Raw genomic sequence first — 53,229 nt, 5'->3', positions numbered from 1 at the left:
CAGTTCGCTGTGTCGACGGCGCGATTCCAGACTTGCGCTGTGACTGACGCAGCCCTAGGTTTTGGCCGGCGCGATGTCGCGCTCAATCCCTTGGGAGTCCCCGAATGGCCTGGAAAGCTCCGAAGATCGTGGAAGTGCCGGTCGGCATGGAAATCAACATGTACGCCTGCGCCTTGCGCAAGTAAGACCACAAGTAAGACTGATGACCTGCCGCGGCTTCGATGGCAACCACCGTCGAAGCCGTGGTAGTGTCGGGGATGCGCGCGAGAGCCCATACATTCTGGACCATAGCCGCCTGCACCGTCGCGCTCGCGCCGATATGCGTCAGCGCCGAAGAGGCCTTTGATACCGAGCACATCTTCGGCTTCATGATCGGCACCGACGTCGGCAATCCCGGCGAGCGCGAATTCCAGACCCAAACGACAGGACGATTCGGCAAAGGCGGCGGGACCTATCGCGCCCTCTCGCAGGAGGTCGAGATCGAGATCGTGCCGCTGCCGAACTTCCGGATCGAGGTCGGCGGCACCGCCACGCTGCACGACATCACCGGCGTCCCCGATATCGGCGACCGCCGCCAGTTCAATTTTCAGGGCGCTTCGCTCGACCTGCGCTATCGCCTGCTCGATCGCGAGCGCGCGCCATTCGGGTTGACTGTCGCCGCCGAACTCCATGGCGACCGCATCGACGAGACCTCGGGCGCAAAAGGGCGGATGTACGGTACCGATTTCACGCTCGCCTTCGATCGCGAGCTGATCCCGAACTTCGCCATCGGGGCGCTCAACCTGATCTATCAGCCCGAATGGGCGCGCTTCGAGATGGCGGGACTGTCCGAAAAGAGCTCGACCATCGGCGCGGCCTTCGCCGGCCTCGTGCGCGTGCGGCCCGATGTGCTGCTCGGCGGCGAGGTGCGCTACTTCCGGCAGTATGAAGGCATCGGCCTCGGCGAGTTCGCAGGCCAGGCCCTCTTCGTCGGTCCGACCGCTTATTTCCAGCTTTCCGAGCGCTCGCGCCTGACCATGAGCTGGAGCATGCAGGCCTGGGGCCGTCCGGCCGGGTCGGGCGGCAATCTTGACCTCGTCAATTTCGAGCGCCACCAGGCAAGGCTGGTGTTTGGGGTCAATTTCTAGCGCTCGCACCCCGGTTGGGGAGAGGCGACGGGGCAATTCCCGCTTTATTTCTCGCGGCCGGATTGAAACTTCCCGCTGCTCGGAGCGTAACCTTTTGTGCTAATCTTCATCGCCTCTGCGAGGATCCCGGCATGAACCCGATCGACCTGGTGGTGACTGTGTGTGCGGTGCTCTCGCCTGCGACCTGCGAGGAGCAGCATCTGGTGTTCAACTATGCGGGGTCGCCTACGCAATGCGCGATGGCCGCGCCTCCCTATATCGCGCAATGGGTTGGCGACCATCCGAAGTGGCAGGCTGTGCGGTGGCGCTGCGAATATCCGCACCCGAACGACAAGGCGTGAGCCGCCGGCGTTACTTCGTGCAGTCCTTCAGATCCTTGTCGGCGATCGAGAACACCGCATCCGCCTTGATCTCGATGTCGCGCACGATGCACTGCCGGGTATTGGGATAGCTGACCCTGGCGTCGTAGCGGCCGGGCTCTACGCCGGTGATGCGCAGCCGCTCGTCGTGGTCGACCTCCTTGTCCTTGTCGTTCAGGCACTGGTTCGGCCCCCACTCGGTCTTCCCGGCTGGCGAGAGCTGGAAGCCGGAGATCGTCTCCGTCGTCAGATTCCAGAGCCGGATACCCTTGCCCTTGGCCTGCGCGAGCGCCGCGCCCGGCATCGCAACCAACAGGATGCCGATCGCAATCAGCGTACGCCGCATGGTGAACCTCCCGCAAGGATGTCGTTGGTCCAATTGACCATGAGTTCTCATTTCGATTCAAGCTGCAACGCCGCGAGCTCGGCCCTGATCCGGCCGAGCTCGGCCTCGCTGCGCCCCGCGCGCGGGATGGCAATCGGCACCTCCCGCACGACGCGCGCCGGTCGCGGCGACAGCAAGAACAGGCGGTCGCCGAGCCGGATCGCGTCGTCCAGGCTGTGGGTGACGAGCAACGTCATTACCGGACGGCGCGCCACCAGCGTCGCGATCTCGTCGCGTAAACGGCCGGCGAGTGCGTCGTCGAGCGAGGCGAGGGGCTCGTCGAGCACGAGCAGGTCAGGCTCGACGGCAAAGGCGCGGGCGAGCGCGACGCGCCGGGCGAGGCCGAGCGACAGCTCGCCGGGAAAGTGGCTGCGATGCGCGTCCAGCTCCAGGATCCTGAACAGCTCGGCGAGCTTGGCATCAGTGACATCGGGAGCCGCGAGCCGCACATTCTGCTCGACCGAGCGCCATGGCAGCAGCCGCGGCTCCTGGAAAACCATGCCGATCCGCGCTTCCGGCGGGCGCGAGACGCGTCCCTCGAAATCGCGGTCGAGCCCGAGGATGATGCGAAGCATCGTGCTCTTGCCGCAGCCGGACGGACCGATCAGCACGCCGACCTCGCCGGATTGAAGCGCGAAGCTGACCGGCGCGAGCACCTCCTGCGTTCCGCCCGCGGCACTCCTGAACCTCTTGCCTGTGATATCGACCTCAAGCCGCACGGGGTCGCCACCGTGTTGCGCGGGCTTCGAACGGTTGCACCAGCGCGGTCTCGATCACGAGCACGACGGCGGCGAAGGTCAGCGAATAGGCCAGCAGCCGCGGCGTGTCGAACAGCTGGAAAGCAACGCCGATCTCGAAGCCGACGCCGTTTGGCCGGCCCAGGAGTTCGGCGACCAGCACGATCTTCCACACCAGCGACAATCCGGAGCGGGCTGAGGCTGCAATATAGGGTGCCAGTTGCGGCAGCACGACGTGGCGGAAGGCCCGCCAGCGCGGCATCGCGAACACGCTCGCCATCTCGTCCAGCGAGCGGTCGAGTGCGCGCGTGCCCTCGCGCAGGGTGACGATGGCGGTCGGCAGCTTGTTGATGGCGATCGCCGCGACCGCTGCGGCTTCAGTGAGCCCGGCCCAGATATAGGCCAGCACGATCACGACCAACGCGGGGAGGTTCAGGAGCAGGATCAGCCAGGGATCGCCGAGCCGGTCGGCGAGCTTCACCCGTCCCATCAGATAGCCGATGGCGCTGCCGAGCGACATCGCCAGCACGAAGGCGAGGCTCACGCGCGCGAGCGTGGCGCCGAGATGCAGGAACAGTGCGCCGCTCGATGCTTCCGCGATGACGACGTCGAGCACGGCGGGCGGGGACGGCAGCTTGGCGGCGCCGACGAACAGCGCGGCAATCCACCAGATCGCGAGGAACAGGGCAAACGACAGAAGACGCAGCACCTCAGTCTCCGGGAACTGCGTGATAGAACGTGCCGGGATCGAGTTCGGCGGCAGAGCCCACGAGGTCGCGGCCGCCGGTTTCGGCCAGCACGCGGTAGAGCACGCGCGCGTCCTTTTCTTCGTCATCGATGCTCCGGCGCGGAATGCCGTCGCGATATCGCTCGCGATAGGTCTTGAGCAGTGTGGCATCGCTCGTGCCGGTGAGCGGCGCGATCTTGTCCCAGGCGGCATCCGAGGTCACCAGCAGCTGCTTGGCCTTGCGAGTCATCGCGATGAAGCGCGCCACGGCGTCGCGATGACTTGCCGCCCAGCTTTCGTCGAAGACATACCCAACTGCGGAGACCGCGCCCTTGGCGCCGAGTTTCGGCAGGATGTCCTCGATGCCGGCAAGACGTCTAAAACCCTTGGCCTCCAGCTGTGCGCAGAAATTCCAGAAGTTGAGGCTCGCATCCATCTCGCCGTCGAGCGCCTTGGCGGTTATCAGCGGCGGAGCACCATAGACGATGGTCGCCTCCGACTTCAGGTCGATGCCGTCCTGCTTCATGCGCGCCTGGAGCAGCAGCCAGCTCTTGTCGATGGGACCACCGCCGACGGCGAGCTTGCGGCCCTTCAAATCGGCCAGCGACTTGATCGGCGAGGAGGCCGGTACCATCACCGCGCCGAGCGCGCTGGAATAGGGATAGAAGGTGAGCTTGGCGCCGAGCGTGCGCTCGCGCGACACCCACAACCAGTCGGACAGGATGATGTCGGCATTGCCGGCGCGTAGCGCGATCTTGCCGGCCTCGGGGCTCGCAAGCTCGCTGACGTCGAGCGACAGGTCGGCCTCCTTGTCAAGGCCGCCGGCGCGGATCGCGGCCAGCTCCCAGGAGAATGTTCCGGTCTTCTGCACCGCAAGGCGGATGGTATCCGCGGCGCGGCCGGGCCCGGCTAGTGTCAGCGCCAGCGTCACCGCGAGCGCCAATGATCGGCCAAATGCTCTCATCACCTTGTGAGCCGTTTCCTCTGATAGAGTGCTTTTCAGGACAATACGCATAGCATAGCTTCCGTCGCAACCAGCGGGAGGACGCTCATGAATCTGGCCGGACAGCTACGACCGATTGTCGCCGCATTGGCGGTGTGGGCTGCGACCGCGCTCCCTGCGCAGGCTGAAGAGGCCAATGATTATCCGACGTCGGCGCGTGCCGAATACGTCTATGGCTGCATGAAGGCGAATGGCGAGAGCCGGCAGGCGATCGAGCAATGTTCCTGTTCGATCGACGTGGTGGCCTCGATCGTGCCCTATGAGCGCTACGTCACCGCCGAGACCGCGCTCAGCATGTCCCAGGTCCGCGGTAATCTCGGTGTCCAGTTCCGCACGTCAGAGCAGGCGAATTCCGCGGTAAATGATCTCAGGCGCGCGCAGGCGGAAGCCGAGGTGAGGTGTTTTTGACCGTTGCCGCGCGGCTTCGCTTCCCTCGTCAAGATCGCTTGCGGAGCTTCGATGGTATGATCCGACGAGCTTGCTTGGTAGGATATCTCGATGGACCGGCACGGCGTTGGAGTGCACCGGGCGGTTGCTGATACGCCCATCATCGATGATGCAAACGCCGATGCGCCTCTAGTGCGTCGCGCAAGACGGCTCCCGCTCGGCCCGGCATTGGGAATGATCGCCGCATTGTCGGCGGTCTCGAACTCGAGCGCGCAGGAGGCCGAGCCGCGATCGTATTCGAATACGCCTGTCGGGTTGAATTTCCTGATCTCGGGCTACGTTTACGCCCAAGGCAAGCTCGCGTTCGATCCCAGCACCGCGATCGCCGATGCCACATTCCGCTCCGATACCGGCGTAGTGGCCTATGTTCGGTCCTTCGACGTAGCCGGCCAGTCGGCCAAGTTCGACGCGATCGTGCCGACATCGTCGTTTGCCGCGCATGGGCTCGTCAACGGCGAGCCGCGCGAACGGGAGATGTCCGGTCTGGGCGATCCGCGATTTCGTGTCTCGGTCAACCTGTTTGGGGCTCCCGCGCTCTCGGCGAAGGACTTCGCCAGCTACCACCAGGATCTGATCGTGGGCGTAAGCCTTCAGGTCTCCGCGCCCCTCGGGCAATATGACAGCACCAAGCTGCTCAACCTCGGCGGCAACCGTTGGTCCTTCCGGCCCGAGCTCGGAATTTCAAAGGCATGGGGACCATGGACGGTCGAGCTCGCCCCTAGCGTGACCTTCTTCAGCGACAACACCGACTTCTTCGGTGGCAAGACGTTCTCGCAGGCTCCGATCTATGCGGTGCAGGGACATGTCATCTATACGTTCCAGTCCGGCATATGGATGGCGCTGGACGGACTGTATTTCGCCGGCGGCAGCACGATCCTCAACGGCATCAAAAACGACAACGAGCAGGCCATTTCGCGCGCGGGCGTGACGGTTGCGTTTCCGATCGATCGGCAAAACTCAGTCAAGCTCTCTGCCAGCACCGGCCTCACGAGCCGCACGGGAAGCGAACTGACAGCTGTTGGTATCGCATGGCAGTATCGTTGGGGCGAAGGATATTGAGGGAGGCTGATGGACGCCCTCACGTCCCCGGCTTCTCCACATCCCACTCGTTGCGGAACACGTGTCCGTCCGTATCCTTGGCTTCCGCGCGGAAACGCCTGGCGCCGTTGGACACATAGGTGAAGCGCAGATTGGGATCTTCCGAGATCGAGATGCCGCCTTCCATCGAAAGCACGGGGCTGTCGTCCTGCGTCAGCTTGAGCTGGTTGACGAAGAAGGCGGGAATGTAGAGCTGCGTGACTTGGTCCATCTGCAGCCCGGAATTGTTGGGATGGCCGATCATGATCTGCGCCTCCCGCATGCGGCTCGCCGGGGCCTCCTCGCGCGCGAATTGCCGGTAGCGCATCTGCCCGAGCCGGTTCTGGGCTTCCTCGGCATTCTTCCCCGCCGGTGCGGAGCAGCCGCCGGAAGCCTTCACATAGACTTTCGAGACATAGAGCTGGCCGTCGCTGAGTTCGGCCACCGCATGGACGTCGGTGTAATTGTTGACGCGCACGCGCGTCGAGATTTCGGTGACGTTGGCATCCGGTCCGAGCTCGAACTTCGCGGCCATCGGCGCTGGATTACGATCGATCACCAGCGTGATCGAACGGATGCGGCGGGCATCGCCGGGCGAGAGCTTGCTGCGCAGGGTCACGGGCACGATGGCCGCGTCCTCGGCGCGATACGGCATCTCGATGCCAATGACATTGCCGCCGTCATTCATCGGACGGTTGCTGAAGATGTCCTGCACCAGTCCCGGCCAGGGATCGTAAGCTTCGTCAGCCTGCACCGGCACGGCGAATGCAATGCCGAGGAGCAGGGCGATCAGAGGCAGTCGGCGCGTGCATCCCGTCATGGTCTTGGTCCCGCGGACGAAGCAACGTTTCGCGCATCGTAGCGCGTCCGCTACTCCCATTCAATTTCCGAAAATGCTGCGGTTGCGTTGCGGGCGTTGTAGTCGTCGAACAGCTCCCAGTGCGGCCGTTCCGAGGCGGCGGCCTTGTCTGCGGCGGTTCGGATCGGCTCGCCCTTCTTGTTCGATGCCCGGACGTCCGCCAGCAGTGCCGTCAGATAGCGCCGTTCATCGGTCAGCGCTGCCGGCCATTCGCTCACGGGCCCGTGACCGGGAACGACGCGCTGCGCCGGAATGCTCTCGAGTTCCCCGAGGGTGCCCAGCCAGCCGCGAATGCTGCCGTCCATCACCGGAATATGGCGGAGGAAGACGAGGTCGCCAGTGAACAGCGTCTTCGTCATCTCATCGAACACGGTCAGGTCATTGTCGCTGTGCCCGGCCGGCCAGGCCCGCAAGGTCAGGCGGCGCGCGCCCAGATCGAGCGTCATTGTGTCCGTGACAAGCATTGTGGGGGGCACGATTTTCACGGGAGATATCAATTCGTCGCCCATGATGCGCTTAAAATTGTCGAGATAGTACGGCCCGCGCGCAGCGAGCGCCCGCGGCAGCCTGCTGTGACCGACGAAAATGGCGTTCCCGACGGCGAAGGCCGCATTGCCGAAAACATGGTCCGGATGGCCGTGGGTGTTGATGACGTAGCGGATCGGCTTGCTGGTGTTGGCCCGTACCGCCGCCAGCAGCGCCTCGCCCTCGCGAACGCTACCGCCGGTATCAATCACCGCCACAGCATCCTCGCCCACGATGAATCCGACATTGGCGATGTCGCCCTCGTTCTCGCGGGTCATCAAGGCGATGGTCCCGGAGTGTACGAAGATTCCCGGCGCGACTTCGCTCACAGGCAATTCGGCCGCTGCGGCGCATGCTAGCGTCACCAGCAGGGACAAGGCTGCGATCACGAGGGCGATGCGAGACACTTTTCCGCCTCAGTTCAAAGGGTTGCGCGCATTGCACTGCAACAAAAAAAGCCAGCACACAGTCTGGCAAAACATGGCGCGTCATGCGTTGCATGGCTAGCATTCAAACAAGCCTAGGAGGAAGCGCGATGACGGAGGCCGGACGACATCGTCGCTGGTTGTTTTCACTGAGTATCCTGGTTGCATCTTGCGCGTTCGGCGACGTCGCCATCGCGCAGACCAACGACGCCGGCGACCTCTCCTTCGAATTGGTCGATCCCAAGGTGCTGCGGGTCTGTTCCGACCCGCGCAATCTGCCGTTCTCGAACGAGAAGGGCGAGGGGTTCGAGAACAAGCTTGCCGAGCTGTTTGCGGACAAGCTCCAGAAGAAGCTCGACTATGTCTTTTTTCCGCAGGCCACCGGCTTCGTGCGCATGACGCTTGGCGCGCATCGCTGCGACGTCATCATGGGCTTCCCCCAAGGGGATGACCTCGTACAAGGCACCAATCCCTATTACCGCACGAGCTATGCGCTGGTCGCGAAAGCAGGAAGCGGGCTCGAGGAGGTCGACACGCTCGAGGATACCAGGCTGAAGGGCAAGCATGTCGGCATCGTCGCCGGCACGCCGCCTGCGACCAACATGGCCATCGCGGGACTGATGGGTGATGCAAAGCCGTATCCGCTGATGATCGACACGCGCTACGACAATTCAGCGCAGGCAATGATCAATGATCTCACGGCGGGCAAGATCGACGCCGGCGTGCTGTGGGGACCGATGGCGGGGTTCTACGCAAAGAAGGCGGGATCGCTTCATGTCACGCCGCTGGTGAAGGAAACCACCGGGCCAAAACTGGTGTATCGCATCGGCATGGGCGTGCGTGGCGCCGACCAGAACTGGAAGCGGCAACTCAACAAGCTGATCCAAGAGAACCAAGGCGAGATCAACAAGATCCTGCTCGACTTCGGCGTGCCGCTGCTGGACGAGAACAATCGGCCGCTCGGCGCGGAGACGGCCAAGAAGGCACCATGACATGAGGCGGCATCTTGCCGCTGTGTTGGTAGCCGCCATGCTGGCGGCGCCGGTCGTTGCGCAGCAGGAGGAGCCGTTCGAGCCCGAGGGTTATCGCACCGATAACTACCGCGCGCCTGTGCCGGCGACGCTCGGCGGCGCGCGCGTGCTGTCGACGCCAGAAGCCGAGGCGATCTGGCACGCGAAGAGCGGCGCCTTCATCGACGTGCTGCCGCGCGCGCCGAAGCCGAAGAACCTTCCAGCGGGTACCGTCTGGCGCGAGGCGCCGCGCAAAAACATTCCGGGCAGCGTCTGGCTGCCGGATACCGGCTACGGCGCGCTGCCGCAAGCCATGGACGACTACTTTCAGCGCGGCCTCGCGCGTGCATCACACCGCGACAAGACCGCGCTGCTCGTGATCTATTGCCTGGCCGATTGCTGGATGTCCTGGAACGCCGCCAAGCGCGCGCTCGCGTACGGCTATTCCAACATCGCCTGGTATCCCGATGGCACCGACGGCTGGGAGCGTGCAAAGCTTCCCACTGACGAGGCGCAGCCTGAGCCGCGGCCGGAGCAGTAGGCAAGAGATCGTCAGCCCGGGCCTGTCCCGGGCACCCACGTTCTTCCTGCCGCGTAGCTACGCGCGGATGGCCGGGACAAGCCCGGCCATGACGCCGTGTCGCACATAGGAAGAGGCGAGGAAAAGCCTACTGCTTCTGCAGCTTGGTCAGCGTGCCCGTGCCGTTATTGTCGGTCGCAGAGTAGCTCACCCTGTCGCCGGCGTGGACAGCGTCGAGCATCGCGGCATCCTTGGCCTTGTACTCCTGGAGCGCGCCGGCGCCGCCTGCGCTGCCGCCGACTGTGCCCTTCTGTGTCTGCTGGATCGAAATCGTGCTGTTGAGCCGATCGATCCGGGTGACCATTCCGGTCAGATCGTCAGCGAATGCGCTGCTTGCGAGCATGCTGATGGCCGCAGCGCCTGCGAGGATGAATTTCGTGGTTCCCATCGAGGCCTCCCGATGCCTTGGATTACCCATCGACAAGACATCCTAGATCGATTTGGTTCCGGCATATAGCGCGGCGGCAGGTTAATCATCGCAATGGAGGCGCGGGAACCTGCCGCAAGCGGTCAACGAGGCTGACGCTATTCCATTTCCTGCTGGATTACGCGTCCGAGCGCAAACAGCCGCTGGTCGATTGTGGTGGGAACCTCGCAGACGAACCGCACCACCTTGTAGCGGTCCTCGAAAATGCGGGTCTTCCAGATCAGCTCGTTGCTGAGCGCATCGACTTTGGCCTCGTCGCGCGGCGTGGCGCCCTGGAGCGCCTGGAGTTGGACACTCTCCTCACGGATCTTGTCGGCGGCTTCGCGCTGCTTGCGGCTGACGCGTTCGAGCCCGCTCATGACTTGCGAGCGCTGAGCGTTGAGCGTGTCGAACAGGCCTGCGAACAGAAGTTTTGCATTCGCGGTCTTGTCGGCCGCGGAGCCCGCCAAAAACTCCTTCACCAGCTTCTCGGCCTCGTCCAGCGGCGTCTTGCGTGCCGACAGTTTGGCGACCAGCGCGCTGACTTTGGCGTCGTCCTTCCACTTGTTCTGCACGTCGTCGAGCGAAGGACCAGCCCATACTGCGGCGAGCGAAATTTCCGGCACTTTCGCCTGCGTGCAGGGCCAATCCGGATAGCGCGGATCGGCCGCACGTGCCGCCGTGCTCGCGGCTGCAAGCGTCAGAGCGGCCATGGCCAGAACCCGAACCGTCATCCTTCGCCTCCCGCAGGGCCCCGTCGCGCCAGCCCGCGCGAGGGATCATAGGCATAGATCGCGCCGATCATGAAGACGATTGTGCAGGTCGCGACCACCGCCAGCGAGATCCAGTTGATCTGTCCGTACAGCGCGAACCGGATCAGCTCAACCGCGTGGGTGAACGGATTGGCCTCGCAGACATAGTAGAGATAAGGGCTGCCTTCCTGCACGCGCCAGAGCGGGTAGAGCGCCGATGAAGCGAAGAACATCGGGAAAATGACGAAATTCATCACGCCGGCGAAGTTCTCCAGCTGCTTGATGCCGGAAGAGATCAGCATGCCGAGCGAGCCCAGCATCAGTCCGGACAGGATCAGTGCCGGCAGCACGGTGAGATAGCCTGATAGAGGAGGGGTGATGTCCCAGAACCAGGCGATCAGCAGGAACGCATAGACCTGGAGCAGCGACACCGCGGTGCCCGCGAGCAGCTTGCAGAACAACAGGTAGCCGCGCGGCAGCGGGCTTACCAGCAGCGTGCGCATGTTCCCCATCTCGCGGTCATAGACCATCGAGAGCGACGACTGCATGCCGTTGAAGAGCTGGATCATGGCCATCAGCCCGGGCGCGATGAAGACCTCGTAGAGGATGTAGGTCTCGTAAGGCGGGATGATGGAGATGCCGAGCACCTGGCGGAAACCGGCGGCGAAGATGAACAGCCACACCAGCGGACGCACCAGCGCCGAGACGAAACGCTCGCGCTGGTGCAGGAAGCGCAGTCCCTCGCGCCAGATGATGCCCATGAGGCAGGTCATGTATTCGGCGGCCGAGAAGCCGCGCGGCGCCTCGCGGGTGGTGATGCTGCTCATGCGCCGCCGCCCGGCAGGGTCTGCGCGCCGGTCAGACGCATGAAGGCGGTGTTGACGTCCTGCGCGCCGGCTTCCGCGACGACGCGGCTCATCGGCCCCTGCGCCAGCACCTTGCCCTGGTGCAGCACCACGAGATCGTCACCGGCCATGATTTCGTCGAACAGATGCGTGGCCCAGAGCACGCCGATGCCTTGCTCGCTCACGAGCTGGCGCACATGGCTGATGATGTCGGCGCGCGCCTTGACGTCGAGGCCGACGGTGGGCTCGTCCAGCAAGAGCAGGCGCGGCCGGTGCAACAGCGCCCGGGCGATCTCCAGCCGCCGCATCTGCCCGCCCGAGAGATCGCGCACCTTGCTGCCGCCACGCTCGGTAAGCCCGATGCGGCCGAGCAGCTCGGCGGCTCGCGCGCGGGCCTCGCCGCGGCTGATACCGTGGAGTGCGGCGTGATAGAGCAGGTTCTGCGTCAGCGACAGATCGAGATCGAGCGTGCGCGGCTGGAACACGACGCCGAGCAACCGCAGCGCTTCGCCGGGGCTTGTGCTGATATCGTGGCCGAAAATGCCGACGCGGCCGGATTGGATGCCGAACAGCCGCGTGATCAGCGAGAACAGCGTGCTCTTGCCTGCGCCGTTGAGGCCGAGCAGGGCCGTGAAGCTCGCGGGCTGTACGTTGAAGGACACGTCCATCAGCGCGCGGCGCGGGCCATAGGCGTGGCTGACGCTGTCGATCGACAGCGCAGGCGCGGCCGCCGGATCGGGCCTTGGTGTTTCGCGTTGTTCGGCGATGGGAGCAGGGCTGGTCATGGCGCGATCGTGATACCCCAGGGCAGCTCGCCCACCTGAATGGTCTTGATCACCTTTTGCGCGGCGACGTCGATGACGGAGACGTCATTCGACACGCCATTGGTGGTAAGCAGAAATTTCTCGTCCGGCGTGAATGCCATGTGCCAGACCCGCTGTCCGACCAGCAGATATTTCGTCACCTTGCGCGTTGCGACGTCGACCACGGCGATGCGGTTGGCGGGTCCGAGCGCGATGAAAGCGGTCTTGTCGTCCCGGGTCATGCCGATGCCAACGGGCTGGATCGCCTCTTTCCTCAACCCCGGGATCTCGAAATTGATCTTTCCGGTCACCTCGTGTTTGCCGGGATCGATGATCGAGACGGTGCCGCCGATCTCCGAGGACACCCACAATTCGGAAGCGTCGTGCTTGAATTCGGCAAAGCGCGGCCGCGCGTCGACCAGCACGTTGGCGACGATCTGGCGCGACGACGTGTCGATGAAATGCGCCATGTTGGTGGTCTCGGACGTGTTGATCAGCGTCTTGCCGTCCGGGCTGATGGTCATGCCCTCGGGCTCGACGCCGACCTGGATGTCGCCAAGGCGGGCGCGCTTCTCGAGGTCGATCACGGTCACCGTGTTGTCGTTCTCGTTGGCGACATAGAGGATCTTGCCGGCGGCATCCTGGGCGAACAATTCCGGGTCGGGCCCGGAGGGCAGGCTGTCCACCACGCTTTGCCTCTTGGCGTCGATCATCTGGATGGTGTCGTCGTCGCCGACCGCGACCATCACGAACTTGCCGTCGCGCGTGAAGTCGATGCCGCGCGGGCGCTGGCCGACCTTGATGGTCTTGGTCACCGTCCAGCTCTCGGTGTCGATCACCGACACCGTGTTGCTCTTCTCGTTCGAGACATAGGCGATGAACGCATGCGCGGGCGCCGCCGCCAGCGCCAGCCCGGACAGCAACCCAACACGCCACGCGCGCAACGTCCAAGTCCTCACTTTAATGTCCTCACTTCAGCTTGCATTTGCTCTCCGGGCGGTCATAGCCGAGCGTGTCGAGCTCGGAGACCTGATGCAGGAAGCCTTCCTGCGGCGACACCGACACCACCATGCGGCCGTCGACCAGCAGGATCGGCTGGCGCAGCTGCAGGTTCCAATCGCGCAAGGTCAGCTTTGTCCCCTTGAAGGCGGCGACCGAGAACTCCGGACCCTTGATGAAATCGGTGACCTTCTTGATGTCGCCGGAATTGGTGCGCGAGGTGGCCTCTCCGATCATGCGCACGGCCGTCCAGGCCTGCATGTCGAGCGCGGTCATCCGCCGCGCGTTCAGCTTGACGAAGCGGTTCTGCATCTGGATCGCGCCCCACTGGTCCTGCGCGGCGTCCCAACTCCGCGGCACCAGGCCGGCCGAGCCTGCGACAGGCCGCGGATCCCAGGTGCGATAGGGCAAATAGGCGCCGAACACCTCGCTCTCGTCGGCGGCGACTAGCACGTCATAGGCCGGTGCCTGTTGCGTGAACGCCGGCATCTGGCGCTGGATCAGCGTGACGCCCGAGTCGGTGCGGCGCGCGCCGCCCTTGTCTTCGAAGCTGCGCTCCTGCACGATCTTGGCGCCGAACCGCGTCGCGGTGCGGCGGAGCGCATCGGCGAACAGTCTGTCCTCGTCATGCGAGCCGACCACGAGCAGCCAGCGCTTCCACTGCTTCCACACCAGATATTGACCGAGTGCATCGGCCAGCATTGCGCGCGTCGGCGCGGTGTGGATGACGTTGGCACGGCAATCGGCCTCGCGCAGTCGCTCGTCGATCGCGCCGGCGTTGAACAGCAGCGTGCCGCGCTCGCGGAGGGCGTCGGCGACTTTCAGCAGCGCGTCGGCCGGCAGGTCGGCGATGATGAAGCCGTTGCGTGCGGCAAGGTCGGTCGCGGCCTGCACGGCGTCCTCGCCCTCCTTGATCCGGCGCTCCTCGAGCGCAAAACGCTGGTTGAGGAATTTGCCGGTGGTGTTGTTGTCCTCGATGGCGAGGCGTGCGCCGGCGACCCCATCATTCTCTGCGGGCTGCTCGACCAGCGACAGCGTCGATCTGGCGCCGGCGATTCCGAGATAGCCGACGCCGATCATGACAGGGTCGGCCGCGAGCGCGCTCGTCGCAGCAAGTCCCAAGCCGATCAGGCCGACCAACCATCGGATCATGTTTCCTCCGCACAACTCCCCGGCTTGACCGCCGATGGAGAATTGTCTCATGCTAAAGCATGACCGATTTGTCAGGGCATGCAACCCCGCATTTCGTCCTCGCGCGCGTGAGGCCGGGAATCACGATCATGCGAGCGCTGATGTGTTTCGCCGCTTTGCTGTTGACGGGCTCGGTCGCATTCGCCGATCCGCCGAAACTCGCGGTGTTCGATTTCGAACTGATCGACACCAGCCTGCCCGGAGAGTTCTATGGCTCCAAGCCGGAGGAAGCGAGGCTCGACCTCATCAGCGAGCAGTTGCGCAAGGCACTGGTTGAGTCAGGCAGGTTCCAGCTGCTCGATATCGCGCCGATCCGGGACGCGGCCCGACACAGCAATTTGCAGGCCTGCGGCAATTGCGATCTCCAGCTTGCCGGGCAGTTGGGTGCCGACCTCGAGATCACCGGCATGGTGCAGAAGGTCTCGAACCTGATCATCAATCTGAACATCTACCTGCGAGACGTGAAGACCGGCAACATGATCACGGCCGCCAGCGCCGACATGCGCGGCAACACGGATGAATCCTGGACGCGCACGATGAGCTATCTGATCCGCAACCGGTTGCTGGCACCGAATTACGGCAAGCCGGAGTAGGATCTTCCAAGAGAGAAGAAGAAGCCATTACCCCTTCAATCTCTCCGCATGCCAGTGCAGATGGTCGCCCATGAAGGTCGAGATGAAATAATAGCTGTGGTCGTAGCCCGCCTGCCGTCGCAGCGTCAGCGGGATGTTGGCCTTGGCACAGGCCGCCTGCAGCAATTCAGGACGAAGCTGCTCCTTCAGGAAATTATCGGCCTCGCCGACGTCGACGAGGAAGCCCGAAAACTTCGCGCCGTCCTCGATCAGCGCCACCGTGTCGTGGCTGCGCCAGGTATTCTTGTTCGGTCCGAGATAGCCGGTCAGCGCCTTGATGCCCCAGGGCACGAGCGATGGCGCCACGATCGGCGCAAAGGCGCTGGCCGCGCGAAAACGGTGCGGGTTGCGCAGCGCGACCGTCAGCGCGCCATGGCCGCCCATCGAATGGCCCATCACCGATTGGCGCTTTGCATCGACCGGAAAATTCTCCGCCACGAGTTTCGGCAGTTCGTCGGTGACGTAGCTCCACATGCGATAATTGCGTGAAAACGGCGCTTCCGTCGCGTCGACATAGAAGCCGGCGCCAAGACCGAAATCATAGGCATTGTTGGCATCGCCCGGCACGTCGGGGCCGCGCGGGCTGGTGTCGGGCGCGACGAAGATCAAGCCGAGCTCGGCGCAGGCTTTGCGGAATTCGCCTTTCTCGGTGACGTTGGCGTGCGTGCAGGTGAGGCCGGAGAGATACCAGACCACGGGCAGCTTGTCGCCCTGCGCGTGCGGGGGAACATAGACCGAGAACACCATGTCGGTTCCGGTCGCCTGGCTGGCATGGCGATACACGCCCTGCACGCCGCCATAGGATGTATTGGTCGAGACAGTCTGGATCGTCATGCCATTTGCTCCGTGGCATCAAACCACATCAGGATTGCAACGCTTGTGTGACCGAATTCGGGGCCGCCGTCAGGCCACGCCGCTGTCGATCGCCAGCCGCACCAGCTCGACAGAGGTTTTGACCCCGAGCTTCTGGCGCATGATGGACGAGGTGTTGGCGACAGTCTTGTAGGACGACTGCACCAGCCAGGCGATCTCGGAAAGGCTCTTTCCGGCGCTGAGCAACCGCAAAATCTCCATCTCGCGCGCGTTCAGCTTCGACAGCGGGCTTTGCGCCAGCGCGGGCCCCGCAAAGGCGATGCTGCGCGCGATCGCGCTCGGCAGATAGGTGCCGCCGCCGCCGACGGTGCGGATCGCCTCGACGAGATCGTCGGGGTCACCGGTCTTGGAGACGTAGCCCTTGGCGCCGCACTCGATTGCGCGCGCGGCGAAAGCAGGGTCGTCGTTCATGCTGAACATGATGATCCGGGCCTCGGGCGCGCGCTCGAGGATGCGGCGCGCGAGCTCGAAGCCGGACACGGTCGGCAGGTTGATGTCGATGATCGAGAGATCAGGGCGCTCGACGATGAAGACGCACTCGCCGTCTTCGGCGTCGGCGGCCTCCAAAATCTCGATCTCGCCCTCGTCGGCCAGCACGGCACGGCAGCCGGAGGCGACGATGGGATGATCGTCGACGATCAAAATGCGCATGGGCGTTCCTCGCGACAGCGTCTTGGCCTGTTTCGCGCCCGGCCGGGATTGCTGTACGCTTTCGATTAGATATCGGGCGCTTCGCCTCTGTCAACGTTATCGGACAGGCGCAGGCCAATCCTTCGCGAGGGTACGGGCGAGACCAATGTGGCAAAATCTATCCTTGCGCGGGCGCATCAACCTGCTGCTGGCGCTGCTGCTGGCGCTGGGACTCGCCGTCAATATCGGCCGCCAGGTCGCGGAAGCCGGGCCGCGCGTGCAGGCCGAGGACCAGAGCGTGATCCGGCTCGCGCGCGAATTCATCGAAATGATCGTTGCGGACCTCAACGAGGCTCCCGATCCGGATGCCAGGCTGAACCAGATCGCACGCGACCTCAGCCGCCTGCGCCATGTCAGCATCGCGCTGCGGGACGAAGGCGGCCATCCGCTGACGCAGCCGCGGACCGACGCCGATGATGACACCCGCGCGCCGCCGGCCTGGTTCGTCAGCCTGGTTCATCCCGAGCAGACCGCGGTGAGCGTACCCGTCTCGATCCATGGCAAGCCGGGTTCGCTGCTGATCACCTCCCATCCCGATGACGAGATCGCAGAGATCTGGGACGCCATCGTGACCCAGCTCGAGGTCGGCTCGGCGATCGCGCTGGCGCTGTTCCTGGTGATGATGAATGTGGTGGGCCGGGCGCTGGCGCCGCTCCAGTCCCTGGCGGATGTGATGGCCGAGCTCGAAGACGGCCGCTATCAGGCGCGCGTCGCGCCGGGCGGCGCACCGGAGCTCGCCGCGATCTGCACCAAGCTCAACCATCTTGCGGCGACGCTCAGTGACGCTATCGAGGACAAGCGGCGCCTCGCCGAGCGAACGGTGTCGCTCCAGGATGTCGAGCGCAAGGAGATCGCGCGCGAGCTCCATGACGAGTTCGGGCCATATCTGTTCTCGCTACGCGCGCATGCCAGCGCGCTGGCGAAGCAGGCGGACGGAGGCGCCCCGAGTGCGGAGGCCGTGCGAAAACACGGCAGTGCCATGCTGGAGCAGATCAACGCGCTTCAGCAGTTCAATCGCCGCGTGCTGGAGCGCCTCCGGCCCGTCGGCCTTGCCGAGCTCGGCCTGCGCCAGGCACTGGAATCGCTGTCACGGCTGTGGCGAGAGTCGCATCCCGATGTCGCCCTCGAGACCGTGATCTCGCCGGCGCTTGGCGTCACGGGGGAGACCGCCGACCTCACCATCTACCGCATCGTGCAGGAGGCGCTCACCAACGTGTTCCGCCACGCCGGCGCGACCTCGGTCAACGTCGTCATCGAGCCGGTGGCGCAGGCGGCAAGCGACGGCCGCGGCTGTGCCCGGGTGCGGGTCAGCGACAATGGCCGTGGCATGGAGCCGGGCCAGAAGCTCGGCTTTGGGCTCGTCGGCATGCGCGAGCGGATCCTGGCGCTGGGCGGCACGCTCAACGTCGTCTCCGGCGATGGCGGTCTGACCGTCGAGGCACTGGTTCCGACGGCGGCGGCCTGATCGCGTCGGGAAAAATTCCCGATTGGGTCGGGAAAACGGGTGCGGATATGGTCCGACCTTTTGTGGCTGGCGTCCGCATCGCTGCCGATTACACTCGTTTCGACCAACCGGCGAAAATCAAAACAGCCGGTGGTCACGGATGGGAAGGCTGGGATGGGCGATCGTGTTCGGTTCAAGGCTCTTGGGGTCAAGCGTCGTTTGTTGATGGCCTCGGTTTCGGCCGGGGTGGTCTGTGTCTTCGCGATCCCCGCGGGGGCTGCACCGGACGAGGAAACGAACGTCCAGAACCTGCCGCCGGTCGAGGTGACGGCGCCGCCGCCGTCAACGGCGCGGCGCACCGCGTCATCGCGTCCGGTCGCGCACATCGGGGCACCGTCATCCGCCAGCCCCAAGACGCGCCTCTACGTCTACCCGACCGCGCCGGGTACCGGCAGAGGTCTTGACGTCGACAAGGTCCCGTCGGCGATCAACGCCGTCGACGCCAGCCAGATCAAGCGCACCGGCTCGCTGAACATTACCGATGCGCTTCGCGACAACATCGCCGGCGTCAACATCAGCGAGGTCACCGGCAATCCGTTTCAGCCAGATGTCGAATTCCGCGGCTTCGTTGCATCTCCGGTGACGGGCACGCCCCAAGGCCTGGCTGTGTATCAGAACGGCGTTCGCATCAACGAGGCCTTCTCCGACGCCGTCAACTGGGACCTGATCCCGACCGCGGCGATCCGGTCGGTGACGCTCGTGACCAACAATCCCGCCTTCGGCCTCAACGCGCTGGGCGGCGCGATCAATTTGCAAATGAAGGACGGTTTCACCTACCAGGGCGCGGAGCTTGATCTCATGGGCGGCTCGTTCGGTCGCATCCAGGGCTCGGCGCAATGGGGCAAGACGGTCGACAAGAACTACGCCGTCTATGCCGCGCTCGAAGGCCTGCACGACAACGGCTTCCGCAATTTCTCCCAATCGGACGTGCGGCGCTTCTACGGCGATGTCGGCTACAAGGCCGGCGACAGCGAATTCCACGCCAACATGGGCGTCGCCAAGAACGATTTCGGCGCCAGCGCCACCGTTCCCGCCGAGCTGCTCGATAAATATTGGGGCGCGACCTACACGACACCGCAGACCACCTCCAATCGCGTCGGCTATCTCAACCTGACAGGCAAGGTCGATGCGACGCCGACCTGGACGCTCGAAGGCACCGCGCATGTGCGCAGGTACGAGCAGAAGCTGGTCGACGGCAATCCGACCGACGCGCAGGAATGCACCGATCCGGGGCTGGCCGGCCTTCTTTGCTTCGGCGACGGCGCCACACCGGCAAACGGCGTGAACGGCCTGCCGCTTGCCAATCCTTTCGCGTCCGGGACTATCCTCGGCGAGATCGACCGCAGCTCGATACGCTCGACCACCTTCGGCGTGTCGGGGCAGGCCACCAACACCGATCAATTGTTCGGCCACGACAACCGCTTCGTGATGGGCGCGACCTATGACGCCAGCGTCACGCGCTATAACGCCACCGCCGAAATCGGCACGATCGGAGAAAACTACGTCGTCAGCGGCAGCGGCCTCTTCCTGGGGCCAACCGGCGTACCTGATATGGTTGCCGGCCCTGTCTCGCTGCGGACCGTCAACCAATATAACGGTCTCTATGCGATGGACACGTTCAATATCACCGACGCCTTTGCCGTCACCGGCGGCGGCCGGTTCAACGTGGCGCGCATCTCGCTGGAGGATCAGCTCGGGGCGGATCTCAACGGCGATCACACCTTCACCCGCTTCAATCCGGTGATCGGCGGCACCTACAAGATCACGCCGGAGTTGACGGCCTATGCCGGCTATTCCGAGGCCAACCGCGTTCCAACGCCGCTCGAACTCGGCTGCTCCGATCCTGCCCGTCCCTGTCTCATCGCCGCGTTCCTCGTCTCCGATCCGCCGCTGAAACAGGTCGTGTCCAAGACCGTGGAAGCGGGCTTGCGTGGCAGCAGGGAGCTGAACATCGGCACGCTCGGCTGGAAGCTCGGCGGCTTCCGCGCCACCAATTACGACGACATCGTCGCGATCCCCGTTCCCGGCCGCACCGGCTTTGGCTATTTCTCCAATGTCGGCCGCACCCGGCGGCAAGGCCTCGAGGCCGAAATCAACATCAAATCGCCGACGGTTCAATTCCAGGCGAGCTACGCTTTCGTCGACGCGCGCTTCCTCGACGCGTTGTCCATCGGCTCCAACAGCCCGTTCGCCGATGGTGACGGCAACATCCAGGTCTCGCCCGGCAACCAGCTCCCCGCCATCCCGCGCCACCGCGTCAAGGTCGGCGTGGACTATGCCGTCACCGACGTCTGGAAGGTCGGCGGCAATGCGCTTTTCGTCTCCAGCCAATATCTGGTCGGCGACGAGTCCAACCAATATGCGAAGCTGCCGTCCTACACCGTGTTCAACCTGCACACGTCCTACCAAGTGACCAAGGACTTCCAGCTCTATGGCAAGATCGACAACATCTTCGACAAGCGCTTCGCGACCTACGGACAGTTCTTCGATACCGGAGCCGTGCCCAACTTTACCAACGGCGGCGCCGAGTTCACCGACCCGCGCTCGCTCAGCCCGGCAAGGCCGCGTGCATTCTATGCGGGGATGCGGGTGACGTTCTGATCCGGCTCGCAAGCCCCGGCGCATGTGGGATGATGAGGGGGCTCGTCTTCGCCGGCGCGGCGTGCCGGCATCGGTGTGCTCTACCTAAAGCCGATTGACTCATTGTTCATGTTTTGTTCTTATGCTGCTCGTCCAGCCAAGGGAGCGAGCCATGGACAACCGCATCAACGAAATCCGCAGGATCATCAGGGGGTTACGCGTCAGCATGCGTGAGGCCGAGGCGATCATGCATGAGCAGATCAACAGGGACGAGGACTGCAGCTTCGTCGCAGGCGAAGTCATGAAGATGCGCACGGTGATGAGTGGGCTCGTTCAGGAGCGGGCCGCCCTCGGTGACACTGACCCGATCGTCGTCGCCAGCCTCTTCGTTCCCCGCCGGCGGCCGATGCCATCGCGCGTCGGTGTTGAGAAGCGCCGCCTTGTTCCGCCGCGAGAGATGGCACGGGCATGAAGGGGGAGAGGCCGACCTACTTCTCCGATATGCCGGAGCCCCCGGAATTTCTGAAGGCTCTCCATCATGCGCGGCGCCTGTCCTGCCTCGAGGGCTGGTGCCGCATGCACATCGAGGCCATCCAGGTCGCGATCGACCAGTACGCGGAGGCAGCTCTCGGCAACCGGGAGTTCTTCCTCAACAAGCCGCACAGCATCGGCGGGAGTCGCAACACCGGCGAGGTGCCGTGACAGCGCGCTTGTCAGCGTATCGACCTTGTGACTCCTCCGATGATCCCGCGCGCCGGCGAAGCCTGGCGTCGCGTTGTTTTTACCGATCGGAAACCATAGCGAATGATCCTAAAATTGTAACGAAACGACTTGGCTGTCTCTGCGTCGGTTTGTCGGAGGGCCCGTCCGATGACAGAGCACCAGTTGAGAGAGCAGGAATTCCAGATCGCGCGTTACCGACGTTTGGAGCGCGAAGTGACCGATCCACTTGCCGCGTGTCTGCTTCACAGCATCATCGAGGACCTGGAAGCCGAGCTGCGCAGGGATAGCCCGGATTGGCACGGGCCGCGCGATTAACGCTTTGTTAGCGCTGATCGTGTGGATGATGCGCGAGGGAATACCGGGAGACTGCTCCCATGTTGAAAGACGGCACCTACGCCGCCTGGTACAAGACGCCGCTCGATCAGGGGACCGGGATCGTCCATGTCGCGGACGGTCAGATCTGGGGCTGCGACAGCCTGATGACCTATCACGGCTCTTGCAACATCGACGGAGATCGCTTCACCGCCATAGTGTCGACGAAGCGCCATACCGACGGACGCGCGACGGTGTTCGGCGTCGACGATGAGCTCACGCTGGACATCGAGGGAAACTGCCCGGGCAAGGTCGCGACCTACACGGCGACGGCAGTGCAGGTGCCGGGAATGATCCTCCAAGGTACGCTGATTCTGACGGAACAGCAGACGCCCGCACCTGAACGAAGCCGGCAGATGCCGCCGTTCAATCCCGACAAGCTGCCAAAGTTGCCGAAGCGCTCGCGCTGATCGCGGAAGCCCGCGCGCCAGTGCGGCGGAAGGACCTCATGTCTGCTCCTGACCCAGGCAGATATTCCGGAATTGAGGTTCGCCAAGCAACGAGAACGGTCCCGCCGTTGATCATGGCAACTCCGAGCCAATTCATCCGGGCCGGAGTGCCACCGTCATCAAGCAGATCACTGCGAATACGAAAGCTGATCTTCCGTGACGACTCGCTCGATTTTCTCCGACTTGCACTTGATGCGGTATCGGAGACGTCCATCGGCCTCGATGGGCATATGCTGGACGATGGTGTAAATCATCGGTGGCTCAGTTGCGGCACGTCCTTGCGGGCCTTGCGGCTGGTGGCGAACGTCTTCATTCAGCTTGTAGGCATACGACATATATCTACCTCGAACTTCACAGTGGCTCTGACGTGGGGTCAGTCGTTGTATCCCTGGCAGGACAGGCGCTTGGTCAAGCGGAAGAGTTACCACGGTATCATGCGGTCAAATCGCGTCATAAGCAGTCGTTCCCTTGCTTGACCGGTGCAGACAGACAATCGCCCAGAGCGGAGCGGCGATGGCGCACCATACGCCATATTTGCGAACTTTGGTCGTAATTTCCGAGCGGTTTAGGGCATTCTGCAGGTAAGCGGGCCAGCGTCTCGAGGGGAACTGACGCTTCCTCGCCGAATTGGGCTGGGACTTCGAATAACGGTGGGACTGGTATTTCGGCTTTGGGGTACCTCGGCCGACGATCGCCGTGGCCCCTTTCGGACCACTTCGTCGCATTCGGCGATTCTGCATCCTCAGCCCTCGGGTCGCCCGCTTCTCAAACGACCCGCGATTCGCCATGGTGCCGCCGCAAGAGCATCGCCCCGGAGCATAATCAATGTCGGACGAGGTTTCGCGTCGCCAGTTCGCCACGCTGGCGGGACTGTCCGCAGCCGGAATCGCCAATCCTCTTGAGGTCGCGGACGCCAAGCCCGCATCGCCGCCGCGGAGCGTGGACGGCTTTCCGACGGGCTTCGTTTGGGGCACGGCGACCTCGTCCTATCAGATCGAGGGCGCGGTCAACGAGGACGGCCGAGGGGCCTCGATCTGGGACAAGTTCGTCCGCATCCCCGGCAAGATCGAGGACGGTACTACCGGCGACCGCGCCAACGAGCACTATCACCGCTACAAGGAGGACATCGCGCTCATCAGGGAGCTCGGCTGCAAGGCCTATCGCTTCTCGGTGGCCTGGCCGCGGCTGTTTCCGGACGGCGACGGCAAGCCGAACCTGAAGGGGCTCGACTTCTACAACCGCCTGGTCGACGAGCTCCTCAAGAACGGCATCGAGCCGTGGCTGACGCTTTATCATTGGGACCTGCCGCAATCGCTCCAGGACCGGTTTGGCGGCTGGCGCTCGACGGAGACCTGCAAGATCTTCGGCGACTACGCGGCCTATGTCGCCGAGCATCTGACTGATCGCGTCAAAAACGTGTTCACACTGAACGAGAGCGGCCGCTTCGTCTATTTCGGCTACGGCATCGGCATCGACGCGCCGGGCGTGACGCTGCCGCAAGCCGAGGTCAACCAGATCAGGCACAACAGCGCGCTCGCGCACGGGCTCGCGGTCCAGGCGGTACGCGCCCATGGCCGCCGCGGCACCAGGGTGGGGCCGGCCGAGAACATCGATGCCTGCGCCCCCGCGATCGACACGCCCGAGAACGTCCGCGCCGCCGAGATCGCGCTGCGCGAGATGAACGCCGGCTATCTTAACGTCATCATGACGGGCCAGTACACCGACGCCTTCCTGAAGTTCGCCGGGCGCGACGCGCCGAAATACACCGATGCGGAGCTGAAGATCATCTCTTCGCCGGTCGATTTCCTCGGCCTCAACATCTACGCGCCGCAGAACTACGTGGTGGCGTCCGACCAGGGCGCGGGCTTCATGCCGCTGCCGATCCCGAAATCGTTCCCGCACATGAATTCGGACTGGCTGCGCGTCGGTCCCGAGACGATCTACTGGGTGCCGAAGCTGGCGGCGAAGATCTGGAAGACGGATGCGATCTATATCAGCGAGAACGGCACCTCCGGCGAAGACGTCGTGACGCCCGACGGCAAGATCTACGACACCGATCGCATCATGTATTTGCGCAACTACCTCGCCCAGCTCCAGCGTGCCACCGCCGAAGGCGTACCGGTGCGCGGCTACTTCCTCTGGAGCCTGATGGACAATTTTGAATGGGTGTTCGGGCTCAACAAGCGCTTTGGGCTCTACCACGTCAATTTCGACACGCAGGTGCGTACGCCGAAACTCAGCGCCAGCTTCTATCGCAACGTGATCGCGAAGAACGCGGCGGGTGTGTGATTGCTCTCCCTCGCCCCGTTCTTGCGGGGCGCGACGAGCTTGGGTCGCGCTGAGAGGCCTGGGTGAGAGAGTTCCGTCAACGCGCATTGACTCCCTTCGCCCCCTGATTCAAAACGCCTCTAACCATTCAAAAAGAGGATAACGCCAATGACCGACGCACTTATCATCGATGCCTGCCGGACCCCGCGGGGCGTTGGCAAGGCCGGCAAGGGGGCGCTCTCGGGCATTCATCCGCAGCAGCTGGGAGCAACCGTGCTGCGTGCGCTCGCGACGCGCACCGGCATCGACACCGCCGACGTCGACGACATCATCTGGGGCTGCAGCGCACAGGTCGCAACGCAAGGTGGCGATCTCGGCCGCATGTCGGCGCTGGACGCCGGCTACGACGTGCGCGCCAGTGCCGTGACGCTCGACCGCTTCTGCGGCTCCGGCATCACCAGCGTCAACATGGCCGCAAGCTCGATCATGGCGGGCGCGGAAGACCTCGTCGTCGCCGGCGGCTGCGAGATGATGTCAATGGAAGGACGCCGCGGCGGCGGCCCGATGATGATGGACAACGGCAATCTGCGCCTGCGTGCGCAGCATCCGCAGTCGCATCAGGGCGTCTGCGCCGACGCGATCGCAACACTGGAAGGCATCACGCGAAGGGACGTCGACGCGCTCGGCCTCGAAAGCCAGAAGCGTGCCGCGCATGCGATCGCGAACGGCCACTTCAAGAAGAGCCTCGTGCCGGTGCATCGCGAGGACGGCAGCCTCGCGCTCGACCATGAAGAATATCCGCGGCCGCAGACCACGATGGAAGGGCTGAGCGCATTGAAGCCCGCATTCCCCGCGGTCGCCGACCATGCGCTCGACGACAAGGGCACGACCTATCGCGGCCTGATCCTGCAGAAGTACCCCGATCTCGAAATCGACTTCATGCACCACGCCGGCAATTCGTCCGGCGTCGTCGACGGCGCCGCCGCGATCCTTCTGGCTTCGCCCGCTTACGCCAGGGCGCACGGCCTGAAGCCGCGCGCCCGCGTCGTTGCGATGGCCAACATGGGGGACTCGCCGACGCTGATGCTGAACGCGCCGGTGCCGGCGACGCGCAAGGTGTTGGCGAAGGCCGGGCTGACCATCGACGACGTTGACCTGTTCGAGATCAACGAGGCCTTTGCCGTGGTTGCGGAAAAATACATCCGCGACCTCAAGCTCGACCGCGCCAAGGTCAACGTCAATGGCGGCTCGATCGCGCTCGGCCATCCCATCGGCGCCACCGGCTCGATCCTGATCGGCACCCTGCTCGACGAGCTCGAACGGCGCGACTTGAAGCGCGGTCTCGTCACCATGTGCGCGGCCGGTGGCATGGCCCCGGCCGTCATCATCGAGCGCGTCTAGCGCGAGCGAAGCTCGTCGCGCTCCTTAGAAATAAGGGAGAGAAAGTACCCGCGATCGCCGCATCACGACGATCAAGCCTTATTTTCCGGGGTGAATCGCGGCCGGCCTTTCACAAAGAGGCCGGTCGTCGCTTGTCGAAAGCATCGAATCAGCTTTAGCAAGGCTGCGTGCGGGCCTTTGAAACAAGGTAAAATCCGCTGCCTGAGGCCTCTCCCGCTCCGGAAGTGGCTAAAAAGCAGGGTTTTTTGCCACAGAGGGCCAAAAAAGCCCGTAAAACCCCGACAAAACTGTGCAGAAGGCTATAGGCCTTCACCGGTTGGTCTAATATGCAGCCGTCAACGAATCAGAGGAGACACGATGGCCACCCAAATGTCGAAATCGCAGCTGATCGAAAAGATCGCGACCACCACCGAGCTTTCCAAGCGTGACGTCAAGAGCGTCATGGAGACGCTGACCGACGTCGGTCACAAGGAGCTCAAGAAGAACGGCCTGTTCCTGGTGCCGGGCTTTGCCAAGTTCGTGGTCATCAAGAAGCCCGCGACCAAGGCACGCAAGGGCACTAACCCGTTCACGGGCGAAGAGATGATGTTCAAGGCCAAGCCGGCCCGCAAGATCGTCCGCGCCCGCCCGGTCAAGGCCGCCAAGGACGCCGTGGGCTAACGACGCAAAGGCCCCCTTGGATAGAGGGGGCCTTTTGTTTGGGGCAGCCGCGAGGACTTGAGACGGAGGGCTCAACCCTTGCGGCGCTTCACCCTGACCGGGACCGGCTGAAGCCGCGGTCCTGATGCCGCCAGCGCATCGCGAACCCGGTCGATGGCGCGATCCAGCAGCTGGCGCAGCCGCTGCGTTGTCCGCGCTTCCTTCGCTCTTTCCAGCAGTTTCTTCATCGCATTCACTCCGCCGCTTCGACCTTGGCATCGGCTTGGGCCTCGGCCGGCTCGAGCGCCGCGGCGATGGCTTCGTCGACGCGCTCCAGCCAGATGAATTCGAGGTTGTCCCGCGCGCTCTTGGGGATGTCGTCGTAGTCCCGCTTGTTGCGCGCCGGCAGCATCACCCGCTTCAGGCCCGCGGCCGCAGCCGCCACCACCTTCTCCTTGATGCCACCGACCGGCAGCACCAGGCCGCGCAGCGAGATCTCGCCGGTCATGGCGGTGTCGCTACGCACCGTGCGATTGGTGAGCAGGGACGTCAGCGCCGTGAACATCGCAACGCCCGCGCTCGGCCCGTCCTTCGGGGTCGCGCCCGCCGGGACGTGAACGTGGATGTCGCTCTTTTCGAACAGCTGCGGATCGATGTCGAGCTGCGTGGCCTTGCTCTTCACCAGCGTCATCGCAGCCTGCACGCTCTCGCGCATGACCTCGCCGAGCTGGCCGGTCAGGATCATGCCGCCGCGGCCTGATACCCGCGAGGCCTCGATGAACAGGATGTCGCCGCCGACCGGTGTCCAGGCAAGGCCGGTGGCCACGCCCGGAATGCTGGTGCGCTGCGCGATCTCGCCTTCGAAGCGCGGCTGGCCGAGCACGGTGCCGATATCCTTCGGCGTCACGACGACCTTAACGGCGGTGCCCTCGGCGACCTGCACCGCGGCATGGCGGAACAGTTTGCCGATCTCGCGCTCGAGGTTACGCACGCCGGCTTCGCGGGTGTAGCCATTGACCACCAGCTTCAGCGCCTCCGGCTCGATCTCGGCCTGCTCGGCCGTCAGGCCGTTGGCCTCGAGCTGCCGCCGCACCAGATAGCGCTTGGCGATCTCCAGCTTCTCTTCCTGGGTGTAGCCGGTGAGACTGATCAGCTCCATGCGGTCCAGCAGCGGACCCGGGATCTGGTCCAGCATGTTGGCGGTCGCGATGAACACCACGCGCGACAGGTCGAAGGGCACGCCCAGGTAATTGTCCCGGAACGTCCCGTTCTGCTCGGGGTCGAGCACCTCCAGCATTGCGGCGGAAGGGTCGCCCTGCACGCCGCGGCCCATCTTGTCGATCTCGTCGAGCATCATGACGCAGTTCCGGGTGCCGGCCTTCTTGATGCCCTGAATGATGTTGCCGGGCAGCGCGCCGATATAGGTGCGCCGATGGCCGCGGATCTCGGCCTCGTCATGCACGCCGCCGAGGCTGACGCGCACGAAGGGACGGTCCATCGCGCGTGCGATGGATTGGCCGAGCGAGGTCTTGCCGACGCCGGGCGGTCCGACGAAGCACAGGATCGGCGCCTTGCCCTGCGGCGCCAGCTTGCGCACCGCCAGATATTCGATGATCCGGCTCTTGATCTTCTCCAGGCCAAAGTGATCGGCGTCGAGGATGCGGCGCGCTTCCTTGATGTCGATCGGCTTCTCCGCGGGCAACGCCCACGGCAGCTCGATCAGCCAATCGAGGTATGTTCGGACCATGCCTGCCTCGCCGGCGGCCTCCGGCATGCGCTCGTAGCGGCGCAGCTCCTTCTTCGCATGAGCGTCCGCCTCGGGCGGCATGTTGGCCTTGGCGATGGCAGCGGTCAGCTCGGCGACCTCGGCCGCCTTGCCGTCGCCTTCGCCGAGCTGGCGCTGAATGGTCGCCATCTGCTCGCGCAGGATCGCTTCGCGCTGCCGCTCGTCGAAGCTGGCGCGGGTCTGCTGGCCGATCTCGTTGCTGATGCGCAGCACCTCCAGCCGTTCAGCCAGATGCTTCGACACCTTCTCGACACGCAAGGCGAGGTCGATGGTCTCCAGCACCTCCTGCTTGTCCTGCGGCTTGATGTCCATGAACGAGGTCGCCAGGTCCGCCAGCGCGCCGGGCGCGGTGGTGCCCTGGAACATCGCGACCAGTTCGGGCGGCGCCTGCGGCAGCAGCTCGATTGCCTCGATGGCCTGGCGTTGCAGGTTCAGCCCGCGGGCCTCGATCTCGGGCGTGCTGGTGGTCGGCTCCGGAATCTGCTGGATCCGCGCGGCCGGGAACGGCGTCCCCGGCAGGAAGTCGAGGATGCGCGCGCGCTGCACGCCCTGGCAGACGATGTGATGGGTGCCATCGGGCGCGGTGATGTAGCGCACGATGTTGGCGATGGTCGCGACCCGATAGAGGTCGTCCGGTCCGGGCTCCTCGGTCTCGGGGCTGCGTTGCAGGACGATGCCGACCGGTCGCTGCTCGCGCAGCGCCTGTTGCGCGGCGGCGACCGACTTCGGCCGCGCGATCGCGATCGGCGCGATGGCGCCGGGGAATAGCACCATCTCGCGCACGGGAATGATGATCAGCGCGTCTTCGGGAATCTTCACGTCGGAATTGCTCTGGGGATTGGTCGGTGCGGTATTCATTGGTTCGGTGGCCATGATCGACCTCAGGATTTGGCGAGACGCAGCGCGACGCAGCCGTCCATCACGAAGCGGCTGATGGCGTAGCGGCCAACGGGCAATGCAATGCGGCGTTCAAAACGCCCCTGCGGCAGTTCGAGCCGATGGATGCGGGCGTTGCGAAGCTCCGGCGGAAGGGTGCGCTGGCCGGAGATGACGAGCACGCCGTCATGGATGACAGTCTCGACATTGTCGGGATTGACGCCGGGAAGCGCGACCAGGATCAGGAGCTCATGCTCGGTTTCGAGTACGTCGATCGGTGGCTCCCAGCAGGCGTCCTGCCGGCCGAACTGCTGGCGCAGCCGTTCGGCGCGGGTGAGCGAGTCCAGGGCTTCGGACAACATCCAGTCGAGGGGATTTTTGGGTTGCATGATGCGGGCTCGGCGGTGGGGAACGCTGAATATGGGGCCGGTTCCCGAGAATTCCAGCCCGGTGGCGCGCAGGTGCCATGCGGATCGTGCGATCCGAAAAGACAAGCGCCGCGGCCTTTTGGGGCCGCGGCGTTTCGTCGTCACGCGATGTGTGGCTCAGGCCGCTTGGCGGTATTCCTCTTCCGCCTCGAGGTTGATCACGGAGGTGGCGAGCTCGGTCAGGGTGTGATCGGTCGCCTCTTCCTCGTCCAGCGTCGCCTGGAGCAGCCTCGCGGCGTCCTGCATGCCGAGCTCCTCGGCCCAGGTGCGCAGCGTGCCGTAGCGGGAGATTTCGTAGTGCTCGACCGCCTGCGCGGCTGCGAGCAGGCCCGCGTCGAGCGCAGGAGCGTTCTTGAACTCCTTCATGATCTCGGCGCCTTCGTCGGTGATCCCGTTGATCGCTTCGCAAGGCTTGCCGCGGGCCGGCTTGCCCAGCATCTTGAAGATCTGGTCGAGACGTTTGACCTGGCCCTGGGTCTCGCGCAAATGCTTGTTGAAAGCCGCCGCGAGCTCCTTCGAGTTGGCAGCCTTGGCCATCTTGGGCAAGGTCTTGATGATCTTGTTCTCGGCGAAATAGATGTCCTTGAGCGTCTCCAGGAATAGGTCGCTCAACATCTTCGGCGCCTGACGGGCGCGGCCCGTCGATGATTTCTTGGTTGTGCGCTTCTTTGCTTTTTTGGCCATAAATCCTCCTCTTGAGGTGACACGGGAAGGCATCGCCTTCCTCAATCCTCAGGCGATCCAAGCCTTTCGGTGAACGAAAGTTCCAAACTGCAAGCTGCACTCGGCGCGTCGCTCAGGTCGGACGCTTGTACGGGTCTTCCTGCCGCTGCCGCGCCTCGGTGTTGCGGTCGAGCTGTGCGCGCTCGCGGCGTCGCAGGCGCCCCGCCTTCGCCACGCCGTAGACGAGGACCGCACCGAGCACGAAGGCTCCGATGAACCAGAGCCAGAGCAGGTTGCCCGAAAGGTGGCCCAGCAACATTCCAATTCCACTGTCGCTCATTGTGCATCTCCGGTGATTTTCAAAGCGGTTCTGCCGGGCTAAGTCAGTTCGCCAGCCATCGTTCCTGCGCCCAGGGAGCCCACCGAGACATGATCGACTTCTCCCTGTCCGCGTTCGTGACGTTGCTGCTGGTGGTCGATCCCGTTGGTCTCGTGCCCGCCTTCCTCGCCGCGACCGGAGGCATGCCCGACAAGACCAAGCGCACCATCGCGCTACGCGCGCCGCTGATTGCGGCGTCGATCCTGGTGGTGATTGCCTTGATCGGAAACTGGCTGCTGCGCCAGCTCGGGATCGGCATCCCCGCCTTCCAGATCGCCGGCGGACTGCTGCTGTTCGGCGTGTCGTACCAAATGATCTTCGGCGACCGTCCGCATCGCGAGGCCCGCGAGGCTGACAAAGCAAGCTCCGAGCATGCCTCCGACGTCGCGGTATTCCCGCTGGCGATCCCGATGATGGCCGGTCCAGGCGCGATCGCGACCACGCTGCTCCTGACGGGCGATGCCGGCTACGGGCCGAGGCTCGCGATCATCGTCGCGGTCGTGCTCTCCGTGTGCTTGCTCTGCATGCTCTGCTTTGTCTCCGCGAGCCTGATCGCACGGACCCTCGGGCGGACCGGCAACGCCGTCCTTTCGCGCGTGCTCGGCATGCTGCTCGCGGCCTATTCGGTGCAGTTCGTGATCAACGGAATCTCGGCCGTCCGGGCGGGCCTGCCGTAGGGCTGCGACAATCTGTTAATGCGTTGATTTTCATGTTTATTTCATGATGCCATGAGGCGGCAGACCGGATCGCACGCGATCCGGTCTGCTTTCTCTTGCGCTGCCACATTGCTTTGACGTACTCCCCGTCTGACAGGCGCCCATCGTCAGGAAATCGACATGTCGATGACAGCGGACGAGCTCGACAAGAGACAGGCCATCATCGGCGCCTGCCGCCGCATGAACGCGCTCGGCATCAACCAGGGCACCTCGGGCAACATCAGCGTCCGGCATGTGGACGGGCTTCTGGTCACCCCGACCAGCGTGCCCTATGACGCCATGACGCCGGACCAAATCGTGTTCTTGACGATGGACGGCTCGCACGCGCCCGATCAGAAACCGTCCAGCGAGTGGCGCTTCCACCTCGACATCCTGAAGGCCCGGCCCGAAATCGACGCCGTCGTCCACGCCCATCCGACCTATTGCACCATCCTGGCGATCATGGGCCTGGAGATACCGCCCGTGCACTACATGATCGCAGCCGCTGGCGGCGACAGCATCCGCTGCGCGCCCTATGCCACCTTCGGAACGGCGGAGCTGTCCGAACATGCCGTGCGGGCGCTGGAGGGCCGGCTTGCCTGCCTGCTCGACCATCACGGCATGATCGCGATCGGCAAGTCGTTGGACAAGGCGATGTGGCTCGCCGTTGAGGTCGAGACGCTGGCGCGCCAATATCACGGCTGTCTCCAGATCGGAGAGCCGCCGCTGCTGTCGAGCGCGGAGATCGAGCGGGTCCGCCAGCGCATGTCCGGTTACGGCATGTCGGAAGGGTAGGGCGGACAGAAAGTGTTCCTGCGGATCAGACATCTCGCCGATCGCAAGGGGACGAACCGCGTCATGGTTCGGCTGCGGGCGCTGCTGCGCAGCAACGAATTCTATCTGATCCCGCTGGCGCTGGTGATCGGCACGCTTGCCGGCGCCATCGTGACGCTGATGGCCGAGATTGCGCAGATTGCCCATATGGTGATCTACGGCATTCCCATCGACGTCCGTCTGTCCGCCAATACCAGCGTCAGTCCCTGGGCCGCGCTGATTGCGCCCGCGCTGGGCGGATTGGCGCTCGGCATCATGGAGTGGTGGCGGCGACGGCTGAAACTCTCCAGCGCGGTCGATCCGATCGAGGCGAACGCGCTGCGTGGTGGCAATCTGTCGATGCGCGACAGCGTGGTGGTGTCGAGCCAGACGCTGATCTCGAACGGTTGCGGCGCCTCCGTCGGCCTCGAGGCCGGCTACACCCAGATCGGATCGGGCATCGCCTCGCTGCTCGGCAAGTTCTTCAATCTGCGCCGCAACGATCTGCGCCTGATCGTCGGCTGCGGCGCGGCTGCGGCGATCGCGGCGGCCTTCGGTGCACCGATCACGGGGGCCTTCTACGCCTGCGAGCTGATCGTCGGCGTCTATTCGGTCGGCAGTGCCGCGCCGATCCTCGCCGCCTCGCTCGCCGGTGCGCTGACCGCGCAATGGCTCGGCGGCGCACCATACTCGCTCGAAATACCCAAGGTCAGCGCCGTCGGCGTCGAGCAATATCTGGCGCTGATCGGGCTCGCGCTCATCACCAGCGGCGTCGGCATCGCCGTCATGCGCTCGTCCTCGATGTTCGAGCGCCTGTTCAAATGGCTGCCGGTCTGGCTACGCCCGGTGATCGGCGGCCTCATCGTCGGCGGCTTTGCGATTGTCACGCCGCAGGTGCTGGCGGCCGGCCACGGCGCGATGGTGCTCGATCTCTTTCACGACATGACGATCGGCCTGATCGCGCTGATCATCGCCTTGAAGGTGACGGCCTGCCTGATCTCGCTCGCCTCCGGCTTCCGCGGCGGGCTGTTCTTTGCCTCGCTGTTCGTCGGCAGCCTGATCGGAAAGTTCTTTTCCGCGGTGCTGCTCTTGATCAGCCCGAACTTCGTGATCGATCCGCTGGTCGCGATGCTGACGGGCATGGCGACGCTCGGCGTCGCCATCGTCGGCGGTCCCTTGACCATGTCGTTCCTCGTGCTCGAGATGACCCGCAACGTCGACGTTACCGCCGTGGTGCTCGCCGGCTGCATCGTCACCTCGATCTGCGTCCGCTTCATGTTCGGGCACTCCTTCTCGACTTGGCGCCTGCATCTGCGCGGCGAGACCATCCGCAGCGCCAACGACGTCGGCTGGCTGCGCAACCTCACCGTCGAGCGGCTGATGCGCTCCGATGTCGGCAAGGTGCCGTCGACCACCACGATCGCCGCGGTCCGCCGGGAATTCGCGCTGGGCTCGCGGCCCGGGATCGTCATCGTCAACAATGCGGACGAATATGTCGGCCTCGTCCTGCTGCCGGACCTGTTCTCCGGCGACCTCGACAGCATCGCCGACGAGATCCAGGTGATCGAGCTCGCGCGCTTGACCGAGATCGTGCTGATCCCGGAAATGAACGTGAAGTCGGCGATGGCGGTGTTTGACGAGGCGGAGGCCGAGATGCTGGCGGTGGTCGATTCCACCGACAGCCGCAAGGTGGTCGGCTTCCTCACCGAGACCTTCGCGCGCCGCCGCTATGTCGAGGAGATCGACAAGGCGACGCGCGGCGTGCTCGGGGCGCTGTCGTAAGGTCACGCGGAAGCGGGACGACGTGCGTCATGCGCCGCCGTCCGCGCCTGCTACCGGCCCGGTTGGGAGGGAGCCGTGACGACGCTAGCCACGATCCGGCGGACCAGTGGCAACACCATCAGCAGCGTCGGAAAGGCGACGAGCCATGACAGCGCCCAGGCGCCCGGCCAGGTTGCGAGAAACGCCGGCGTTGCGCCGAGGCTTCGAAGCGTCGAAATGACCGACACCACGGCCGTCATGAGGATGGACAGCACGAATGGCATCACGATCGGCGCATAGCGCGCCGGCAGTTTGCGAACCGCAATCATCTGATTTCTCTTTGGAATAGGACGCGTCAGTCACGCTGAACCCAAGAATGGCATCGATCCCGACGGCGTCGGTTGATGCGTTGGTTCACGTAAAACGCTTACGGCGACCGAGAAACGGTGCGTCTGTTCATTATACGCTCATGTTGGGTGGTTCAAGCTGGATCCAGACGTTCGGTTTACAATCGTTCAAAGCGTGGCAGATTGCCGCGATCGCGAAACTATTTCAGTGGTTTGCGCATTTAGTCTTGTTTGCATGCCGCTTTGAGCGAGAACAGGGGAAGGTCAAGATGAATAAGGGACCGATGATTTCTGCAGCCGGCCGCAACCTTGTGTTGGCGGCTTTCGCAAGTCTTGTTCTGATTACGGCCTCTATCGCGCCTTCGGCTGCCACCTCATCCGCGCCCAGCAAGGCCGCTGCCGCGGGTCCGGCCGCTCCGGCTGCCACTGATTTCAGCGCGGCTCGCCGCCACCGCTACTATCGACGAGGTCCGAACGCTGCAGGCCTAGCTTTCATGGGCGTGGCGGCAGGTCTGATCGGCGGTGCGATCGCAGAGAGCAGGCGCCAAGAGTACTACGAGGACCGCTATAATTACGGCCCCGGTCCTTACTACGGCGGCCAAGGATATTACGGCGGCGGTCCCTACTATGGTCCGCGTGGCTACTATCAGCCGTATTAGGCGGCTGTCCTCGCCTCAGTCTCGTTTCGCGCCAAGGGGCGGTGTTTTACACCGCCCCTTGTTGCTTCTGCGCGAGGCGTGTCATTGCGCGACCTGTGTCGCGGGTGTCAATCCGCGCGCGCAAAAATATTCCGCTTTACCGAAATTCGGAAACGGCGTATGTGTCGCCCATCCCGGCTCATCCTTGAGGGGCGATCTTGTGGTCGTCACGTTCGCGAGCCGGGCTTGCGGTGGACGCGGCAGCGTTCGGTTGCGAGAGGTGTGGGCAGGGCGGATTGCTCTCCGTGAGCCCAAAACTTCGTTCCGACGAGCGGCGCTGCTAGGCTTCGTCTCGTCATCAGGTCGGCGGCAACGTGCACAACGTCGTCGAAACCGGTGGTGAAATGGCGAGCCGTGCGTACGGCAAAACCGTGTGGTCCTGTCGTCCAATGATTCTCGTGGGTTGGAATACCTGAAAACCCTCGATCATTGAAAGACTTACAAGGATGCCGTCCGGCGCTCCGTCCGGCCTGAAACAGCCGGGCCCTATTAGGCCCTAGTTTCACATGGTGGTTCAAACAGCCTTCCGTATCCAAGGAAAGTCAGTGCGTTGCGATGACAACGGACCTTTTTCGGCTCCGACATCTTCAAGCTCCCGGCTTGCTGATCAGTCATTTACTTGGTCAGCTTCAAACCACGCTGGAATCTCCTCCGACGGAATCGACACTCTCGGCACGTGCGGGATGATGGTGCCCGCAGTGACAATCAATCCTTCGGCGAATTTCGCTCGCGCAAAATCCCGCGCTTCTGCTTCAGTGACGAACGTCTTGGTCAGGCGCGGATGTCGCCGTCTTTGCAGCGTGCCATCCATGGGCACTTCAAACGTGACATACCACGTGTACTTCATACCGCGAGGCCGCTGCTCGTCATCGGTCCCGGTCCTCCGGGCCGAGATGACCGCGACAGCTCCTTTCTGCCCAGTCACCTGCAAACTGGCTTATCGCCGCACGCCGACGCGGTTGACGCCACCATTGGCATTGCCACCGGCATTATGGCGTACCGCAGCGCGGGCCACTGGACGCGCACCCAGCACCACACCGGGCCGAGCAACGCAACCCGCCGGGTAGGCAGTGTATTGGCAGTACACGACCGCATTGGCTGGGCCTGGATTCAGCGTGAGACCTGCAAGGCCCAAGAGGGCGCTAGCAGCAATCCCGCTGATAGTCGCTGACTGGATCGAAAGACGCTTCTTGGGATGCATGGTGCGGGTCTCCCTTTTGTGCCTGCACAACAGATACACGGATGCCGTCTCTGGTGCGGCTGCACGCAGCGTGTCCGCTAAAGGATCGGGGGCGTTGACACAGATCAACCATGCGTTCCCCTAGCGACGCGGGAACCCCACAGAGGCGAGTGCAGCGCACACGTGTCGGTGCAGCTCCTGCGGCTCAGGTGATAGGGGTGGGCTTACTCGCTGAGCCGGTACTGCCGAGCTCGAGGGTGACGAGCCTCGCGAGAAGCGTCGCCGGATAAAGCTGACCGATCACGCTCTCGATGTTGCAGAGACTTCGTGCCAACGGATGTACCGGAACGATGTCTCCATACCCAGTCGACGTAAGCGTGACAAAGCTCATGTAAAAAAGCGATGCGGCAACCGAATGATCGTCCTCGAAAGCTATTCCCTTGATTGCGTCGGGAGCCGCCAGCCCTACAAACAGGAACAGCGTTGCAAAGGCCACCGCAATCAAAAGGTACAGAAGGATCGCTCCGATAATTCGGTGATATGTAACGAGACCTCGCCTGAAAACGGCCTGAAGCACGACAACGCCCAACGTGCAGGCGATGACCAGCCATGCGCCCGCCAAAATGTGAAGGTGGTACGGTACTGGGTAGTAAATGCGCAAGAAGAATACGGCGACGTTGAAAACGAGCGCGAGCGACATCAGAACGAGAGCAGTCGGATTGTTGGAGATGATCACCATGCTGACGATGATCGCTAGCAACAGGCCATCCGCAAACAGATGAAAGGCGGTAATGCCCATTGCTTGTAGCGGGGCGAAGACAAAAATCAGTAATGCCAGCACTGCCGTGAGCACCGAGAGCAGCCAGTCAATGCGTTCTCCGCGCAAACGGCGCAGCTCGCTTACGGGCGTCTTCATCGATGTTCCTAAGGCCTGGCGCTGACCGCAGCGCTGCACCTTTGTACAATTCCGGACGAAAGCTCAGCTTCGTTGACCTAGATCAAGGGAACGGGAGCAAGCCCAGGCGCGCTCAGTGAATGGGTTAGTGGCCTGCCGCAGCCTGTTTGAGCGGCTCGATTAGCTCGTGCGCTGAGAACGGCTTCGTTGGAAATGCGAGGCATCCGGACAGCAGTGCGGCCTCGCGAACGGAATCGGTCTCATTGCCGGTGATGAAAATGACGGGGACCAAAACGCCTCGTGCTTTGAGTTGATGTCGGAGATCGATCCCGGAGCGCAGGTTGAGATTGATATCCAAAATGATGCAGAGTTCGTTGGCGATCGGCGTGCTGCTCCAGCTCTTCGGCAGACGAGAAGAGGATCGGTTCATAGTCATGCTGTCGGAGGAGCCGCTGGACAGCCCTCAACATTCCGGGATCGTCGTCATCGACTATGACTTGCCTACTGTGCACTCCGGGACCTACCGATCGCTTCCGGGGTGAAAGACGGGTAACAGCTCTCCGGAGCCGTGGCGTTTTAGTTGATATGCTGGCGATGCGGCCTGTTGCGCCGGTCGTCCCTGCGGACGGATCAACGGTCATTGTCGCCCTTGCGGCGCGGTTGTCCCGTGATGGCCGCCGACCGACGATGGTGCCCTCCGCAATCCCCTCGGCAAGGTACTACCGAGCTGCGAAGGAACTGCGGGGACAGCCCGACGCCGATTATCGAGGGTATCTGCTGCGAGAACATCCCCGGTTGCAGTTACGCGAAAGCCACCGCGCGTGCTTTGCCGCTGCGCCCGATGCCGACCGAGTTCCGAGGGCAACGAAATGCCCAAAAACACACGCCTTGGTCTCGTCAAGCCGTTAAGGTCGTTTCCGTCTACCTTTCGTGAAGGCGGTGCGTATGATCTTCAAAAAGTTACGATTCAGGGCACGACGTGGCCGCGTCAGCATAGCCATAATGACCTTTGCAATGGTCGTTGCTGCGGTATGGGCTGTCGCGTACTTCCTACAAACCGCCCCGCCACGTTAACGAGCTGCGCAACCACCGGGTTGCCGTTGGTGTTAGCGGTAGCGGCGCTCGTTCATTGGGGGAACACGTATTCGCGCTTAACGGTCTCACGATCAACAATATGTCGATGCAGCCGCTGAGCAACAATGCCGCACTGCTCGCACTGCAGTCGGGCGCAGTCGACGCGGCTATCTTTGTCGATGGAGCGGAAAACCACGCCGTCTGGACAGCGCTTCACGATCCAACTTTGAAGCTGCTAAGTTACAGCAAGGCTGAAGCCTACCATCGACGGCTCAGTTTCATCAGCAAACTGACGTTGCCACCCGGCGTGGTCGACTTGGCGAACAACATTCCGGAGCGAGAAGTCGATCTTATTGGCACCAAAGCGATGCTTGCAGCCCGTGACGGTCTCCACCCCGCGCTGATCCACCTGCTGGTTGACGCGGCAGGTGAAATTCATGGCAAACAAGGGCTTTTCGAGCAGGCCGGAGAGTTTCCGGGAACGACCCAAGTCGATCTGCGCGTCTCGACCGATGCTGACCAGCATAAGCGCTTCGGGCGGAGCTTCCTCTATCAATATCTTCCTTTCTGGGTCGCGACATTGGCCGAGCGAGCGATCATTATACTGCTCCCTTTGGCTGCCGTTCTGCTTCCGCTCTTTCATTATTTTCCACAGTTGCGCCGGTGGCATGTTCGGTCACGGGTCTATCGATGGTATGGCGAGCTAGCTCTGCTTGAGCAAGATGTTGCCGCGCGAACGGGCACTTTGCCGACGGAGAAGTGGCTGGCTGACTTAGAACGCATTGAGCGAGCGGTGGCCCGCATATACACACCGGCTGGGTTCGCGAGTGAGGCTTATACGTTACGCGAGCACATTGGCCTAGTCCGTCGCGCCATCATCGCGCGGAACCATTTGCCACCGGTCACGTCAGGTTAGGAATGGGAACAAAGAGGATGGCTGAGAACGCCAGTATCCGATTCGTCACCAAGTCTTCTCGACTACGATCCGCTAAGACCGTCAGCGCGTCGGCACTGGCGCTACACCATGAATTGCAGCCGGACCTACATCGGCAAGCTCGCGGCCGAAGGCGTGATCCAGCAGCAAGCTGGCCGCTTTCAGCTCGATCTGAGCCGCGTGGCATATCTGCATTACCTTCGTCGCGAGCGGCGGCAATCGCCGTGCACTGAGGCCGACGCGGATCACGTCAAGCTGAAGACAGAGATGCTGCAGTTGCGCCTTGTGGAGGCCCGGCGCGAGCTGGTGAGCCGTGAGGCACACGAAGCCATGATCGAGCAGATGGCTGGAGTTGTGTTGACGAAGCTCGGCGGCTGGCCAGCGCGCATTGCGGGTGCAGACCTTAGCCTGCGACGGAGAGCTGAAGCCATGCTACACGAGTTGCGCACCGACATTGCCGACGCCTGTACCCGCTTGGATGACGAAAGGCCGTTCTGGGTTTAGTTCATGTGTTGGCGGCAGTCATATAACGACCTTGATCTGCGTCAAGCACCGTACGGCGAAGCGGCTGTCCTATCCGCCAACTGGACAAGCGGCCCGCAACCTCCGTGGTGCCGGGCACCCCGTCCACCGCAGTCTCAGCTAGGTCTCCGTCACTATGTCATTCTTCACGGACCGTGACCTCCAATGCCTCGCCGGGTTGAAAGCAAATTGGCGTCAGTCTATTGTGGTGAACTCAAGCGCCTGCAAAACGAAGTCTCTGACAAACGTTGGAACGACAAGAAGCTGGGGCCCCATCACGTCTCCACTGTCCCCACGGTAAGTCCGTGGTCGAACCGATCTATCCAAAAGCCATGCCGGTGATCCTGACCACCGACGAAGAGCGCGACGTGTGGATGCGTGCGCCGTAGGATGAGGCGAAGGCGCTGCAACGTCCACTGGCGGACGATGCGCTCAAGATCGTGATGCGTGGCGCTGACAAGGAAGACAAAGCAACGGTATGAGGCTGATCTCTGAAAGGACCATACCGTGGCGGGACCCTTCGCAATTCCATTACAAACTTAGCCGTCCAATCACTCCGATCTCTTAGAGGAGGGTTGGTCCGGCTCTCGCTTGACAAGCTTCCAGCGCTGGTCGTTCGAAGGCTTGAGATAGATCAAGGCCTTGATCGGCTCGAATGGCGCAAATTGCTGCGGTGGCGGGTTAACTCAGGGTAGCCCTATGGCGCGGTATATCGACAAAATCATACAGCCCGGCGAAAGGTTGCTGTATTCGACCAACGAACACTGGATGTACTTTCTACCCGCAATCGCTGCGTGGATCGTGATGGTCGCATTTTTGGTGCTGTGGCGCTTCTTTACCGCCGAAGTGCTGGCGTTGGCCTGCTTGGCCTTAGCGGCGGGAGCCGGGCTTGCGGCTTTGTACTGGACGGCGACGGCTTGGTTCCACCGGTGGACCACCGAGACCGACGTAACCAACATGCGGGTTGTCCACAAGACCGGTTTCATCAAGCGGGAAACTTTTGAGATGAGCCTCGACAAAGTTGAGAGCGTTGATGTGAAGCAGAGCATTCTTGGCCGCCTTATGGACTACGGCGACCTCACCATTCAGGGTGTGGGCGAGGGCACGCGAACCATTACCACCATCACTTCGCCGCTCGCGTTTCGCAACGCCATCACGACGAGACCGGTGTAACAGTCGCCTTGGCTGAAGCCGGAGAACCGCTGCTTGGTGCCGTTCAACAGCTTCGCAGAATACGCGCCGGAGCCGAACCCGGAGACCAGGAAAAAGTACGTGGTCTGGTTCGCGCTCGACGAGGACAGGCCGCTCACCGCCTTTGCTGGCATCTGGACCACGTTCAACGGTGATCGCGGCACGAAGTCGAAGCCGCTACCCGGCCCGCATCACGTCTATGGTTTTCTCACGACTTCGCCGAACGCGGTGGTCGAGCCGTCCATCCGAAGGCGTTGCCGGTGATCCTGACCACCGACGAAGAGAGGGACGTTTGGATGCGCGCACCCTGGGATGAGGCCAAGGCATTGCAGCGCCCGCTGCCGAACGACACGCTCCGGATCGTGATGCGCGGGCCGACAAAGAGGACAAGGCGACGGCGTGATCAAGAGCAGACGCTACCCTCGAGAGCGCCCTCGATGCAGGGGCACCGGCAGCGCGAAACTGTGGGTATGATGACGTTTTTGAGGTAGCTCCCTTTGACCCTTGCCTCTCGAACTTGCACGGTGGATGGACCTTAAAGAGGGACCAGCCAAATGTCGGGAGATATGTTGCTTATGGCCGCTTTGGGATTGCCGCCTTGCTCATTGCCGGTGGTGTAGCGGCCATCTTTTGGGGGGACCGATTATTCCTTCATGGGTCGGGGCTTTCAAAGGGAATAGATAAACTCGATTTAAAATCAGACTGGGGAAAGGTATCTTTTGCAGGGATGAGCGTGGGCGATGTTCCGAGATAGATCGCTGCGAAGACACTGGCGGGCTGGCTACTGAGATGGACCTGTTGCAACGACGCACAAAACCGGCGGGAGCCGCCACGTTCAGGTCCCTGCCATTCCCGCATTTGTCCTTTTCTCACGCAATTCCAACCCGATGGCGAACGCGCGGCGTTCTGTCTTCATCTGATCATCGCGTGCGAGAGTTTGCGCATCAGACGGGGATACGGAGGCCGCCCTCTCGAGTCGTTTTCTCACAGTAGCGCTACAAAACCGAGTCGCGGCCACCGCAACATTCTGCAGGCTGATTGGTGAACTGCCCTTTGGCTCCATTAGTCGGGCGACTTCTTGGTAGAGGCATTCTTCTCTATCGGTGACTTCGGCCGCATCGATAATCGCGGTGGCCTGGATCGGGTCAAGCTGCGCGTCGGTTCTGCATGATGCGCAAAGGATTGTCACCACAATGAAGAGCAATGCTCGCGTCATTTTCATCTCAGAAACCGGAAAGCTCGATAATTACCAGCCTGTCCCGATTCAAAAAAGGGCGATCGCCGAGCGGAAGGTTGATCTAAGTCAACTCCGATGTGTGCCTGGAGAAGAGTCGGCACGTTTCAAGGTGCTCGGGGGTCAAGGGCGGCGTGGTGGCGCCAGCAAAATTACCGCTATCAAGTGGCTTGTAACCGCTTTCTGAACGCGTTGCGGGCCCGCTAGCCAGTGCGAAGTGCTCAGCCGAAGATGCGTCTTGATCTGAATCAATTCTGCCGACGGCAGAGAGCAACATTGCTGTTGGGCCAAGGCATCTAGGGAACGCTTTTCGCCGCGGCTGCGACTGACCACAAGAGACATGGGCCGGGACGGGCGGAGGAGGAATGCCAGCCGAAGTCGGTTTGCTGCAGGGGGACGTGATGCTCGAAACAGTGCTCGGCAGTGCAAGGTTCTTCCGGCGAACTGGTCCGCATCCACTCGCGCTCGTCGCTAGCACGGCGCGGGGTGTGGCAGACGAACGTGAATTATTGCTGGAAGGTTTGGCCCCTTTACAAGCGGCCGGACCGACTCAAGTGAGCTTTCTAGACAATCGCCGTTACGCTTCCGCCCTGGATCAAACCTCCGCCGGCGCGGTGCTCGTTCACCCTGATATGGTTTCACGAGTACCAGCGGCAACTGTGGCGATCCAAACGAGCGAACCGTATGCGGCTTGGGCCCGCGTTGCTGCGCTGTTCTACCCAATGCCACCGCCTCGTCCTGGAGTTCACCCTTCGGCAATAATAGCGGATGGCGCTCAAATTGATCCTTCGACAGAAGTTGGACCCCTGTCTGTGATCGAAACCGGAGCGGAGATAGGGCCGGGTTGCCGGATCGGTCCTTGCGCAGTCATCGGAAGCGGGGTCACCATCGGGAGGGATTGCCGGATTGGCGCAAATGTGAGCCTTAGTTACGCGGTTTTGGGAGCACGCGTTTACGTGTATCCGGGTGCGCGGATTGGGCAGGAAGGATTCGGATTCGCCTCCACCAGCGACGGGTTTCTCTCGATCCCCCAGCTTGGGCGAGTTATTCTTGAAGATGATGTTGAAGTTGGTGCCAATTCGACGATTGATCGCGGATCATCGCGAGACACCGTAATTGGCGCTGGCTCCCGCCTCGATAACCTCGTGCAAATCGGTCACAATGTTAGTCTCGGCCGCTGTTGCGTCGTAGTTGCACAGGTGGGGATCTCGGGTTCAACTGTACTTGAAGATTTCGTCCGCGTTGGGGGGCAGGCTGCTATGGCAGGGCATCTTCGAATAGGCCGAGGTTCGGAAATCGGAGCGCAGGCGGGCGTCATTTCGGATCTAGCACCCGGTGCTAAGGTTCTCGGAAGCCCTGCCCAGTCGATAAAGACCTTCTTCCGACAGATTGCCACGCTTAAGAGGATCGCGGCGCGAGACCCGTGAACGCGAGTCTGCCTCAGTTGCAACAAGAGGCTCGGCTATTGATTCCCTTGGTATTCCAGCGTTCCTCGGCTCACCCAACGATCTCCTAGAACTCACAGCTTGGATCAGCCGACGATGGGGGTGCAAGGGCGCTTGGTCTCATCCGGGCGCCCTTGTGCTGAGGTCCTAAGCCCCGCGCCAGACGTGCAGCACGCCTTCGCGAAAGCCGCCGACGAACTGATCAGATACGTCCGGCGGCAGAATTTGGCTGAGATCATCAAACGACCCGCTCACCATGGTCGCGAGCTCGTGTGCCGACGCATGCTCTGCCCAGCGGCGACCCAACTCCAAACCTCGTTGCCGATCCGCCGTTGCGTCCATAGTCATGGACTATCTCCGCGTCCGTGGCCCCGGCGAAGCGGATGCCGCGCCGGGGCCTGTACGTTCCCGCCGATCCTGGAAGCTTGGGGGCTGGAAAGAATCGGCAAGGCCACTGCAGACAAGCAGATCCGCAGTCTCTGGCTAGTGCACTTTGTGCCAATGGCCGGCCGGAAAGCGCTGTCGGGCTGACTGCGTAACAGGCTGAGCAAGGCCCTCCGAACAGCCCGGGCCGACGCGGGCGAGGAGATCGAGTCTGTCTCAAGAAGGCAAGTACGAACCCTCGTACTGCCAGCGTCCCGTTCTGCGGGCAGGACCGACTCGTGCAGACGCTGGCCCGCTTACATAGAAAGACCCCGGCGGTGCCGAGGCCTTAGTTTTCGAATGTTAGAAGAAATCAATAGCGAGCGGTCACCGGCGCACCGTACCCGCCGAAGCGATAGTTGACGCGCAGTGTGACCATATCGACGTCTTGGCTGATCCTGTTCAGCGCGCCAGCAACGACGGGGTTGGCTACCGAGAACGAGTTGTTCGCGTCACCCATGAACAGATGATCGTACTCGATGCCGGCTGACCAGTTCGGTGCGAAACCATACTCCCAGCCGACGCCTACAGTCCCGCCCCAGCGGGTTGAGCTCGCAGCTGCCAGTTCAGTTCCGGTGAGCGTGTCGAGGATGCTGAAGCGGTTGCTCGTCACTGCCGCGCCGCCTTTAACGTATAGCAAGGAAGCGTTCCAGGAATAGCCGATCTGGCCGGTGAACAGGCCAATGCCGTCCGTTTTTGTGCGGGTCGAGAACGCTGGGTTGATCAGACTGACGCGCTCGCTGCTGAGGTCCGCCCAGTCACCTTGAGCTTCCAGGCCGAACACCCACTGGCTTGCCTGCCAACGATACCCGACCTGACCGCCGATCAGGCCTCCAGAGCGCTCGCGACAGCCATCAGCGAAAACCACGCCGGCCGCGCCGACGAAATCCCAGCAATTGCGGCTTTGACCCCAGCCACCGTTCGCGCCGATGTAGAACCCGGTCCAGTCGTAGATCGGAGCGGCCAGCGCCGGCGGGGCCTTGGTGTACGGACGTGCCGCCATGTCGGCAGCGGAAGCTGGGGAGGCGAGCCCCAAAGCAAACAACGCAACGGTACCGAGCAGAAACTTCTTCATCAGAGTTCTCCATCCCCATGCGTCGGCGGTCGCCGATCCTGTCGCAAGTTGCAAGAGCATAATTATACGACTCGCTCCATGTCGTCCGTGTCCTGCCTGTCACACCGCAGCGCCAAAATGGTGGGAGGGGGAACCCGATGCCCTCTACTAAGCTTTGGACTTAATTAACCTTCAGGCTCTTCCGCGGACTCGGATCTCCTTAGGCGGTACTGTCCTTCTTAATCGCCACAACCATTTATTATGGCCGCGGATAACTCCTCACTGCGCGTGGCCCCAGCGACCTTCATAATACACTGTCTGACTGCGTGTACCTGTTCGCACGTTGGTCCAAGCAGTGCAGCGGAGCGGGGTGCGCGTGACGGTCGTCTCCACACCTACGAGTCAACGCCCATGCTCGCACATGAGCTGCGGCGCCAAGCAGATGTCTTCACCGATCTCTTGGAACTGCGAAATAAGATTAGCTGCGATCCGTCAACTCGTCTGAGGCCGGGGTCTGCTGAACGATCTGCATCAGACGGGATCGCCTGACATTGCGGAAAAATTCCGAACTCTGAGCTGGTTATTAGTTCGCGTGGTCTGGTGTCGCGTGTGTAGTGCTTCGCGCGGAGCAAAGGAGTTGGGGCGCCCTTGGTGGACTACGACCGTAGGAAAACTGCGGCGTCCAAATAGCAGCGCGGAAACATGGCCTGCAACTGCGCCCCGCGGAGGAAAATTGTGTGAGGCGACAAACCGCCTCGTTCTGAGATCCAACTCCGAACTGGAGCCGGGTACATCGAATAGATCATTTGCGTGGCTTCTCGATTTGTAATATGGCGCCCGCCGTCGCCGAGGTCCCAGGCTGCGTGAAAAGCGAGCCTTGCCCTCTCAGTAACGCAGATCCTATTTGATGGGATCTTTGCTAATGCGATTGTACAGGCGGAGGCGCAGAGGCCATCGATAATCACAGTCTGGCCAGTCTCATTCAACTCATCATATCGATCAAGGTAACGTTGGATCAAGCCACCACGGTCATTGGCAATTCTCACCACTGCGTGGCTCTCGCCGGCGCATACAACCAAAAATGCTGAAGCGAGCAGCAGAGCAAGGGGTCTCATGATGTGCCTCCCCGACTGACATCAGATGCGCGAGAGCGTCTTCTCTGGCAGTAAATCCGGCATTCTCGTTTCCGGCTAACAGCAAGACTCCTCAACGAGTTTGCCTCACGCGCGGGAATGGAATTGATCTAAGTCAATAAACGGAAGTGCGACGTGAGTGTCCCAGGGAATGGGGCATGTGTAACCAGCTTCGAACGCGGCGAGCGGACCTGTCGAAGCCCGCCAGGAGACTCAACTTAGTCCCCTGTGGGGATACCTGGTGGGTTTTCGTCCGTTGGATATAAACCGGCCTTCACCGCTCGCTCCAGCTCAGTCGACAGCGTGTCGAAATGCTGCGCAATCTTCGCCAAAAGTTCTCGCTTCTGCGGCGATGTCGCCAGCGCGCTAATCAGCGCAGCTTCTGCTGCTTGCTTTCGCAGTGCTTCCAGATGATCCCGGTGATCATTCACAGCGGCTCGCCATCCGGCCGGCTCATGGCAAGCGCCTGCGCGACGAAATTGTCAAATATGGGCACCGCGTCCTCAATCTTTTGGCAGCAGCCGCTGTCGAGCGAAAGCTCTGCACTGAGGTCGAACAGCTCTAGCCAGAACAGTGGCACACCATGCAGATCAAGTTCCGGGCCTCGCAACATCCGGATTTCACACTTTGCGACCATGGCGACTGAAACGGACATACCTAGATCGTTGTCCGGGATGCATGAGAGCCGAACGTAAGTCTGCGCGATCTTCAGTTCCGTAAGTGCCCTTCCGGGCGTGCTGCCGGCGATCAAAATTCAGTCCTGGTGTCTTTTGGAGGCATTGACCAATCGCGAGCGTCGCTCGGGGATTAGCCTGAGCATTGAGGTGAGGGCGGCCAGACATAGCCATGATCAGCAGACGCGCGCTTGCTATAGGTCGCCAGAGTTTTGTTCTTTGAGGGCACAAATCCATTGCGGCGCAAAAGCTCTGCAAACGGACCGGTGCGCCTCTGTAAAGTAGCGAGGGGGATACCGGAGACGTCAACCTTAGATCGCTGCTCGCCCAGTGTTTGATCTAGGTCAAACATTGCGAACGAGATGACCTCAGGTATTTGGAAGAAATCGGAGCCCCCTCGACCTTTGAGTTCCCGCCAGAAAAGGAAAGCAGCGCTTGGCGTTCCGGAGATACGCAGTCGGGCAAAGCGTGAAAGGGCACTGCAGGGGGATGTTTCTATGTGGAAGTGCGGGGATCGCCCTATGATGGCTCGCCCAAAGATGTGGGCGTTGATGTCTTGAGCAGGGCAGGAGCGAGCTATAGGTCGGCGGGAAGCCTGAGTGCGATACCTAGCGCGACGGGCGGTATTGCTCGGCTGGCCTGCGCGCGGGTCGCTACCTCGGGCCAAGACACAGCTGCGCTAGTGTCCAAGGCGGGATTGACGCTGAACGACTTCCGCGACCCAGCAGTCCGGCTCGAGGTTGCGACCCAGATCAAGATTCTGGATTGGCTGCTCAAGAATTGGAGGATGACATCTTGGGCTTCCGGCTCGCCCGGAGCTTTGATCTGCGTGAGATCGGCCTTGTCTACTACGTTATGGCTTCGTCAGAGAATGTCGCCGATGCGCTTCGTGCCGCGGAACGGTACAGCCGGATCATGAATGAGGGAGTCCGGCTGCGTTTCGACATGGAGAAGCATACTGCGACCGTTGCCCTCGAATATGTCGGTGTCGATCGAAGCGGCCAGCGGCAACAGATCGAATTCTGGATAGTTACGCTGGTGCGGATTCTGCAGGCAGGTAACGGACGGCCGTGTGGTGCCGTCTCGGCTGCAGGTGAGGCATCTGCGAACCGGCATGCCCCCCAAATTTAGAACGTTCTTTGGCAGAGACGTCGAGTTCGGCGCTGACGGCGATGTGATCTCTTTTCCGGTGCAAGTGGCACTGCTCCCGCTGGTAGGCCGCGACGGCTATCTGCACGATTTGTTGCGATGCTACGCGGAGGAAGCGCTGATGCGGAATGCGCCGCATGGCGCGACGGTTCATTCAAGGGTCGAAAAGACGCTCACCACACTGCTGCCTCACGGTAGAGGCGTCGCGAAGGAAGTCGCGCGGCAGATAGGACTGAGTACCCGCACCTTGTCGCGCAAGCTTGGCGAAGAGAAGACGTCCTTCGCTGAAATTCTTGACCAGTTACGGGCGGCGCTCGCCAAGCGCTATCTCGAAGAGGAGCAGCTACCCGTGTCTGAAGTTGCGTGGCTGCTTGGTTATCGCGAACTGAGTTCCCTAACACACGCGTTCAAGCGATGGACCGGAATGACACCACGACAGTTCCGGTCAAGCTCTCAACGCGAGCTGAGTCGCAGCGAAAAGCCCTGATTGCCTTGATTTAGTTCGACGAGCGGAGTACTTGCCCGCGTGGAGCGGAGAAAGTGTGACGTCATGGCGCTCGGGTTTGCAGGCCGGCTCAAGTGCTATTCATAGTGTACTCAAGGACGATGCCCTTTGGTGCACTTGCGAGTTCCTCTACCCTGCTTCAGCTTGCAGTAGTTCACTTGGAAGAGGGGGAGATCATGTCTTGTCGTGCCTCGATCCGACGGCACTTCCCGGACCCGTCAATCACGATCGAATATACCCGCGAGAGGTCTCTGGCGCAAGAATCGCGGCGAGGTTCTATTTTGATCCTCGCAGGATTCCGAACCGAAGTTGAGACCCAATTAGTGATCGATCGACTCTTGAACGAGTACTTTACGCCCGAATCGCGGCAGGCGTAAGCGCCACCTCACGGTCTCTTGCGTCAGTGTGCGCCATCCTTAAATTGACGTGACGAGCACTTCGTTGCCTTCGCGAGGACATACTTTGCTTGAGCCGGGATGGTTGGCAGGGACATTGCTTCGCCGCCGTTGATCTAGATCAACTAGGCATTCGCCACAACGCCCGAATACAGTTGTGGTCACGGGATGTGTGATCACGATGTTGCTTGGTCTGGTATCCAATTGTTGCTCGGGAGGTCATCACAATGAGGTGCAGATTGCTTCTGCTTGCGCTGGTCTTAGTCTCCTCAGCTTTGGCCAGTGAGGCGCGCGCCACGACGGCCGATATTCGCAGCATCACCTGTGGCGAATATCTTGCCATGTCGGCTGCACCGTCGAGCAAGTTTTCGGCTTGGATGACCGGCTGGTTCAGTTATGAAAGTCGGAGGACGTTTGTAGATTTTGACCTGCATCGGGCAAATGTCACAAGCGTAAGAGGGTGGTGCCAATCCAACCCAAATGCCAGTGTGATGGCAGGGCTAGAAAAATCGATAGGCGTAAATGCGGTGCCTACTGCTACGCTGGATTTTAACAAGATCACTTGCGGAACTTGGTTGGCATACGGTTCAGCGGATCAAGATTTTGTAAGATACTTCATGAGCGGCTATTACAACGCAGCGGCAAGCAACAGTGTATTGGATTACGACCGCCTGCAGCGGAATTCCAGTGCGGTCGTCGCGTATTGTAAGAAAAACAAATCTCGCACTCTACCAACGGCCATTCAGAACAGAGCTACCTAGGTCGAACCAGTTTGCAACCGCTTGCAAGCAACGGATCGCGCCCTGCATTAGCGTAGCTCCTGCGTAACAGCGCAATTCATTTGAGTTTCGCTCAGTGTGGCATGTTGGGCTGGACTCGGCTCGTCAACTTGAGAGCTTGGCGAAGGTCGTCAAGGCAGAAGGCAAGGGCTGCGGGCCTAACAAAGGCGGTCGAACACCGTAGAAGGGGTGTTGTGCTGAGGGGCGCCTAGGCCCCGCGCCAGACGTGCAACACGCCTTCGCGAAAGCCGCCGACGAACTGATCAGATACGTCCGGTGGCAGTATTTGGCTCAGTTCATCAAACGACCCGCTCACCATGGTCGCGAGCTCGTGTGCCGACGCATGCTCTGCCCAGCGGCGACCCAACTCCAAACCTCGTTGCCGATCCGCCGTTGCGTCCATAGTCCTGGACTATCTCCGCGTCCGTGGCCCCGGCGAAGCGGATGCCGCGCCGGGGCCTGTACGTTCCCGCCAATCCTGGAAGCTTGGGGGCTGGAAAGACTCGGCAAGGCGCACCGTAGACAAAACAGATCTGCCGCCCGCGGCTACTGCACTTTGTGCCAATGGGCGAATGCGACCCGAGGGGCTGTCGGGCTGCCGGCAACATCGATCGAAGTCCCCAGGTGGCTCGACGAGCGCGTCGCCGCGAACGACCGCGGCGGCTCTCAGCCGCATTGCAATCGCTTGGCTCTTTCGGAGTACGAGCCCTTAGTCAGCCTGTTATGCAGAAACCGCACGCGCCGAAAATGAGACGGCTTCAGTCTGGATGACTGAGCCGGTGGGGCGTCTATGTACCTTGAGGAAGTTAGCACGGCGGTCCCTTGTGCGATCTTTGACTTCGATGACGACGATGGTTGCGGCTTGGTTGCCGTCGACAGCGTGGTCATCGGCCGGAACGACAAGCAAAATGGTTATAGATTTCGCGGACGCGGCTTGCGTGATTTCAGTCATGAGGCCGAACCCTAGGCTTGGTTTGAAGAAGCAAAATCCGATCCTGTACCTCAGGACAATTGGCTCTATGGCCGAATTGAAGTTTTATTATCCCGTCAACGGCACCCCCAAACGCCGTGACCAACCAACCCAGCCCCCCAATGCCGCCCCAGTTTCCCGAACGCTGGGGCGGCAACCCGTTTTGGCCAGTTGGTCGGCTCTGTTGAGCCCGTATGTGCGTTCGTAGTTCAGGCTCCTTTTTGATTCTCTCAATTTCTGCCAATGGACTTCCGACTGTGGCAGAGTTTTGAAATTGATCTTGAGTTCGAAATCGCGAGCGCCCGGCGGCTCTATGCTGACGATGTCCGCTCGCGGGGAGCAAGGCAAGCATTGCACCGCGAGGTCGCGACTTCTGTTTTTGACCAAAAGCGGCCATTGTTCGTTCGAGCGCACCCAGTCAACGAGAAATCAATGGTTGGACAGGAATTCCAACGTGAGCTTGTTGAATACGTCCGGATTCAATCGCTGCATGCCATGTGCTGCATTCGGTATCACCACCGTCGCAGGAAACTCCCGGCACTTCCGCATTTCGCGGTACATCAACTCAAACTTCTTTGGACTTTTGTCGGCCGTCATGAGCAGCACGGGGAAGTCAAACTTCTTGACGTCAGCACATGTGCTGATCGGGCGGTCTTTGTCCCCCAACGCCGAGTAAATATTTGCTAGAAACATTTCCTTCGTAGGTTCGGGAAACCTTAGCCAGGTGCCGGGGCCGCTCAACGTGTCGACGAAGATCTCCGCAGCTCTGGCTGTATCACCGGCTCTTAAGTTTTCCTGCAAGGTCCCGATCAGCTTTTTTGTGAAATCTCCGGCTTCTTTTGCCTCGGCGGTCTCGGACACCGGCATTTCGATGCTGCCATCCGGCAGCACCAGCGTTCGAATGACTTCGGGGTGCGATTTCGCAACCTCGACTGCAACCGCGCCACCGCGCGAGTGCCCAACGAGGTGCACTTTCCCGAGATTCAATTTGTTTATCAACGTAGCGATGTCCTGGGCGTGCTGCTCGATTGAGAAATCGGTGCCGCTGCCATCCCAGCGTTCTGGGTAAAAGTGCCTTAGGCTGACCGCAATCACCCGGTGAGCGACACTAAAGGCGCCGAATTGGGCATTCCAAATCCGGTAATCGCTTGTAGAGCCGTGCACCAGCACGATGGGTGTACCCTCACCCGCTTCCCGGTAGGCCATGGGATAACCGTTGATGGCTTCCCATTTCAATTCCGATGGAATGGGCCAGTCGGGCTTGACCTCTTGTGCCCACAGTAGTGTGCTCGTGCAGGCGGCAAATAGAAATGAGACCACGATGCGGCGCATTGAACTTCCTCCTCAGGCAGGTCTCCGAGAGGACTGGTTTGCCGCCAGCATAGTTCTCCACAACGCGCATGGCAGCAAGCGATAACCGAGCGCGCGTATTTTTCTTGCCTCATGTGAGTCCGGTTGTGGCCCTAAGCCGAAGAGCAGTTCAGCCGCCGTGATGTCCGCTATCGCTGGTGAACCGGACGCCGAGCTGAACTTGGCTCGCCAGCCGCTTTTGACCCTGAACGGAAGTCGCAGACCAAGACCCTCCGAACCTCTGGCACGGACACCACCCGACGAATCCGGCGGTGGCGCAAATGCGAAGTGCGGCGGCGTCTCCTAGGGCGACCTTCGCATAGACCAGAGGATAGCGTTCGTGAGGAGTCGCTGGTAGCGGCAATCCTGCCAAACTGACGGCTCGTGGCCCAGCGCCGAATAAAATACCCGTCCCTCGCCATAGAACCGGGTCCAGGTGAGAGGCCAGCCATAGAATCGCTGATGCACGCCGTTCTTGCCAAGGTCCACCGAGCTTGGGTCGAGGCGCAGGAGCACGCGTGATCCACGATAATCGAAGTCGCTGATTTGGTAGATCTCGTCCTCAACTTGCAACGAATTTCCGAGGAAAGCCACCAGGGGATCGCCAGGATCAACCACCTCGATCTTCACGGCCTGATGCCAAGGATGACCATTAAAGTAGCCGCCGACCAGATCGAGATAGTCCGGCCAAGTGTAGAATGTGTCCGTCGCAGAATGAACACCGAGGAACCCGCGGCCCGAGCGTACAAAGCTGAGAAGAGCTCTCTTTTGCGCGTCGCTCATCGGAAGTTCTCCGGTTGTGTAGAACATCACCGCCGCGTAGCGCTCGAGGTTTTCGGCAGAAAATTCGGACGTGTCTTCCGTTGCAGTGACTTCAAAGACACCCGAATTGCTTCCGAGCTGGGCCAGGATTACCTTGGAAAGCGGTATGACATCATGCCGATAGCCGGCGGAGTATGTGAAATAGAGGATGCGCTCTGGCGGACGCTCCGCATGCGCGCCGAGTGGTCGGATTGCCGCAGCGCCGCCGAGGAGCGCGATGAACTCACGTCGCCTCACAATCGCCTCCGCCAAAGCCGACCAACCATGTTTTGAAGAAGCCTAGCACAGATCAGCCCAGCACCGGTCTTGGGGCATCGCCGTCCTATGCAACGCTGCTGGCCCATCAGCGAAGTGGCGAACCGTCTCATTGAGGTCAGCTTCGTGGGTGGAAGCGGACTGGTTTTGCTCAGGCCGGGTTCTTCGCACCTTGACCCGAAGCAGACGAACTTGGGAAGGTGCACGACCCCCGAACTGCCGAGCCGAGCCGAATACTGAGCGCAGTGCAACGGCGCTCGCGGTGACCTAGCCGGTATTTTTGACCGCTTCAGCCAGTATCTCGTAAAGCTGCTGCTTGCTGAATTGCTTAGGCTGCTGCCTCTCCGCTGCGTTCCGCGACACCTTCTTTGCGACTGGAAGGGCGCAAGCTGCCGACGACGTCGCCCTCAG

At 62.1% G+C, this 53,229-nt stretch carries 62 protein-coding genes and 3 pseudogenes; 31 read left to right on the top strand and 34 right to left on the bottom strand.

Annotation, left to right across the window (positions count from 1 at the left end):
* Positions 1 to 104: 104 nt before the first annotated feature.
* The 3 genes from pqqA to ABIB66_RS33320 all read left to right on the top strand — a co-directional run bounded on the left by pqqA (position 105) and on the right by ABIB66_RS33320 (position 1,468).
* On the top strand, positions 105 to 185 hold the full coding sequence (pqqA, locus tag ABIB66_RS33330; RefSeq protein ID WP_018460299.1) for a pyrroloquinoline quinone precursor peptide PqqA: 81 nt from the start codon (positions 105 to 107) through the stop codon (positions 183 to 185).
* 36 nt (positions 186 to 221) lie between these two features.
* On the top strand, positions 222 to 1,127 hold the full coding sequence (locus ABIB66_RS33325; protein ID WP_354210603.1) for a DUF6662 family protein: 906 nt from the start codon (positions 222 to 224) through the stop codon (positions 1,125 to 1,127).
* Positions 1,128 to 1,258: 131 nt separating this feature from the next.
* On the top strand, positions 1,259 to 1,468 hold the full coding sequence (locus tag ABIB66_RS33320; RefSeq protein WP_027566545.1) for a hypothetical protein: 210 nt from the start codon (positions 1,259 to 1,261) through the stop codon (positions 1,466 to 1,468).
* Positions 1,469 to 1,478: 10 nt separating this feature from the next.
* Here the strand turns inward: ABIB66_RS33320 and ABIB66_RS33315 are convergent, their stop codons facing one another.
* The 4 genes from ABIB66_RS33315 to ABIB66_RS33300 are packed head-to-tail and all read right to left on the bottom strand — an operon-like array spanning position 1,479 to position 4,299.
* Positions 1,479 to 1,832 carry a hypothetical protein gene (locus tag ABIB66_RS33315; protein ID WP_354210604.1) on the bottom strand — a complete coding sequence of 118 codons (354 nt, stop codon included), beginning with the start codon at positions 1,830 to 1,832 and terminating at the stop codon, positions 1,479 to 1,481.
* A 47-nt stretch (positions 1,833 to 1,879) separates the two neighbouring features.
* Positions 1,880 to 2,590: an ABC transporter ATP-binding protein gene (locus ABIB66_RS33310; protein ID WP_354210605.1), complete on the bottom strand. Its 711-nt coding sequence runs from the start codon at positions 2,588 to 2,590 to the stop codon at positions 1,880 to 1,882.
* Positions 2,580 to 3,317, bottom strand: a complete 738-nt coding sequence (locus ABIB66_RS33305; protein WP_354210606.1) for an ABC transporter permease — start codon at positions 3,315 to 3,317, stop codon at positions 2,580 to 2,582. The genes ABIB66_RS33310 and ABIB66_RS33305 overlap by 11 nt, the downstream gene beginning before the upstream one ends.
* Before the next feature lies 1 nt (position 3,318).
* Positions 3,319 to 4,299: an ABC transporter substrate-binding protein gene (locus ABIB66_RS33300; RefSeq protein ID WP_354210643.1), complete on the bottom strand. Its 981-nt coding sequence runs from the start codon at positions 4,297 to 4,299 to the stop codon at positions 3,319 to 3,321.
* Positions 4,300 to 4,386: 87 nt separating this feature from the next.
* On the opposite strand from ABIB66_RS33300, the gene ABIB66_RS33295 reads away from it, so the two are divergent.
* Together ABIB66_RS33295 and ABIB66_RS33290 are read left to right on the top strand one after the other, a co-directional pair.
* On the top strand, positions 4,387 to 4,746 hold the full coding sequence (locus ABIB66_RS33295) for a hypothetical protein (protein WP_354257501.1): 360 nt from the start codon (positions 4,387 to 4,389) through the stop codon (positions 4,744 to 4,746).
* A gap of 213 nt (positions 4,747 to 4,959) precedes the next feature.
* Positions 4,960 to 5,844 (top strand): transporter, encoded by an 885-nt coding sequence (locus ABIB66_RS33290; protein WP_354210608.1) that lies wholly within the window; start codon positions 4,960 to 4,962, stop codon positions 5,842 to 5,844.
* A gap of 19 nt (positions 5,845 to 5,863) precedes the next feature.
* Here ABIB66_RS33290 and ABIB66_RS33285 read toward each other — a convergent pair whose 3' ends face one another.
* The gene (locus ABIB66_RS33285; protein WP_354210609.1) at positions 5,864 to 6,682 is read right to left on the bottom strand and encodes a quinoprotein dehydrogenase-associated SoxYZ-like carrier; all 819 of its coding nucleotides are present in this window, start codon (positions 6,680 to 6,682) and stop codon (positions 5,864 to 5,866) included.
* Between the two features lie 50 nt (positions 6,683 to 6,732).
* The gene (locus ABIB66_RS33280) at positions 6,733 to 7,653 is read right to left on the bottom strand and encodes a quinoprotein relay system zinc metallohydrolase 2 (RefSeq protein WP_354210610.1); all 921 of its coding nucleotides are present in this window, start codon (positions 7,651 to 7,653) and stop codon (positions 6,733 to 6,735) included.
* A gap of 128 nt (positions 7,654 to 7,781) precedes the next feature.
* Between ABIB66_RS33280 and ABIB66_RS33275 the strand changes: the two genes are divergently transcribed.
* The gene (locus ABIB66_RS33275) at positions 7,782 to 8,663 is read left to right on the top strand and encodes a substrate-binding domain-containing protein (RefSeq protein ID WP_354065578.1); all 882 of its coding nucleotides are present in this window, start codon (positions 7,782 to 7,784) and stop codon (positions 8,661 to 8,663) included.
* 1 nt (position 8,664) lies between these two features.
* Positions 8,665 to 9,222 (top strand): PQQ-dependent catabolism-associated CXXCW motif protein, encoded by a 558-nt coding sequence (locus ABIB66_RS33270; protein ID WP_354210611.1) that lies wholly within the window; start codon positions 8,665 to 8,667, stop codon positions 9,220 to 9,222.
* Between the two features lie 127 nt (positions 9,223 to 9,349).
* On the opposite strand, the gene ABIB66_RS33265 is transcribed toward ABIB66_RS33270, so the two are convergent.
* From ABIB66_RS33265 to ABIB66_RS33240, 6 genes are all read right to left on the bottom strand, one after another.
* The gene (locus ABIB66_RS33265) at positions 9,350 to 9,649 is read right to left on the bottom strand and encodes a copper-binding protein (RefSeq protein WP_007601401.1); all 300 of its coding nucleotides are present in this window, start codon (positions 9,647 to 9,649) and stop codon (positions 9,350 to 9,352) included.
* Positions 9,650 to 9,786: 137 nt separating this feature from the next.
* On the bottom strand, positions 9,787 to 10,401 hold the full coding sequence (locus ABIB66_RS33260) for a hypothetical protein (protein ID WP_354210612.1): 615 nt from the start codon (positions 10,399 to 10,401) through the stop codon (positions 9,787 to 9,789).
* Complete coding sequence (locus ABIB66_RS33255; RefSeq protein WP_354210613.1) at positions 10,398 to 11,246, bottom strand: lanthanide ABC transporter permease protein PedC; 849 nt, start codon at positions 11,244 to 11,246, stop codon at positions 10,398 to 10,400. Before ABIB66_RS33255 ends, ABIB66_RS33260 begins: the two co-directional genes overlap by 4 nt.
* Complete coding sequence (locus tag ABIB66_RS33250; protein ID WP_354210614.1) at positions 11,243 to 12,049, bottom strand: lanthanide ABC transporter ATP-binding protein PedB/LutE; 807 nt, start codon at positions 12,047 to 12,049, stop codon at positions 11,243 to 11,245. The genes ABIB66_RS33255 and ABIB66_RS33250 overlap by 4 nt, the downstream gene beginning before the upstream one ends.
* Complete coding sequence (locus tag ABIB66_RS33245) at positions 12,046 to 13,026, bottom strand: YVTN family beta-propeller repeat protein (protein WP_354210615.1); 981 nt, start codon at positions 13,024 to 13,026, stop codon at positions 12,046 to 12,048. The genes ABIB66_RS33250 and ABIB66_RS33245 overlap by 4 nt, the downstream gene beginning before the upstream one ends.
* 10 nt (positions 13,027 to 13,036) lie before the next feature.
* Positions 13,037 to 14,218, bottom strand: a complete 1,182-nt coding sequence (locus ABIB66_RS33240) for a lanthanide ABC transporter ABC transporter substrate-binding protein PedA1 (RefSeq protein WP_354210616.1) — start codon at positions 14,216 to 14,218, stop codon at positions 13,037 to 13,039.
* A 59-nt stretch (positions 14,219 to 14,277) separates the two neighbouring features.
* Between ABIB66_RS33240 and ABIB66_RS33235 the strand changes: the two genes are divergently transcribed.
* The gene (locus ABIB66_RS33235) at positions 14,278 to 14,850 is read left to right on the top strand and encodes a DUF3280 domain-containing protein (RefSeq protein ID WP_354065591.1); all 573 of its coding nucleotides are present in this window, start codon (positions 14,278 to 14,280) and stop codon (positions 14,848 to 14,850) included.
* 27 nt (positions 14,851 to 14,877) lie between these two features.
* On the opposite strand, the gene fghA is transcribed toward ABIB66_RS33235, so the two are convergent.
* Positions 14,878 to 15,723 carry an S-formylglutathione hydrolase gene (gene fghA, locus ABIB66_RS33230; protein WP_354210617.1) on the bottom strand — a complete coding sequence of 282 codons (846 nt, stop codon included), beginning with the start codon at positions 15,721 to 15,723 and terminating at the stop codon, positions 14,878 to 14,880.
* A 69-nt stretch (positions 15,724 to 15,792) separates the two neighbouring features.
* Entirely contained in the window at positions 15,793 to 16,413 is a 621-nt protein-coding gene (locus ABIB66_RS33225; protein ID WP_018460280.1) for a response regulator, read from the bottom strand.
* A 145-nt stretch (positions 16,414 to 16,558) separates the two neighbouring features.
* On the opposite strand from ABIB66_RS33225, the gene ABIB66_RS33220 reads away from it, so the two are divergent.
* The 6 genes from ABIB66_RS33220 (at position 16,559) to ABIB66_RS33195 (ending at position 22,041) form a co-directional block, all read left to right on the top strand.
* Positions 16,559 to 17,917, top strand: coding sequence for a histidine kinase (locus ABIB66_RS33220; protein WP_354210618.1), 1,359 nt, complete (start codon positions 16,559 to 16,561; stop codon positions 17,915 to 17,917).
* Positions 17,918 to 18,070: 153 nt separating this feature from the next.
* Positions 18,071 to 20,557 carry a TonB-dependent receptor gene (locus ABIB66_RS33215; RefSeq protein WP_354210619.1) on the top strand — a complete coding sequence of 829 codons (2,487 nt, stop codon included), beginning with the start codon at positions 18,071 to 18,073 and terminating at the stop codon, positions 20,555 to 20,557.
* A 151-nt stretch (positions 20,558 to 20,708) separates the two neighbouring features.
* A complete protein-coding gene (locus ABIB66_RS33210) occupies positions 20,709 to 21,008 on the top strand; it encodes a hypothetical protein (RefSeq protein WP_354257497.1) in 300 nt (99 codons plus the stop codon).
* The gene (locus tag ABIB66_RS33205) at positions 21,005 to 21,238 is read left to right on the top strand and encodes a hypothetical protein (RefSeq protein WP_275173174.1); all 234 of its coding nucleotides are present in this window, start codon (positions 21,005 to 21,007) and stop codon (positions 21,236 to 21,238) included. The genes ABIB66_RS33210 and ABIB66_RS33205 overlap by 4 nt, the downstream gene beginning before the upstream one ends.
* Positions 21,239 to 21,406: 168 nt before the next feature.
* Positions 21,407 to 21,574, top strand: coding sequence for a hypothetical protein (locus ABIB66_RS33200; RefSeq protein ID WP_007612915.1), 168 nt, complete (start codon positions 21,407 to 21,409; stop codon positions 21,572 to 21,574).
* Between the two features lie 59 nt (positions 21,575 to 21,633).
* Positions 21,634 to 22,041, top strand: coding sequence for a hypothetical protein (locus ABIB66_RS33195; protein WP_354210620.1), 408 nt, complete (start codon positions 21,634 to 21,636; stop codon positions 22,039 to 22,041).
* A gap of 167 nt (positions 22,042 to 22,208) precedes the next feature.
* Here ABIB66_RS33195 and ABIB66_RS33190 read toward each other — a convergent pair whose 3' ends face one another.
* Positions 22,209 to 22,415: a hypothetical protein gene (locus tag ABIB66_RS33190; protein WP_007601421.1), complete on the bottom strand. Its 207-nt coding sequence runs from the start codon at positions 22,413 to 22,415 to the stop codon at positions 22,209 to 22,211.
* A gap of 490 nt (positions 22,416 to 22,905) precedes the next feature.
* Between ABIB66_RS33190 and ABIB66_RS33185 the strand changes: the two genes are divergently transcribed.
* The 3 genes from ABIB66_RS33185 (at position 22,906) to ABIB66_RS33175 (ending at position 26,409) form a co-directional block, all read left to right on the top strand.
* Positions 22,906 to 24,369, top strand: a complete 1,464-nt coding sequence (locus ABIB66_RS33185; protein WP_354210621.1) for a GH1 family beta-glucosidase — start codon at positions 22,906 to 22,908, stop codon at positions 24,367 to 24,369.
* A 147-nt stretch (positions 24,370 to 24,516) separates the two neighbouring features.
* The gene (locus ABIB66_RS33180; protein WP_354210622.1) at positions 24,517 to 25,749 is read left to right on the top strand and encodes an acetyl-CoA C-acetyltransferase; all 1,233 of its coding nucleotides are present in this window, start codon (positions 24,517 to 24,519) and stop codon (positions 25,747 to 25,749) included.
* 357 nt (positions 25,750 to 26,106) lie between these two features.
* Positions 26,107 to 26,409 carry an HU family DNA-binding protein gene (locus ABIB66_RS33175; protein ID WP_007601427.1) on the top strand — a complete coding sequence of 101 codons (303 nt, stop codon included), beginning with the start codon at positions 26,107 to 26,109 and terminating at the stop codon, positions 26,407 to 26,409.
* 71 nt (positions 26,410 to 26,480) lie between these two features.
* Here ABIB66_RS33175 and ABIB66_RS33170 read toward each other — a convergent pair whose 3' ends face one another.
* From ABIB66_RS33170 to ABIB66_RS33150, 5 genes are all read right to left on the bottom strand, one after another.
* Entirely contained in the window at positions 26,481 to 26,636 is a 156-nt protein-coding gene (locus ABIB66_RS33170; protein ID WP_354210623.1) for a hypothetical protein, read from the bottom strand.
* A 5-nt stretch (positions 26,637 to 26,641) separates the two neighbouring features.
* Entirely contained in the window at positions 26,642 to 29,047 is a 2,406-nt protein-coding gene (lon, locus tag ABIB66_RS33165) for an endopeptidase La (RefSeq protein ID WP_354210624.1), read from the bottom strand.
* An 8-nt stretch (positions 29,048 to 29,055) separates the two neighbouring features.
* The gene (locus ABIB66_RS33160) at positions 29,056 to 29,439 is read right to left on the bottom strand and encodes an Hsp20/alpha crystallin family protein (protein ID WP_007612908.1); all 384 of its coding nucleotides are present in this window, start codon (positions 29,437 to 29,439) and stop codon (positions 29,056 to 29,058) included.
* A 156-nt stretch (positions 29,440 to 29,595) separates the two neighbouring features.
* Positions 29,596 to 30,162, bottom strand: a complete 567-nt coding sequence (locus tag ABIB66_RS33155) for a YciE/YciF ferroxidase family protein (protein ID WP_007612902.1) — start codon at positions 30,160 to 30,162, stop codon at positions 29,596 to 29,598.
* A 112-nt stretch (positions 30,163 to 30,274) separates the two neighbouring features.
* Positions 30,275 to 30,481, bottom strand: coding sequence for a hypothetical protein (locus ABIB66_RS33150; protein ID WP_007601434.1), 207 nt, complete (start codon positions 30,479 to 30,481; stop codon positions 30,275 to 30,277).
* Positions 30,482 to 30,570: 89 nt separating this feature from the next.
* Between ABIB66_RS33150 and ABIB66_RS33145 the strand changes: the two genes are divergently transcribed.
* From ABIB66_RS33145 to ABIB66_RS33135, 3 genes are all read left to right on the top strand, one after another.
* On the top strand, positions 30,571 to 31,197 hold the full coding sequence (locus ABIB66_RS33145; RefSeq protein ID WP_354210625.1) for a MarC family protein: 627 nt from the start codon (positions 30,571 to 30,573) through the stop codon (positions 31,195 to 31,197).
* Positions 31,198 to 31,356: 159 nt separating this feature from the next.
* Positions 31,357 to 32,010: a class II aldolase/adducin family protein gene (locus ABIB66_RS33140; protein ID WP_354257493.1), complete on the top strand. Its 654-nt coding sequence runs from the start codon at positions 31,357 to 31,359 to the stop codon at positions 32,008 to 32,010.
* 12 nt (positions 32,011 to 32,022) lie between these two features.
* A complete protein-coding gene (locus ABIB66_RS33135) occupies positions 32,023 to 33,810 on the top strand; it encodes a chloride channel protein (RefSeq protein WP_275173158.1) in 1,788 nt (595 codons plus the stop codon).
* A 50-nt stretch (positions 33,811 to 33,860) separates the two neighbouring features.
* Here ABIB66_RS33135 and ABIB66_RS33130 read toward each other — a convergent pair whose 3' ends face one another.
* Positions 33,861 to 34,118, bottom strand: a complete 258-nt coding sequence (locus ABIB66_RS33130) for a DUF2798 domain-containing protein (protein ID WP_275173156.1) — start codon at positions 34,116 to 34,118, stop codon at positions 33,861 to 33,863.
* A 47-nt stretch (positions 34,119 to 34,165) separates the two neighbouring features.
* Between ABIB66_RS33130 and ABIB66_RS43700 the strand changes: the two genes are divergently transcribed.
* Positions 34,166 to 34,795 carry a hypothetical protein gene (locus ABIB66_RS43700; RefSeq protein ID WP_502917411.1) on the top strand — a complete coding sequence of 210 codons (630 nt, stop codon included), beginning with the start codon at positions 34,166 to 34,168 and terminating at the stop codon, positions 34,793 to 34,795.
* A gap of 646 nt (positions 34,796 to 35,441) precedes the next feature.
* Here the strand turns inward: ABIB66_RS43700 and ABIB66_RS33120 are convergent.
* The 4 genes from ABIB66_RS33120 to ABIB66_RS33105 form a co-directional block, all read right to left on the bottom strand.
* Positions 35,442 to 35,645 (bottom strand): hypothetical protein, encoded by a 204-nt coding sequence (locus ABIB66_RS33120; RefSeq protein ID WP_354210628.1) that lies wholly within the window; start codon positions 35,643 to 35,645, stop codon positions 35,442 to 35,444.
* Between the two features lie 126 nt (positions 35,646 to 35,771).
* On the bottom strand, positions 35,772 to 36,035 hold the full coding sequence (locus ABIB66_RS33115; RefSeq protein WP_354065623.1) for a hypothetical protein: 264 nt from the start codon (positions 36,033 to 36,035) through the stop codon (positions 35,772 to 35,774).
* A 184-nt stretch (positions 36,036 to 36,219) separates the two neighbouring features.
* Entirely contained in the window at positions 36,220 to 36,930 is a 711-nt protein-coding gene (locus tag ABIB66_RS33110) for an ion channel (protein WP_275174772.1), read from the bottom strand.
* A gap of 124 nt (positions 36,931 to 37,054) precedes the next feature.
* A complete protein-coding gene (locus ABIB66_RS33105; protein WP_354218066.1) occupies positions 37,055 to 37,339 on the bottom strand; it encodes a response regulator in 285 nt (94 codons plus the stop codon).
* Between the two features lie 579 nt (positions 37,340 to 37,918).
* Between ABIB66_RS33105 and ABIB66_RS33100 the strand changes: the two genes are divergently transcribed.
* The 5 genes and pseudogenes from ABIB66_RS33100 to ABIB66_RS33080 all read left to right on the top strand — a co-directional run.
* On the top strand, positions 37,919 to 38,899 hold the full coding sequence (locus tag ABIB66_RS33100) for a TAXI family TRAP transporter solute-binding subunit (RefSeq protein WP_354218065.1): 981 nt from the start codon (positions 37,919 to 37,921) through the stop codon (positions 38,897 to 38,899).
* Positions 38,900 to 39,007: 108 nt separating this feature from the next.
* The gene (locus tag ABIB66_RS33095; protein WP_354210631.1) at positions 39,008 to 39,421 is read left to right on the top strand and encodes a hypothetical protein; all 414 of its coding nucleotides are present in this window, start codon (positions 39,008 to 39,010) and stop codon (positions 39,419 to 39,421) included.
* A gap of 320 nt (positions 39,422 to 39,741) precedes the next feature.
* Positions 39,742 to 39,921: pseudogene (locus tag ABIB66_RS33090) on the top strand (SOS response-associated peptidase); the annotation flags it as partial.
* Between the two features lie 217 nt (positions 39,922 to 40,138).
* Positions 40,139 to 40,612: a PH domain-containing protein gene (locus ABIB66_RS33085; RefSeq protein ID WP_275174767.1), complete on the top strand. Its 474-nt coding sequence runs from the start codon at positions 40,139 to 40,141 to the stop codon at positions 40,610 to 40,612.
* Between the two features lie 9 nt (positions 40,613 to 40,621).
* Positions 40,622 to 41,121 (top strand): annotated as a pseudogene (locus tag ABIB66_RS33080) (SOS response-associated peptidase family protein); the annotation flags it as partial.
* Positions 41,122 to 41,465: 344 nt separating this feature from the next.
* On the opposite strand, the gene ABIB66_RS33075 reads toward ABIB66_RS33080, so the two are convergent.
* Positions 41,466 to 41,846, bottom strand: coding sequence for a hypothetical protein (locus ABIB66_RS33075; RefSeq protein WP_354257488.1), 381 nt, complete (start codon positions 41,844 to 41,846; stop codon positions 41,466 to 41,468).
* Between the two features lie 383 nt (positions 41,847 to 42,229).
* Here ABIB66_RS33075 and lpxD point away from each other — a divergent pair, with 383 nt between their 5' ends.
* On the top strand, positions 42,230 to 43,291 hold the full coding sequence (gene lpxD, locus ABIB66_RS33070) for a UDP-3-O-(3-hydroxymyristoyl)glucosamine N-acyltransferase (RefSeq protein ID WP_354218064.1): 1,062 nt from the start codon (positions 42,230 to 42,232) through the stop codon (positions 43,289 to 43,291).
* 165 nt (positions 43,292 to 43,456) lie between these two features.
* Here the strand turns inward: lpxD and ABIB66_RS33065 are convergent, their stop codons facing one another.
* Together ABIB66_RS33065 and ABIB66_RS33060 are read right to left on the bottom strand one after the other, a co-directional pair.
* Positions 43,457 to 43,657 (bottom strand): hypothetical protein, encoded by a 201-nt coding sequence (locus tag ABIB66_RS33065; RefSeq protein ID WP_354210634.1) that lies wholly within the window; start codon positions 43,655 to 43,657, stop codon positions 43,457 to 43,459.
* Between the two features lie 388 nt (positions 43,658 to 44,045).
* Entirely contained in the window at positions 44,046 to 44,807 is a 762-nt protein-coding gene (locus ABIB66_RS33060; protein ID WP_354210635.1) for an outer membrane protein, read from the bottom strand.
* A gap of 316 nt (positions 44,808 to 45,123) precedes the next feature.
* On the opposite strand from ABIB66_RS33060, the pseudogene ABIB66_RS33055 reads away from it, so the two are divergent.
* Positions 45,124 to 45,335: pseudogene (locus ABIB66_RS33055) on the top strand (hypothetical protein); the annotation flags it as partial.
* Positions 45,336 to 45,442: 107 nt separating this feature from the next.
* Here the strand turns inward: ABIB66_RS33055 and ABIB66_RS33050 are convergent.
* The 3 genes from ABIB66_RS33050 to ABIB66_RS33040 form a co-directional block, all read right to left on the bottom strand.
* Positions 45,443 to 45,901, bottom strand: a complete 459-nt coding sequence (locus ABIB66_RS33050; RefSeq protein WP_354065638.1) for a hypothetical protein — start codon at positions 45,899 to 45,901, stop codon at positions 45,443 to 45,445.
* Positions 45,902 to 46,137: 236 nt separating this feature from the next.
* Positions 46,138 to 46,350, bottom strand: a complete 213-nt coding sequence (locus ABIB66_RS33045) for a hypothetical protein (RefSeq protein ID WP_275174762.1) — start codon at positions 46,348 to 46,350, stop codon at positions 46,138 to 46,140.
* Entirely contained in the window at positions 46,347 to 46,670 is a 324-nt protein-coding gene (locus tag ABIB66_RS33040) for a hypothetical protein (RefSeq protein WP_354210636.1), read from the bottom strand. Before ABIB66_RS33040 ends, ABIB66_RS33045 begins: the two co-directional genes overlap by 4 nt.
* Positions 46,671 to 47,358: 688 nt before the next feature.
* Here ABIB66_RS33040 and ABIB66_RS33035 point away from each other — a divergent pair.
* The 3 genes from ABIB66_RS33035 (at position 47,359) to ABIB66_RS33025 (ending at position 49,403) form a co-directional block, all read left to right on the top strand.
* Positions 47,359 to 47,724 carry an AraC family transcriptional regulator ligand-binding domain-containing protein gene (locus ABIB66_RS33035; protein ID WP_354210637.1) on the top strand — a complete coding sequence of 122 codons (366 nt, stop codon included), beginning with the start codon at positions 47,359 to 47,361 and terminating at the stop codon, positions 47,722 to 47,724.
* Positions 47,708 to 48,229 (top strand): helix-turn-helix transcriptional regulator, encoded by a 522-nt coding sequence (locus tag ABIB66_RS33030; protein WP_354210638.1) that lies wholly within the window; start codon positions 47,708 to 47,710, stop codon positions 48,227 to 48,229. Before ABIB66_RS33035 ends, ABIB66_RS33030 begins: the two co-directional genes overlap by 17 nt.
* 652 nt (positions 48,230 to 48,881) lie before the next feature.
* Positions 48,882 to 49,403 carry an HdeA/HdeB family chaperone gene (locus ABIB66_RS33025; protein WP_275174760.1) on the top strand — a complete coding sequence of 174 codons (522 nt, stop codon included), beginning with the start codon at positions 48,882 to 48,884 and terminating at the stop codon, positions 49,401 to 49,403.
* Positions 49,404 to 50,142: 739 nt separating this feature from the next.
* Here the strand turns inward: ABIB66_RS33025 and ABIB66_RS33020 are convergent.
* The 3 genes from ABIB66_RS33020 to ABIB66_RS33010 all read right to left on the bottom strand — a co-directional run bounded on the left by ABIB66_RS33020 (position 50,143) and on the right by ABIB66_RS33010 (position 52,800).
* Positions 50,143 to 50,373, bottom strand: a complete 231-nt coding sequence (locus ABIB66_RS33020) for a hypothetical protein (protein ID WP_354257484.1) — start codon at positions 50,371 to 50,373, stop codon at positions 50,143 to 50,145.
* A gap of 447 nt (positions 50,374 to 50,820) precedes the next feature.
* The gene (locus tag ABIB66_RS33015) at positions 50,821 to 51,723 is read right to left on the bottom strand and encodes an alpha/beta fold hydrolase (RefSeq protein WP_354212199.1); all 903 of its coding nucleotides are present in this window, start codon (positions 51,721 to 51,723) and stop codon (positions 50,821 to 50,823) included.
* Positions 51,724 to 52,044: 321 nt separating this feature from the next.
* A complete protein-coding gene (locus ABIB66_RS33010) occupies positions 52,045 to 52,800 on the bottom strand; it encodes a ThuA domain-containing protein (protein WP_354065645.1) in 756 nt (251 codons plus the stop codon).
* Positions 52,801 to 53,229 lie beyond the last annotated feature (429 nt).

The organism is Bradyrhizobium sp. F1.13.3, from assembly GCF_040548265.1.
GTDB lineage: Bacteria > Pseudomonadota > Alphaproteobacteria > Rhizobiales > Xanthobacteraceae > Bradyrhizobium.
Note: the sequence above shows the minus strand (reverse complement) of the source record. Positions and strands in the feature narration are given on the sequence as shown.

What these genes read in the sequence shown, in the direction of transcription:
- ABIB66_RS33110 (WP_275174772.1), bottom strand. Translation starts at nt 36,930, where the DNA reads ATGAAGACGCCCGTAAGCGAGCTGCGCCGTTTGCGCGGAGAACGCATT.
- ABIB66_RS33225 (WP_018460280.1), bottom strand. Translation starts at nt 16,413, where the DNA reads ATGCGCATTTTGATCGTCGACGATCATCCCATCGTCGCCTCCGGCTGC.
- ABIB66_RS33295 (WP_354257501.1), top strand. Translation starts at nt 4,387, where the DNA reads ATGAATCTGGCCGGACAGCTACGACCGATTGTCGCCGCATTGGCGGTG.
- ABIB66_RS43700 (WP_502917411.1), top strand. Translation starts at nt 34,166, where the DNA reads ATGGCATCGATCCCGACGGCGTCGGTTGATGCGTTGGTTCACGTAAAA.
- lpxD (WP_354218064.1), top strand. Translation starts at nt 42,230, where the DNA reads ATGCCAGCCGAAGTCGGTTTGCTGCAGGGGGACGTGATGCTCGAAACA.
- ABIB66_RS33170 (WP_354210623.1), bottom strand. Translation starts at nt 26,636, where the DNA reads ATGAAGAAACTGCTGGAAAGAGCGAAGGAAGCGCGGACAACGCAGCGG.
- ABIB66_RS33015 (WP_354212199.1), bottom strand. Translation starts at nt 51,723, where the DNA reads ATGCGCCGCATCGTGGTCTCATTTCTATTTGCCGCCTGCACGAGCACA.
- ABIB66_RS33185 (WP_354210621.1), top strand. Translation starts at nt 22,906, where the DNA reads ATGTCGGACGAGGTTTCGCGTCGCCAGTTCGCCACGCTGGCGGGACTG.
- ABIB66_RS33320 (WP_027566545.1), top strand. Translation starts at nt 1,259, where the DNA reads ATGAACCCGATCGACCTGGTGGTGACTGTGTGTGCGGTGCTCTCGCCT.
- ABIB66_RS33215 (WP_354210619.1), top strand. Translation starts at nt 18,071, where the DNA reads ATGGGCGATCGTGTTCGGTTCAAGGCTCTTGGGGTCAAGCGTCGTTTG.
- ABIB66_RS33290 (WP_354210608.1), top strand. Translation starts at nt 4,960, where the DNA reads ATGATCGCCGCATTGTCGGCGGTCTCGAACTCGAGCGCGCAGGAGGCC.
- ABIB66_RS33075 (WP_354257488.1), bottom strand. Translation starts at nt 41,846, where the DNA reads ATGACGCGAGCATTGCTCTTCATTGTGGTGACAATCCTTTGCGCATCA.
- fghA (WP_354210617.1), bottom strand. Translation starts at nt 15,723, where the DNA reads ATGACGATCCAGACTGTCTCGACCAATACATCCTATGGCGGCGTGCAG.
- ABIB66_RS33220 (WP_354210618.1), top strand. Translation starts at nt 16,559, where the DNA reads ATGTGGCAAAATCTATCCTTGCGCGGGCGCATCAACCTGCTGCTGGCG.
- ABIB66_RS33315 (WP_354210604.1), bottom strand. Translation starts at nt 1,832, where the DNA reads ATGCGGCGTACGCTGATTGCGATCGGCATCCTGTTGGTTGCGATGCCG.
- ABIB66_RS33150 (WP_007601434.1), bottom strand. Translation starts at nt 30,481, where the DNA reads ATGAGCGACAGTGGAATTGGAATGTTGCTGGGCCACCTTTCGGGCAAC.
- ABIB66_RS33195 (WP_354210620.1), top strand. Translation starts at nt 21,634, where the DNA reads ATGTTGAAAGACGGCACCTACGCCGCCTGGTACAAGACGCCGCTCGAT.
- ABIB66_RS33140 (WP_354257493.1), top strand. Translation starts at nt 31,357, where the DNA reads ATGTCGATGACAGCGGACGAGCTCGACAAGAGACAGGCCATCATCGGC.
- ABIB66_RS33255 (WP_354210613.1), bottom strand. Translation starts at nt 11,246, where the DNA reads ATGAGCAGCATCACCACCCGCGAGGCGCCGCGCGGCTTCTCGGCCGCC.
- ABIB66_RS33250 (WP_354210614.1), bottom strand. Translation starts at nt 12,049, where the DNA reads ATGACCAGCCCTGCTCCCATCGCCGAACAACGCGAAACACCAAGGCCC.
- ABIB66_RS33095 (WP_354210631.1), top strand. Translation starts at nt 39,008, where the DNA reads ATGAATTGCAGCCGGACCTACATCGGCAAGCTCGCGGCCGAAGGCGTG.
- ABIB66_RS33275 (WP_354065578.1), top strand. Translation starts at nt 7,782, where the DNA reads ATGACGGAGGCCGGACGACATCGTCGCTGGTTGTTTTCACTGAGTATC.
- pqqA (WP_018460299.1), top strand. Translation starts at nt 105, where the DNA reads ATGGCCTGGAAAGCTCCGAAGATCGTGGAAGTGCCGGTCGGCATGGAA.
- ABIB66_RS33300 (WP_354210643.1), bottom strand. Translation starts at nt 4,299, where the DNA reads ATGAGAGCATTTGGCCGATCATTGGCGCTCGCGGTGACGCTGGCGCTG.
- ABIB66_RS33060 (WP_354210635.1), bottom strand. Translation starts at nt 44,807, where the DNA reads ATGAAGAAGTTTCTGCTCGGTACCGTTGCGTTGTTTGCTTTGGGGCTC.
- ABIB66_RS33285 (WP_354210609.1), bottom strand. Translation starts at nt 6,682, where the DNA reads ATGACGGGATGCACGCGCCGACTGCCTCTGATCGCCCTGCTCCTCGGC.
- ABIB66_RS33160 (WP_007612908.1), bottom strand. Translation starts at nt 29,439, where the DNA reads ATGCAACCCAAAAATCCCCTCGACTGGATGTTGTCCGAAGCCCTGGAC.
- ABIB66_RS33180 (WP_354210622.1), top strand. Translation starts at nt 24,517, where the DNA reads ATGACCGACGCACTTATCATCGATGCCTGCCGGACCCCGCGGGGCGTT.
- ABIB66_RS33175 (WP_007601427.1), top strand. Translation starts at nt 26,107, where the DNA reads ATGGCCACCCAAATGTCGAAATCGCAGCTGATCGAAAAGATCGCGACC.
- ABIB66_RS33120 (WP_354210628.1), bottom strand. Translation starts at nt 35,645, where the DNA reads ATGGATGGCACGCTGCAAAGACGGCGACATCCGCGCCTGACCAAGACG.
- ABIB66_RS33155 (WP_007612902.1), bottom strand. Translation starts at nt 30,162, where the DNA reads ATGGCCAAAAAAGCAAAGAAGCGCACAACCAAGAAATCATCGACGGGC.
- ABIB66_RS33050 (WP_354065638.1), bottom strand. Translation starts at nt 45,901, where the DNA reads ATGAGACCCCTTGCTCTGCTGCTCGCTTCAGCATTTTTGGTTGTATGC.
- ABIB66_RS33210 (WP_354257497.1), top strand. Translation starts at nt 20,709, where the DNA reads ATGGACAACCGCATCAACGAAATCCGCAGGATCATCAGGGGGTTACGC.
- lon (WP_354210624.1), bottom strand. Translation starts at nt 29,047, where the DNA reads ATGGCCACCGAACCAATGAATACCGCACCGACCAATCCCCAGAGCAAT.
- ABIB66_RS33235 (WP_354065591.1), top strand. Translation starts at nt 14,278, where the DNA reads ATGACCGATTTGTCAGGGCATGCAACCCCGCATTTCGTCCTCGCGCGC.
- ABIB66_RS33190 (WP_007601421.1), bottom strand. Translation starts at nt 22,415, where the DNA reads ATGTCGTATGCCTACAAGCTGAATGAAGACGTTCGCCACCAGCCGCAA.
- ABIB66_RS33030 (WP_354210638.1), top strand. Translation starts at nt 47,708, where the DNA reads ATGCCCCCCAAATTTAGAACGTTCTTTGGCAGAGACGTCGAGTTCGGC.
- ABIB66_RS33085 (WP_275174767.1), top strand. Translation starts at nt 40,139, where the DNA reads ATGGCGCGGTATATCGACAAAATCATACAGCCCGGCGAAAGGTTGCTG.
- ABIB66_RS33265 (WP_007601401.1), bottom strand. Translation starts at nt 9,649, where the DNA reads ATGGGAACCACGAAATTCATCCTCGCAGGCGCTGCGGCCATCAGCATG.
- ABIB66_RS33065 (WP_354210634.1), bottom strand. Translation starts at nt 43,657, where the DNA reads ATGACTATGGACGCAACGGCGGATCGGCAACGAGGTTTGGAGTTGGGT.
- ABIB66_RS33020 (WP_354257484.1), bottom strand. Translation starts at nt 50,373, where the DNA reads ATGACTGAAATCACGCAAGCCGCGTCCGCGAAATCTATAACCATTTTG.
- ABIB66_RS33260 (WP_354210612.1), bottom strand. Translation starts at nt 10,401, where the DNA reads ATGACGGTTCGGGTTCTGGCCATGGCCGCTCTGACGCTTGCAGCCGCG.
- ABIB66_RS33145 (WP_354210625.1), top strand. Translation starts at nt 30,571, where the DNA reads ATGATCGACTTCTCCCTGTCCGCGTTCGTGACGTTGCTGCTGGTGGTC.
- ABIB66_RS33240 (WP_354210616.1), bottom strand. Translation starts at nt 14,218, where the DNA reads ATGATCCGATGGTTGGTCGGCCTGATCGGCTTGGGACTTGCTGCGACG.
- ABIB66_RS33325 (WP_354210603.1), top strand. Translation starts at nt 222, where the DNA reads ATGGCAACCACCGTCGAAGCCGTGGTAGTGTCGGGGATGCGCGCGAGA.
- ABIB66_RS33115 (WP_354065623.1), bottom strand. Translation starts at nt 36,035, where the DNA reads ATGCATCCCAAGAAGCGTCTTTCGATCCAGTCAGCGACTATCAGCGGG.
- ABIB66_RS33200 (WP_007612915.1), top strand. Translation starts at nt 21,407, where the DNA reads ATGACAGAGCACCAGTTGAGAGAGCAGGAATTCCAGATCGCGCGTTAC.
- ABIB66_RS33130 (WP_275173156.1), bottom strand. Translation starts at nt 34,118, where the DNA reads ATGATTGCGGTTCGCAAACTGCCGGCGCGCTATGCGCCGATCGTGATG.
- ABIB66_RS33205 (WP_275173174.1), top strand. Translation starts at nt 21,005, where the DNA reads ATGAAGGGGGAGAGGCCGACCTACTTCTCCGATATGCCGGAGCCCCCG.
- ABIB66_RS33270 (WP_354210611.1), top strand. Translation starts at nt 8,665, where the DNA reads ATGAGGCGGCATCTTGCCGCTGTGTTGGTAGCCGCCATGCTGGCGGCG.
- ABIB66_RS33105 (WP_354218066.1), bottom strand. Translation starts at nt 37,339, where the DNA reads ATGAACCGATCCTCTTCTCGTCTGCCGAAGAGCTGGAGCAGCACGCCG.